At 54.2% G+C, this 57671-nt stretch carries 48 protein-coding genes and 3 tRNA genes (1 of these 51 running past the window's edge); 23 read left to right on the top strand and 28 right to left on the bottom strand.

The genetic code is table 11. From position 1 onward, the window contains the following. Positions 1-254: 254 nt before the first annotated feature. A tRNA-Leu gene (locus QMG40_RS05035) sits at positions 255-337 on the bottom strand. A gap of 419 nt (positions 338-756) precedes the next feature. Here QMG40_RS05035 and QMG40_RS05040 point away from each other — a divergent pair. From QMG40_RS05040 to pknB, 7 genes are all read left to right on the top strand, one after another. Beyond that, the gene (locus QMG40_RS05040) at positions 757-1584 is read left to right on the top strand and encodes an FhaA domain-containing protein (protein ID WP_283528674.1); all 828 of its coding nucleotides are present in this window, start codon (positions 757-759) and stop codon (positions 1582-1584) included. After that, positions 1581-2066 (top strand): FHA domain-containing protein FhaB/FipA, encoded by a 486-nt coding sequence (locus tag QMG40_RS05045; protein WP_283528676.1) that lies wholly within the window; start codon positions 1581-1583, stop codon positions 2064-2066. The genes QMG40_RS05040 and QMG40_RS05045 overlap by 4 nt, the downstream gene beginning before the upstream one ends. A 2-nt stretch (positions 2067-2068) precedes the next feature. Further along, on the top strand, positions 2069-3778 hold the full coding sequence (locus QMG40_RS05050; RefSeq protein ID WP_283528678.1) for a PP2C family protein-serine/threonine phosphatase: 1710 nt from the start codon (positions 2069-2071) through the stop codon (positions 3776-3778). Next, positions 3775-5169, top strand: a complete 1395-nt coding sequence (locus QMG40_RS05055) for an FtsW/RodA/SpoVE family cell cycle protein (RefSeq protein WP_283528680.1) — start codon at positions 3775-3777, stop codon at positions 5167-5169. Before QMG40_RS05050 ends, QMG40_RS05055 begins: the two co-directional genes overlap by 4 nt. Next, the gene (locus QMG40_RS05060; protein ID WP_283528681.1) at positions 5166-6620 is read left to right on the top strand and encodes a penicillin-binding transpeptidase domain-containing protein; all 1455 of its coding nucleotides are present in this window, start codon (positions 5166-5168) and stop codon (positions 6618-6620) included. Before QMG40_RS05055 ends, QMG40_RS05060 begins: the two co-directional genes overlap by 4 nt. Further along, positions 6617-8428: a protein kinase domain-containing protein gene (locus tag QMG40_RS05065; protein WP_283528683.1), complete on the top strand. Its 1812-nt coding sequence runs from the start codon at positions 6617-6619 to the stop codon at positions 8426-8428. The genes QMG40_RS05060 and QMG40_RS05065 overlap by 4 nt, the downstream gene beginning before the upstream one ends. A 70-nt stretch (positions 8429-8498) precedes the next feature. Beyond that, positions 8499-10418, top strand: coding sequence for a Stk1 family PASTA domain-containing Ser/Thr kinase (gene pknB / locus QMG40_RS05070; RefSeq protein WP_283528685.1), 1920 nt, complete (start codon positions 8499-8501; stop codon positions 10416-10418). A gap of 13 nt (positions 10419-10431) precedes the next feature. Here the strand turns inward: pknB and QMG40_RS05075 are convergent, their stop codons facing one another. Both QMG40_RS05075 and QMG40_RS05080 read right to left on the bottom strand, forming a co-directional pair. Then, the gene (locus tag QMG40_RS05075) at positions 10432-11070 is read right to left on the bottom strand and encodes an anthranilate synthase component II (protein WP_283528687.1); all 639 of its coding nucleotides are present in this window, start codon (positions 11068-11070) and stop codon (positions 10432-10434) included. 174 nt (positions 11071-11244) lie between these two features. Then, on the bottom strand, positions 11245-11952 hold the full coding sequence (locus QMG40_RS05080) for a class E sortase (protein ID WP_283530080.1): 708 nt from the start codon (positions 11950-11952) through the stop codon (positions 11245-11247). A gap of 333 nt (positions 11953-12285) precedes the next feature. Between QMG40_RS05080 and QMG40_RS05085 the strand changes: the two genes are divergently transcribed. Then, the gene (locus tag QMG40_RS05085; protein ID WP_283528689.1) at positions 12286-12540 is read left to right on the top strand and encodes a cell division protein CrgA; all 255 of its coding nucleotides are present in this window, start codon (positions 12286-12288) and stop codon (positions 12538-12540) included. Here QMG40_RS05085 and QMG40_RS05090 read toward each other — a convergent pair. Further along, a complete protein-coding gene (locus tag QMG40_RS05090) occupies positions 12537-12818 on the bottom strand; it encodes a hypothetical protein (protein WP_283528691.1) in 282 nt (93 codons plus the stop codon). The genes QMG40_RS05085 and QMG40_RS05090 overlap by 4 nt on opposite strands. A gap of 83 nt (positions 12819-12901) precedes the next feature. Then, positions 12902-15571 (bottom strand): LuxR C-terminal-related transcriptional regulator, encoded by a 2670-nt coding sequence (locus QMG40_RS05095; RefSeq protein ID WP_283528693.1) that lies wholly within the window; start codon positions 15569-15571, stop codon positions 12902-12904. 578 nt (positions 15572-16149) lie between these two features. Here QMG40_RS05095 and QMG40_RS05100 point away from each other — a divergent pair. Then, on the top strand, positions 16150-16701 hold the full coding sequence (locus QMG40_RS05100; protein WP_283528695.1) for a flavin reductase family protein: 552 nt from the start codon (positions 16150-16152) through the stop codon (positions 16699-16701). Positions 16702-16785: 84 nt separating this feature from the next. On the opposite strand, the gene QMG40_RS05105 is transcribed toward QMG40_RS05100, so the two are convergent. Together QMG40_RS05105 and QMG40_RS05110 are read right to left on the bottom strand one after the other, a co-directional pair. Next, positions 16786-17400: a rhomboid family intramembrane serine protease gene (locus QMG40_RS05105; RefSeq protein ID WP_349361601.1), complete on the bottom strand. Its 615-nt coding sequence runs from the start codon at positions 17398-17400 to the stop codon at positions 16786-16788. A gap of 344 nt (positions 17401-17744) precedes the next feature. Then, a complete protein-coding gene (locus tag QMG40_RS05110) occupies positions 17745-18287 on the bottom strand; it encodes a peptidylprolyl isomerase (protein ID WP_283528699.1) in 543 nt (180 codons plus the stop codon). Positions 18288-18422: 135 nt separating this feature from the next. Between QMG40_RS05110 and QMG40_RS05115 the strand changes: the two genes are divergently transcribed. Continuing rightward, positions 18423-19454: a hypothetical protein gene (locus tag QMG40_RS05115; RefSeq protein WP_283528701.1), complete on the top strand. Its 1032-nt coding sequence runs from the start codon at positions 18423-18425 to the stop codon at positions 19452-19454. Between the two features lie 143 nt (positions 19455-19597). Here the strand turns inward: QMG40_RS05115 and QMG40_RS05120 are convergent, their stop codons facing one another. The 12 genes from QMG40_RS05120 to dnaA form a co-directional block, all read right to left on the bottom strand. Next, a complete protein-coding gene (locus QMG40_RS05120; protein WP_283528703.1) occupies positions 19598-20482 on the bottom strand; it encodes a DMT family transporter in 885 nt (294 codons plus the stop codon). A 148-nt stretch (positions 20483-20630) separates the two neighbouring features. Further along, positions 20631-20706 (bottom strand) — tRNA-Ala (locus tag QMG40_RS05125). Positions 20707-20746: 40 nt separating this feature from the next. Continuing rightward, positions 20747-20866 (bottom strand): DLW-39 family protein, encoded by a 120-nt coding sequence (locus QMG40_RS05130; protein WP_283528705.1) that lies wholly within the window; start codon positions 20864-20866, stop codon positions 20747-20749. A gap of 35 nt (positions 20867-20901) precedes the next feature. Further along, positions 20902-20975, bottom strand: a tRNA-Ile gene (locus QMG40_RS05135). 129 nt (positions 20976-21104) lie between these two features. After that, positions 21105-21677, bottom strand: a complete 573-nt coding sequence (locus QMG40_RS05140; protein ID WP_283528707.1) for a DUF3566 domain-containing protein — start codon at positions 21675-21677, stop codon at positions 21105-21107. Next, positions 21674-24337 carry a DNA gyrase subunit A gene (gene gyrA, locus QMG40_RS05145; protein ID WP_283528709.1) on the bottom strand — a complete coding sequence of 888 codons (2664 nt, stop codon included), beginning with the start codon at positions 24335-24337 and terminating at the stop codon, positions 21674-21676. The genes QMG40_RS05140 and gyrA overlap by 4 nt, the downstream gene beginning before the upstream one ends. Positions 24338-24406: 69 nt before the next feature. After that, positions 24407-26506, bottom strand: coding sequence for a DNA topoisomerase (ATP-hydrolyzing) subunit B (gene gyrB / locus QMG40_RS05150; RefSeq protein WP_283528711.1), 2100 nt, complete (start codon positions 26504-26506; stop codon positions 24407-24409). A 326-nt stretch (positions 26507-26832) separates the two neighbouring features. After that, entirely contained in the window at positions 26833-27423 is a 591-nt protein-coding gene (locus QMG40_RS05155) for a DciA family protein (RefSeq protein ID WP_283528713.1), read from the bottom strand. Then, positions 27416-28645 (bottom strand): DNA replication/repair protein RecF, encoded by a 1230-nt coding sequence (gene recF, locus QMG40_RS05160; protein WP_283528715.1) that lies wholly within the window; start codon positions 28643-28645, stop codon positions 27416-27418. Before recF ends, QMG40_RS05155 begins: the two co-directional genes overlap by 8 nt. 21 nt (positions 28646-28666) lie before the next feature. Next, positions 28667-29554, bottom strand: a complete 888-nt coding sequence (gnd, locus tag QMG40_RS05165; protein ID WP_283528717.1) for a phosphogluconate dehydrogenase (NAD(+)-dependent, decarboxylating) — start codon at positions 29552-29554, stop codon at positions 28667-28669. 76 nt (positions 29555-29630) lie between these two features. Then, positions 29631-30755 carry a DNA polymerase III subunit beta gene (gene dnaN / locus QMG40_RS05170; RefSeq protein WP_283528720.1) on the bottom strand — a complete coding sequence of 375 codons (1125 nt, stop codon included), beginning with the start codon at positions 30753-30755 and terminating at the stop codon, positions 29631-29633. A 457-nt stretch (positions 30756-31212) separates the two neighbouring features. Next, complete coding sequence (gene dnaA, locus QMG40_RS05175; RefSeq protein WP_283528722.1) at positions 31213-32703, bottom strand: chromosomal replication initiator protein DnaA; 1491 nt, start codon at positions 32701-32703, stop codon at positions 31213-31215. Positions 32704-33265: 562 nt separating this feature from the next. Here dnaA and rpmH point away from each other — a divergent pair. The 8 genes from rpmH to QMG40_RS05215 all read left to right on the top strand — a co-directional run bounded on the left by rpmH (position 33266) and on the right by QMG40_RS05215 (position 38771). Next, positions 33266-33403, top strand: a complete 138-nt coding sequence (gene rpmH, locus QMG40_RS05180) for a 50S ribosomal protein L34 (RefSeq protein WP_044569795.1) — start codon at positions 33266-33268, stop codon at positions 33401-33403. Between the two features lie 54 nt (positions 33404-33457). Beyond that, positions 33458-33883: a ribonuclease P protein component gene (gene rnpA / locus QMG40_RS05185; RefSeq protein ID WP_283528728.1), complete on the top strand. Its 426-nt coding sequence runs from the start codon at positions 33458-33460 to the stop codon at positions 33881-33883. After that, positions 33880-34275, top strand: a complete 396-nt coding sequence (yidD, locus tag QMG40_RS05190; protein WP_283528729.1) for a membrane protein insertion efficiency factor YidD — start codon at positions 33880-33882, stop codon at positions 34273-34275. Before rnpA ends, yidD begins: the two co-directional genes overlap by 4 nt. 18 nt (positions 34276-34293) lie before the next feature. Continuing rightward, a complete protein-coding gene (yidC, locus tag QMG40_RS05195) occupies positions 34294-35262 on the top strand; it encodes a membrane protein insertase YidC (protein ID WP_283528731.1) in 969 nt (322 codons plus the stop codon). Next, entirely contained in the window at positions 35262-35789 is a 528-nt protein-coding gene (locus tag QMG40_RS05200) for a Jag family protein (RefSeq protein WP_283528733.1), read from the top strand. Before yidC ends, QMG40_RS05200 begins: the two co-directional genes overlap by 1 nt. 85 nt (positions 35790-35874) lie before the next feature. Next, on the top strand, positions 35875-36513 hold the full coding sequence (gene rsmG / locus QMG40_RS05205) for a 16S rRNA (guanine(527)-N(7))-methyltransferase RsmG (RefSeq protein ID WP_283528735.1): 639 nt from the start codon (positions 35875-35877) through the stop codon (positions 36511-36513). Between the two features lie 147 nt (positions 36514-36660). Continuing rightward, a complete protein-coding gene (locus QMG40_RS05210) occupies positions 36661-37674 on the top strand; it encodes a ParA family protein (protein ID WP_459252967.1) in 1014 nt (337 codons plus the stop codon). Between the two features lie 89 nt (positions 37675-37763). Beyond that, on the top strand, positions 37764-38771 hold the full coding sequence (locus tag QMG40_RS05215; RefSeq protein WP_283528739.1) for a ParB/RepB/Spo0J family partition protein: 1008 nt from the start codon (positions 37764-37766) through the stop codon (positions 38769-38771). Positions 38772-42392: 3621 nt separating this feature from the next. On the opposite strand, the gene QMG40_RS05220 is transcribed toward QMG40_RS05215, so the two are convergent. The 5 genes from QMG40_RS05220 to murJ all read right to left on the bottom strand — a co-directional run bounded on the left by QMG40_RS05220 (position 42393) and on the right by murJ (position 49497). Next, entirely contained in the window at positions 42393-44597 is a 2205-nt protein-coding gene (locus QMG40_RS05220) for an HNH endonuclease signature motif containing protein (protein WP_283528741.1), read from the bottom strand. A gap of 329 nt (positions 44598-44926) precedes the next feature. After that, complete coding sequence (gene trxA, locus QMG40_RS05225) at positions 44927-45253, bottom strand: thioredoxin (RefSeq protein ID WP_283528743.1); 327 nt, start codon at positions 45251-45253, stop codon at positions 44927-44929. 16 nt (positions 45254-45269) lie between these two features. Continuing rightward, positions 45270-46250, bottom strand: coding sequence for a thioredoxin-disulfide reductase (trxB, locus tag QMG40_RS05230; protein ID WP_459252959.1), 981 nt, complete (start codon positions 46248-46250; stop codon positions 45270-45272). 101 nt (positions 46251-46351) lie between these two features. Then, complete coding sequence (locus QMG40_RS05235; protein WP_283528747.1) at positions 46352-47752, bottom strand: ABC transporter substrate-binding protein; 1401 nt, start codon at positions 47750-47752, stop codon at positions 46352-46354. Positions 47753-47886: 134 nt separating this feature from the next. Continuing rightward, positions 47887-49497 (bottom strand): murein biosynthesis integral membrane protein MurJ, encoded by a 1611-nt coding sequence (gene murJ, locus QMG40_RS05240; protein WP_283528749.1) that lies wholly within the window; start codon positions 49495-49497, stop codon positions 47887-47889. Here murJ and QMG40_RS05245 point away from each other — a divergent pair. Next, positions 49469-49798, top strand: coding sequence for a hypothetical protein (locus QMG40_RS05245; protein ID WP_283528751.1), 330 nt, complete (start codon positions 49469-49471; stop codon positions 49796-49798). The two genes, murJ and QMG40_RS05245, sit on opposite strands and share 29 nt — an antisense overlap. Here QMG40_RS05245 and QMG40_RS05250 read toward each other — a convergent pair. After that, positions 49795-50334 carry an NUDIX hydrolase gene (locus QMG40_RS05250; RefSeq protein WP_283528753.1) on the bottom strand — a complete coding sequence of 180 codons (540 nt, stop codon included), beginning with the start codon at positions 50332-50334 and terminating at the stop codon, positions 49795-49797. The two genes, QMG40_RS05245 and QMG40_RS05250, sit on opposite strands and share 4 nt — an antisense overlap. A 149-nt stretch (positions 50335-50483) precedes the next feature. Here QMG40_RS05250 and QMG40_RS05255 point away from each other — a divergent pair, with 149 nt between their 5' ends. The 4 genes from QMG40_RS05255 to QMG40_RS05270 all read left to right on the top strand — a co-directional run bounded on the left by QMG40_RS05255 (position 50484) and on the right by QMG40_RS05270 (position 55626). Continuing rightward, positions 50484-51950 carry a CCA tRNA nucleotidyltransferase gene (locus tag QMG40_RS05255; protein ID WP_283528755.1) on the top strand — a complete coding sequence of 489 codons (1467 nt, stop codon included), beginning with the start codon at positions 50484-50486 and terminating at the stop codon, positions 51948-51950. A 42-nt stretch (positions 51951-51992) separates the two neighbouring features. Next, positions 51993-52622: a histidine phosphatase family protein gene (locus QMG40_RS05260; RefSeq protein ID WP_283528757.1), complete on the top strand. Its 630-nt coding sequence runs from the start codon at positions 51993-51995 to the stop codon at positions 52620-52622. 90 nt (positions 52623-52712) lie between these two features. Further along, positions 52713-54179, top strand: coding sequence for a glycosyltransferase family 87 protein (locus tag QMG40_RS05265; RefSeq protein WP_283528760.1), 1467 nt, complete (start codon positions 52713-52715; stop codon positions 54177-54179). Then, complete coding sequence (locus QMG40_RS05270) at positions 54172-55626, top strand: phytoene desaturase family protein (RefSeq protein ID WP_283528762.1); 1455 nt, start codon at positions 54172-54174, stop codon at positions 55624-55626. Before QMG40_RS05265 ends, QMG40_RS05270 begins: the two co-directional genes overlap by 8 nt. 76 nt (positions 55627-55702) lie before the next feature. Here QMG40_RS05270 and QMG40_RS05275 read toward each other — a convergent pair whose 3' ends face one another. From QMG40_RS05275 to QMG40_RS05285, 3 genes are all read right to left on the bottom strand, one after another. Continuing rightward, a complete protein-coding gene (locus QMG40_RS05275; protein WP_283528764.1) occupies positions 55703-56086 on the bottom strand; it encodes an META domain-containing protein in 384 nt (127 codons plus the stop codon). A 90-nt stretch (positions 56087-56176) separates the two neighbouring features. Further along, positions 56177-56881: an ABC transporter ATP-binding protein gene (locus QMG40_RS05280; RefSeq protein WP_283528767.1), complete on the bottom strand. Its 705-nt coding sequence runs from the start codon at positions 56879-56881 to the stop codon at positions 56177-56179. Between the two features lie 47 nt (positions 56882-56928). After that, a protein-coding gene (locus QMG40_RS05285; protein WP_283528770.1) for an ABC transporter permease crosses the window boundary here: on the bottom strand, positions 56929-57671 show its 3' portion. The gene runs 400 nt beyond the window's last position; the window shows 743 of its 1143 coding nt (coding positions 401-1143); its start codon lies off the right edge, out of view; it ends in the stop codon at positions 56929-56931.

Below are 57671 nucleotides of genomic sequence, written 5' to 3' on the forward strand. Positions count from 1 at the left end.
GAGCCCATCGGCCCTGCCCTCTACGACACAGCCTTCAGCCCAGAAGACGGCAACGGAATTCAACAAGGATGGGGCGGAAGAAGCCACTGACACGCCCGGGCTGTACACACATTTTGGCCGCTAACCCCTGAACCGCAAGGAGAGCCTCGATGACCCCTATGTCCAAAAGATCTGTGTAGTGTGAGTCCCAAAAAAACAAAAAGATCCCCGGTAGAACCATTGGTTCTACCGGGGATCTTTTTCCTAACTAAACGTGCGCGAGGGGGGATTTGAACCCCCACGCCCTTTCGGACACTGGCACCTGAAGCCAGCGCGTCTGCCGTTCCGCCACTCGCGCGTTTTTGGATCAGCCGCTTCACTTTCCTGTCAAAATATTCTTCAACATTCAGTGGAACAGCGAAGTCAAGCATATAGGACACTTTGCTGATTTACCTAAACGAGGCTCACTCAACGCGGTATATGCCTCCATCGTCAGCACTGGTTTAGTCCATAGGGCCGTGATTTGTTGCGGATCTGGTCAACTGCTTATTGTTCCGGGCCGTCCCCTACCTGGGTAGGAAATTTGCCACATCCAAGCAAACTAATAGGTATATTCAAGGACTCCGGCAGTAGTATCGTCTTTGAACAGAGTTGTCCGAGGCCCGGTCAACTGACAGTCGGCGCCCTCCAACGGGCGGCGGGCAAAACCGCTATCGTTGCAGACTTGCACAAGTAATAAGCAACAAGCAGCGGTGAAACTCAAGGAGAGGAGAGCATATGGGATTGTTTGACAACGTTGAAAAGGGCATTGAAAAGGCAGTTCGCGGCGCATTCTCCCTCGGCTCAAAAACCTTACAACCTGTGGAGATGGCCAACGCCCTTCGCAGGGAACTTGACGACAAGGCTATGACCTTGGATGCCGGACGGACATTGGCTCCCAACGTTTTTAACATTGAATTAGGCGACGCAGACTTCGAACGCGCCCGCTCATGGGGTGTGACCTTGGCTGAAGAGTTGTGTGATGTAGTCATCAACCACTCCCGCAGTCAAGGATATGTTTTGCAGGGGCCCGTGCGGGTTGCCTTCAATCACGAAGACGAGCTACGTCCTGGCGCGTTTGAGGTGCTTTCTGCCACCGAGAAAGAAGCCGGTCCACCGGGCCAAGCCTCATCGCCGCTGGCCCCATCACGTCCGCCTGGGCGTCCAGCTATGAGTGCCGACGCACAAGCACCTCCCGCTTTACCTTCACCAGTGTACAAACGCCAGCCCGCGCCGTCGGCCGCAAATACTCCAGCCGGAACCGGCCAGCCAGTGCTGGACATAGATGGCCAGCGCTATTCCTTAAACGCACCATCCATTATCTTGGGGCGCTCTTCAGAAGCCGACATTTTGATCGATGACACTGGTGTCTCACGCAAGCACTTAGAAGTACGTACGGAAAATGGTGCCAGCACAGCAGTTGATCTTGGTTCAACGAACGGCAGCTACGTAGACGGCCACCGGGTTCATGGCACCGCTTCGCTGCACGACGGATCAAGCATCACCATGGGTCGTACCCAGATCACATTCCGCATTTTGCCTTTGCGCGGCGGTGGCAGGCGATGAATGATCTCAGTCTTGTAGTTACGATTTTGCGCTTCGGTTTCCTGGTCCTGATGTGGATCATGGTTTTCAGCGTTGTCGCGGCCATGCGTCGCGACCTCGTCATAGGACGCAAGGCCAAAGTTGGCGCTCCAACCGCCCGCCAGGCACGCAAACACCCTGAGTTGGTTGATGAAACCCCGCCGGCGAAAGTGCAGGCACGTCAACTCGTTGTAACGGAAGGCCCGTTGGCGGGCACGACCTTGGAGCTTGCAGGTACCCCCATCTTGTTGGGACGGGCACAGGAAGCGACTCTTGTCCTTGAGGACGATTACGCATCCGGCCGTCATGCTCGCCTATTCCCTCAGGGCACCCGCTGGTTTATTGAAGATTTGGGCTCCACTAACGGAACATTCCTCGGGGATGCTGCTTTGACGCGGGCCCTCCCTGTGGAGCTTGGGGTTCCTGTGCGGATCGGCAAAACGGTCATCGAATTGAGGCCGTAATCATGGCACATACACCTCTAGTGCTGAGCTACGCCGCTAGATCGCATGTGGGTATGGTGAGAGCCAAAAATGATGACTCCGCCTACGCTGGGCGGTATCTGGCCGTTGTTGCCGACGGTATGGGTGGTCATGCTGGGGGGGACGTTGCCAGCGCCTCAACTGTTCTGGATCTCATCCATCTTGACCACAATAAACACGACGACCACGCCGGTGCCCACCTCGCGGATGAAATCCAGAGCGCAAATTCGCTGCTCTCTGAACTTGTGCACGTTAATCCAAAACTGGCTGGCATGGGTACGACGGTGACAGCACTGTTGCTCTCCGGCCAGCGTTTGGCGTTTGCACATATCGGTGATTCCCGAGCGTATCGACTCAAAGACGGCGTCTTTGAGCAGATGAGCACGGACCACACATTTGTCCAGCGAATGATTGACGACGGGCGTATGACCGAGGCAGAGGCTGAGGTTCACCCCCACAAAAACGTCCTGATGCGTGTACTTGGCGACGTAGACGCATCGCCGGAGCTAGATTTAAAGTACTTCGATGCCGCCATTGGTGAGCGTTGGCTGCTGTGCTCTGACGGCTTGAACTTCGTCCGGCACGAAATGATCGAAGAGGTAATCCGGCACACGAAGTCCCTCGCTGTGGCTGCAGATACGCTCGTAGATTTAACGCTAGCCGCCGGTTCACCCGATAACGTCACGGTTGTTGTTTTCGACATCACTGAAGCAGTCCCGGATGATACAGCTACTGCCACCCTTGACACTATTAGCGCAACACCACCTGTCTCTGACGAGCCAGACCTTCCACCATTACTTGCCGAAGATCTCGCCAACGGCTCACCGTCGGGGGAGGAATCTCTACCGTCGGGGGAGGATCAGGCGGTTGCAGGTGCCGCTGAAGCCGATGCTCCCAATCGTGATGACCAAGACAGCGCTTCTGTCGGTGATGACGAATTTACAGACGACTCCGAAGCTCTTGACTCACACATTCGTGAGTCCGTGATTCAACAGGAGCTGTCTTCACGCCCCCATGAACTCGTTGGTGCTGCACTGACAGCCAATGCCGAAGGCAAGATTCCCCAGCTGGCCAAACCCTCTACGGTTCGCCGTGCCGCTACTGTTTTAACCCACAAACCAAGTAGTACCAAACCTAGTCTTCAAGAAGACGATGAAGTATCTTTGCCGCGCCTACGCCAACGTCCTTGGGTACTGGCCATCGTAGGCTCCCTAGTAGCTATCGTGATCGTGGCGGGTTCCTGGGCTGCCTATACCTGGACCCAGACACAGTTCTTTGTCGGGGTTTCTCAGGGAAATGTGGCGATTTATAAGGGAGTCTCTCAATCTTTGGGGCCAATTTCCCTTTCGCATGTGTACAGAGAAACTGGCGTTGAAGTTAGTTCTCTGCCTGACTATTCTCAACAACTTGTCGCCAAGACTTTACCGGCATCCACGCTCAGTGACGCGGAAGCGATCATCAGTGACTTGCAGTTGGGTACTGGCAGCAGTTTGCCTCCATGTGACCTCGTGATCAAACCCACCGCCAGCCCCACGCCCACAGGAAATTCCAGCGCCACGGCGAAGGCAACCCCTTCAGTAATACCAACACCGTCTTCTAGTAGTTCAACTTCCGGCAGTTCAACCTCAGGCCCCGCTAGCGGTAAAGCGACACCCACCGCACAGCCTACGTGCATCCCTGGGGGCAAAAAATGAGCCAATTGTTAACCGTGGCAAAGCCACGCCGCAACACTGAGCTGCTCCTGCTACTGCTTGCCCTTGGCATGTCAGCCATGGCAAACGCTCTGGTGAACCTGAATTTGGGGCGCACATTTGACAATGATTTTTACATGCAGCTGGCCATCTTGGCCGGGCTATCCATCGGTTTTCACGTAGTCCTGCGCCTTAAAGCAAAATATGCCGATCCGGTGATATTACCTGTTGTGGTAGCCCTCAACGGAATCGGCTTGGCCGTCATTCACCGACTGGACATAACCTTCGGTGACAGCGCTGCTCCACGCCAATGGGTCTGGACCAGCTTTGCTGTGATTACCGCCGTCGCCGTCATTTGGTTCCTGCGAGATCACCGCATTTTGCGACGATACACCTATATTTCTCTTCTCGTCTCCGTTATCTTGCTGATCTTGCCGCTGCTTCCATTTATTGGCGCCGGTACTATCAACGGCGCGACGGTTTGGATCTCCCTAGGGCCGTTTACCTTCCAGCCCGGAGAAATAGCAAAGATCACGCTGGCAATATTCTTTGCAGGGTATCTATCATCGAACCGCGACTTGATCTTACTTGCAGGAAAAAAGATCGGCCCGCTGCAACTACCGCGAGCCAGGGATCTGGCACCGATGATAGTGGCATGGCTAGCCAGCGTTGGAGTATTGGTGTTCCAACGCGATCTTGGATCCTCCATTTTGTTCTTTGGTTTGTTCATGGTCATGATCTACGTTGCCACCAGCCGAATCAGCTGGATCCTGATTGGGTTGGCGCTAATGGCGGTTGGTGGAGTAGCTGCCTACCAAATTTTTCCGCACGTTGCCCGGCGTATCGACGTGTGGGTGAATGCCTTTGATCCCGCCTATATCGGCGCCCCTTTCGGCAGCTTTCAAGTTGTGGAGGGCCTCTTTGGCCTAGCGAACGGTGGTCTCATCGGTACAGGACTTGGCCAGGGATCACCCGAAGAACTCCCCGTAGCCAATAGCGACATGATTATTGCCGTTATTGGAGAAGAGATCGGTCTAGTGGGCCTCTTCGCAATCCTGTGCCTCTACGCACTCTTCATAGCGCGCGGTTTCCGCGCAGCACTGGGGACTAGGGATGCCTTCGGCAAGCTCCTGGCAGTAGGACTGTCGTTTGCGGTGGCTCTCCAGTGTTTCGTGATCATTGGCGGAGTCACCCGACTAATCCCGTTGACGGGGCTGACAACACCTTTCCTAGCTGCAGGTGGATCCTCTCTGCTTGCCAACTGGATCATCGTAGCCTTGATATTAAAGATCTCCGACGCAGCACGGCGTCCCCTTAACGTCTCCGGGCCACCTGCCCCAATTGACCCGAACCCTCAAATCGGCAAAGAACAGAAGGAGGTGCCAGCCCTGTGAACCAAGCAATCCGTAATTCTTGGATAGTGGCGATCGCCTTGTTCGCACTGCTCTTTGGTTCCATCTCCTACGTGCAGTTCTTTGCGGTTGATTCCCTCAACGCCAACCCCAACAACAAGCGGCAATTGTTGAAGAGCTTCTGCAGTGAACGTGGACCTATACTGGTTGATGGGCAGGCCATTGCCGAGTCAGTTGGCACCAACACTGATTGCAAGTTCCAGCGTCAGTACAACGACCCTCTGCTCTACTCAGGTCTAACCGGCTTCTTCAGCAAATTTGGTGGACAATACGGTTTGGAATCAACTCTTCGCGAGGAGCTCACCGGGAACTCGGATGACGCCCTGTTCGATCGCATCTCTCAAGCGTTCACAGGAGAGCAGCCGCGGGGCCGTTCGGTGGAACTCACCATCGACTCAACTATTCAGCAGCTTGCCTACGACATGATTCCGGATAATATAGGCGGATCCATAGTCGTGATGAATCCGAAAACCGGTGCCATTATTGCAATGGTTGCCAAGCCTTCCTATGACACCAACTTACTGGCTACCCACGACAAGACAGTTTTCAACGCTTCCATGGCGCAGATCGTCAAAACACCTGGTGTCCACCTGAATGGGTCATCGGCTTACACGCAGCTGTACTCGCCGGGCTCTGTTTTTAAGATCATTGACACCGCAGCCGCTCTTGAATCCGGGAAATACAATAAGGACAGTGTTCTGCCCAACCCTGCCAATCTAGCTTTTCCTGGTATTGGCTATGAGCTCCCAAATTATGCCAACGGGCAGTGCTACACGCAGGATAAAGCAACGTTCAAATTCGCACTGGAAAACTCCTGCAATACCCCCTTCGCCAGTATCGCCTTGGATCTGGGTCAGGATGCTATTACCGCGGAGGCAACGAAGTTCGGTTTCAATGACAACTCGTTGAAGTTCCCTGACTCTGTGGTCACCAGCCGCTTCCCCGGCCGGGAGGGGGTATTGGAGCCTGCACAACTGGCTCAAAGTGCCATCGGCCAGCTTGATGTGCTGGCATCACCGTTGCAGGTGGCCATGATGACAGCTGCTATTGCCAATAAGGGCCAACAAATGACACCAAATCTAGTAAAAGCCGTCCGTACCCCCGATCTCAAGACAGTATCAAGCCTCAATCCTGAGGTCCTCCGCCAGTCAACAACACCCGAAGTAGCAGCTCAAATTACTGATTGGATGGTCAGTGTGGTTGATAACGGCATCGCGTCGGCAGCAGCTGTACCGGGTGTTCAGGTAGCAGGAAAAACAGGAACCTCAGAGCTTGGGGATGGATTGAATAACTCATGGTTTACCGGCTTCGCGCCGGCGAATGACCCGGAAGTGGTGGTCAGCATCGTTATGCCCAATGTTGACGTGGCCACCGGAGCCGAACTGACAAGTCCCAATGCAAGTAAACTCTTCAAGGCGGTGTTGAAAAAGTGAGGCCTAATTCTGGTATCACCTTAGGCGGCAGGTTCCAACTCACATCACGCATTGCCATCGGCGGTATGGGTGAGGTGTGGAGGGCACAGGACTTGGTTCTGGGCCGGATTGTTGCCATCAAAATTCTCAAAGACGAATACACCGGTGATCCCGGCTTTCGGGCCAGGTTCCGGGCGGAAGCAAAACACACGGCCTTGCTCAACCACGAGGGTATTGCCAACGTCTTTGACTACGGCGAGGAGGACGGCTCTGCCTACTTGGTGATGGAACTGGTTCCTGGCGAACCACTTTCAGCCCTGATTGAACGTGAGCACGTACTATCTGCCGATTGGACGCTCTCAATGATCGCCCAGACCGCACGAGCATTGGCTGTGGCGCACGCGCAAGGTCTAGTCCACCGAGACGTGAAGCCCGGTAACCTGCTCATCATGCCTGGAGGGAAGGTTAAGATAACCGACTTCGGCATTGCCCGCCTTGCGGACCAGGTGCCGTTGACCCAGACCGGACAGGTCATGGGTACAGCCCAGTATCTGGCACCGGAACAGGCAACAGGTCAGATCGCAACGGGCTCTAGTGATATATATTCTCTTGGCGTTATAGGTTACGAGTGCATCACCGGTCACCGCCCATTCTCCGGCGAATCTCAAATTGCGATTGCTTTAGCTCAGGTCAACGATGCACCACCGCCGCTGCCAGACACCCTGCCAACCCCGGTTCGGGCATTGTTGATGTCCATGCTTGCCAAGGATCCTGCCAACCGGCCGGCAAATGCGTTGAAGTTGGCTGAGGCAGCTGAAGCAATCCGGCGTGGTGATGTCAAGGCTGCTCATGGCGCTGTCCCGGGGATGCTTCTTTTCGAATCAATCACCGGTCCCATCACTGCACCTGTGGACATCAATTCAACCGCCCCGACATCAGTTGTGGGAAGTACGGCTGAGACCACAACGACGGCGCTGCCAACTGTCATGGACGACGTGCAGCCCACGCGTGCCTCACCAACCCGCGCGGAGATTCTCGGAGCAGAGCGTGCCTGGCAATCCGAGAGCGAGCAGCAGGCGCTATTGTCCGACGACGAGCTGGTTTCGGAGGAGCCTGCCAAGAAGGGCCGCAGTCCGTGGACCTGGCCCATGGTGGGGTTGATCATCCTTCTTGTCTTTGCTGTTGGCGCCTTGATTCTGCAAAGTCAAGGTATTTTCGGTGGCGCACCGTCTTCCACGGCGTCGAGTTCGCCAAATACGTCAGCAAGCCCCACGCCACCACCCACGACTGCATCAGAATCGCCCACACCCTCAGAAACAACCGAGCCCACTACCGAAGCTCCAGTTGAGGTGAAAATCGACCGGGATGCCCTTCGTGGAAAGTCGTTTGCGATCGCCCAGGCAGACCTCGAAGGTAAGGGACTGGTAGTCGATCGTCTCGACGAGTTCAGCGATTCGGTTCCCGAGGGGTTAGTTATCGATGTTTCACCCATTTCTGGTCTTTACGCTGGCGACGCAGTGCAGGTCACTGTCTCCAAAGGCAAGGAGTCTCCGGCAACGACACCCGTACCTTCATCAGTGGGCAAGCAAGGCAACGCCTATGACCAAGCTCTTGTAGCGGCAGGATTCATTCCTGCACGGGTTGAGGAGCCTTCCTCGACAGTTGCCAAGGGCGTGGTAATTCGCACTGATCCGACCGCTGGTACGCCGGCCGAACCAGGATCTGTTGTCACCTATTACGTCTCGACGGGACCACAATCAGATTCCAAACCTAGTAAGTCACCCGATGTTCCAGCTCCTCCGGCGCCGCCGGCCGCGGAAGCACCCTAGGCATCAAAGGCATCGTAATTGTATTTCCCTTCCCAACCCTCCCTCCTTTTGAAAGGACAAACAGGTTCCCATGAGTGTTCCGCGCGTCCTTAACGACAGGTATGAGATCGGGGAGCTGCTGGGTCGTGGTGGTATGGCCGATGTGTACAAGGCCCAGGACATCCGGCTTGGGCGCGCAGTTGCCATCAAGCTACTGCGTGCCGATGTGGCGCAGGATTCACATCTGCAGGCTCGTTTCCGTCGTGAAGCCCAAGCTGTCGCGGGTTTAAACCACCCTTCGATCGTTGCTGTCTATGACACAGGTGAGCACGTCGCAAAAGATCAAATCCGAGATAGTGCGCATTTGCCCTACATCGTCATGGAGTATGTGCATGGCAAAACTCTTCGAGACTTGATCCGCAGTAAGGACATCAGCGTCGAGCAGGCCATCGATTACACTACGGGCGTGTTGTCGGCACTGGATTACAGTCACCGTGCCGGAGTTATCCATCGTGATATCAAACCCGCCAACGTCATGGTCACTGAGGATAAAAATGGCATCTTAGGTCAAATCAAGGTCATGGATTTTGGTATTGCCAGGACCATTTCAGATTCAGCCGCAACTATGACCCAAACACAGACGGTCATGGGCACGGCGCAGTACCTTTCACCCGAGCAGGCTCGCGGGGAAAGTGTTGATGCCCGCAGCGACTTGTACTCGACAGCTTGTCTCCTGTACGAAATGCTGGCAGGTCGTCCACCCTTCATAGGCGACTCTCCCGTGTCTGTGGCCTACCAGCATGTCCGCGAGCTGCCACCTGAACCCAGCACCTACAACCCAGAACTCACCCCAGCCTTAGATGCACTGTTGATGCGGGCCCTGCAAAAGGACAGATTTCACCGTTTTCAGGATGCTTCCTCATTTCGTCGTGCGCTTCGGGCAGCGAGCACCGGGGTCATGCCACCGCCTGGGCCCGGTGTTTCCCGAACACCGGTTCCCACACCCCAGTCTCTGCCGGTTCAGGAGCTTACCGCTACCAACCCAGTCACCCAATCGCAGATTTCCCCGGACGACGGCGGTCCTTCCACCCGCGCGATGGCGAAAGTCCTTGCTGGGGGAGCCCTCACCACTCATGAGAACGTTGTGGAGGAAGCGGCGGCAGTGCCGCGTGCCCAAAAGCGGCGCCGTGGGGCCTGGATGGTGACTTTATTTGTTCTTTTGGCCATTATTCTCGGTGGTGGCACAGTGCTTGGTTACAACATGGTCAATGCGAAACCTGCTGCGGTTGCGCAGATCTCCATTCCATCCTTGGTCGGAAAGAGCAAGGAGGATGCCATGGCCCAGCTCACGGATTTGAACATGTCACCGCAGAGCAGTGAAGAATTTTCCGCTATGGCTTTGGGAGAAGTCATCCGTACAGACCCACGAGCGGGAACGTCCGTTGACCCTGGCTCTAGAATCGAAGTTTTTGTTTCCAAAGGACCCTCAGAAGTCACGATCCCTGATGATCTGGCGGGTAAGACCGAATCTGAGGTGCGCTTCGATCTCGCCGCATTGAATCTGAAGTTTAAAACAAATGTCATGGTCAACGATGGCTCCATCGCCGCCGGTTCCGTCGTCACAACCGACCCAGCACCGGGGCAGACTGTCCCGGTTCAAACCACCGTTACATTGAAGATCTCCACAGGCCAGGTCCTGATGCCATCTTTGTTTGACTTAACTGACAACCCTGATGCGGTTAAAGAAACGGTTGCTGCCGCGTTGAAAGGCGTTTCACAGTATTTGGACGTGACGTACGAAGAAGCCGAAAATACCGTTGTTCCACCAGGCATGGTGACAAACCAATCTATCTCGCCAGGGACGGCAGTGGAACAGCGGACAACGGTTGTTGTGACTCTGGCCAAGGCGCCTCCTGAGCCTGCGGAGCCCACGCCCAGCAACACACCTACAGCCAAGCCCACAGACGTGGCCACGAAAAAGCCGACTTCAGGATCAGAGAAAAAGAAGTGATTCCTACTCTTATTTAGCCTTTGATAAGCGGACTTAACGCTGCCGCACGGACGCTGGCACCAACCAATCCAAGGGACTCAAGCCAGTTACCCAACATGGTGTAACCACCTTCAGTGAGAACAGATTCCGGATGGAACTGTACTCCGCACAATGGTGCACTCTTATGTGCCAAACCCATGATCACGCCGTCGGCCGTAACGGCCGTAACTTCCAGTACATCCGGAATGCTGGCAGGCACAGCCGCCAATGAATGATAACGAGTTGCCGTCACCGGACTCGGCAACCCGGCAAACACGCTGTTTCCTTCGTGCAACACTTCACTGGTTTTACCGTGCATGAGCGCCGTGGCATGAGTCACGACCCCACCGTAAGCTTCAGCCAGTGCCTGGTGACCAAGACATACGCCAAGCATCGGCTTGGAATTCTCGCCACACCACTTAATCAGGTCTATGCACACGCCAGCTTCTGCAGGCGTGCCTGGACCGGGGGAAATGAGAACGCCATCTCGTGCAGATGCCAACTCCACCGCCTCAGCGAGGCTCACATCGTCGTTACGCACAACATTTGTTTCGGCACCCAACTGCTCCAGATAACCAACCAAGGTGTAAACGAAGCTGTCGTAGTTATCTACAACAAGAATACGAACTGTCATCTCAGGCTCCTGCGCCAATTGTTGAATCATTCAAGGGACTGAATTGGGAAAGCCACGGAAACACGAACTGCATCAGCACAAGAACCGCTACCACCAGAAAAACTAGCGTCATGACAATACGGACCCACAGTGGCCCCGGGAGGTGCCTAAATATCCAGCCGTACATTGTGCGCGTCAGCCTTTCTGGTTCGCTTGAACTTGTTTGGCGATTTCTGCTGGCGGGCCCACACTGGCCGGCTGCCATGCGACAAGGACGGAGTAAGCAATAATCCGTTCTTCAGCACCAAACCGTGGATTACAGCTGGTCATCGTCAAGAAACTCTCGGTGGGAGTGAGACCTTCTTGCGTAGGCACCGGCAATAAAACGTCACCTCGAGTGGGCATGACAATTTGGTTGTTTCGGAACACATACGTGTAGTAACCGTCTATGGTTTGGACATATATCTTGTCCCCAGGCACCAGAGTGTGAATAGCATCCAGAACGGCGCCATGAGTTTGTCTGTGCCCGGCAATAGCAAAGTTTCCTACACCGCCGGGCATCGTTGAGCTGTCATACCGGCCAAGTCCCAGAGTATCCAACTGTTGTCCAGCAACGCCTTCAACGAGCGGACGACTATAGCTGGCACCAAAGCGGGGCACGTAAACAACACCAAACACGGTTCCAGGACCCGGTGGCACGGGCATAACAACGGGAGGGCCAAAGTCCTTACGTCCAGCCGGATTCTGCGGAGTAACTGGTCCTTGAAACTCTTGCGCAAACTGTGAAACTGCAGCGCTTTGTGCCGCATTCGCCTCGATGTTCGTCCACCATAGTTCCCACACAACGAACAATAAAAGGATGACTCCGCCAGTTATGAGCAGTTCACCAATAATCTGAACCAAAGTCCTGAAAAAACCTTGTTTGGGACGTTGTTCACTACGACGTCGGGCCGCACGACCACGCTTGGTTGGCGCGGACGCATTTTCCCCCGGCAGTTCTTCATCAACCGCAGCTGAATCGACATGGCTTGGCGATTGAACCACGCGTGTCTCCTGACTGAAGTTGATCGGCAATGTCATGCAATCCGCGGCTGCAGGAATTACAGCTAGAATTGCCTCAACAATACCGGCAGTTCACAGCCCTGGAACAATTCGCTGAACATCAGCAGAGGTAACGAACCGCCCATCTACCCAACGAGCTGGTCGGATACTCGATCACAACGTTAAGGAGCTCCTGTGCCTGAATCAACACCGCGTCGCCGTCCCACCAAGGGCCCGGCCCAAACGCCTTCCAGCAAAACGCAGCAGCCTAACGCCGTTTGGTTCCTTCCATTGATGGTGACGTTGATGCTACTGGGCCTGGTCTGGATCATCACTTATTACATTTCAGATGGAAAGTTCCCGATCCCCAATATTCACAACTGGAATATCGGCATCGGCTTCGGCATAGCACTGGCAGGTTTTATGATGACTACACGCTGGCGCAGCTAGTTTCCTGCTTCTTTTTCCTCACGAGCATCACTTTGCACATAGCGTCCCGTAGGTTTATCCGCGGCATGGCCGGGCACATCCCCGGCTGTGCCGTAATCTGCTTCAACGAACCGTCCAGTCTCGGCTTCCTCGAGGGCTTCCTCGGTGCCCGCTCGACCGTAGTCGCCTTCAACGTAGCGGCCATCAGACTCTCCGGTCTTGTGACCTTCTTCAGCACCTGCCTTGCCATACTGGCCCTCTATATAACGTCCGTGCTCAGCGTTGTCTTCTACCGACATGATGCTGACCTTCTTTCTTATTTGAGCCAAGGCCCATCAGCCTTTCGGCCAAGAGGCGTTTCCTTACTCTCATTCTAGTGTGCTTATACCGGTCTGGACAGGGCTACCGGAGGCCCTGGATTATCAGGAACGGGAGCAGCCATGAGCGAGGTCAACTGCTCTCTGGATTGAATATCCAGCTTGATGAAAGTCCTGTAAAGATGCCCCTCAATGGTCCGCAGCGAAACGTTAAGTCGGGCAGCAATGGAGCTATTGGACTCACCCTGAGCCACAAGTAAAGCGATCTGGTGCTCGCGGCGAGTCATTTTGGGTTGGTCAATAGTCTGAAAAACAGGAGATACCAATCCAGGCATGTGCTCACGCATCGCCACGACTTTGTTGGCTGCTTTGCGGCTTTTGTGGATTTTTCCGCCGACGCTGAATTTATTAAGTGCATGTGTGGCGAGCTCAACGGCTACCAGCTCAAAACCGTACTGCATGGCAGTTGCACTAGCCTGTTCAAGGCTTGCAGCGTCTTGGGAACGCATTGCGGCTGACCAGCGTACAAAGAACTCTTGGCTGGATGACTCCAGCCGTTCCGCAACTTCGACCAATCTGAGGATTGCCGCAGCATCACCCACGCGCACCAGAAGCGAAAGGACTGTTAGCTCAATCCCGAGGTAGCCGTGCTCCAGGCACTCCCGCTGTAGACTCCATAACCGCGCCAACCCCAGTTCCGACTGCCCGGTCATGAATTGGGCGGCAGCTGCGTAAGCAACACCTTCCAACTCATAAAATTTGCCGCTGCGTCGATTCAGTAAAGCTAGCTGCGACAAAATGCCCTGCGAACCCGGTAAGTCTCCGTGCATCACCAAGCAGTACGCTTGCAACCCCATTGCTGTGGGTAGCACCGACCACGGGTCGTAGTCTTTGAGCGTGTGCACGGCTGACTCCGACCCAGCCAACGCCTCTTGCAGGTAACCTCGCCGGACCTGCATCATGGCTGCCGCAAGATCGCGCAATCCGCCTGAATGCAGCATGAGATCAGGATTGGTGAAGATGGCAGGTTCCAGGGCCGCAGTGGCATAGTCCCATGCACCGTCATAAATGAATGCTGCCACTGAACGGGTGTAAGCCAAAATGGCAATATCTGGCCGCGGAAACCCTTCAGGTCTCTCGAGTTCAGCAACAACATCCAACGCCATCGCCACTGCTGTGCTCATCTGTCCGGTAGCGCTAAGAACCTCAACTAAGAGAGATTTCAGCAGGACCCGGTCCGCTACGTTCTCTGTCATGGGGTGAGCTAAGAGCGCTTGGATGCCTTCAGGGAGATTTTCCATCCTGCCAACGGAGACGTTCTTGATGGCCAAAGTTATCAACACATCGATGTCAGCTCTGCTGGAGAAATCGTTGAGGACCACATCGCCAAACCGACCCACAAAGCTGAGGTAAGCCTCATCGAAGCAGACTTCGTAGTCCATCGCTGATGAATGAGAGAGTTGAACAGCGCGCAGAGCGCTTGCACCCGCTTCAGGTGAATGAGCTATTTCAAGAGCGTGCATTGAGAGTTTCCGCGCAGTGACGGCACAGTTTTGGTTTAGATATGCAATCGAGCGCTCGGCCAGTAGAGCTGCCTGGTGTGGCGTGCCTTCATGACTCTTGCTGAACTGTAACGCCTCAAGTGGGCGCATCAGCTGGTTGGCATACACGGTGGCTGCAAGGATCCGCTCATCATTGACCGGCAGTCCGCAATCAAGCGACCACCTCGTGAAATTAATGATCATTTCAGGGTTGGATTGATCGTCAATTGTCACAAATTTTGAGACTTCTCTCAGAAACCGCCTGCTGCGTCCTAACGGAACCATGTCACGAATTGCGGTCGCAGTGGCCGGACGCGCCAACCGCATCGTTAGAACCGCCCCTGGCACTACCTCGACAAGTTCTCTTTGCTGAATGTCATCGACTGCCTCGACGCTGGTCAAATCAAGAATAACCTCAAGCGGAAGTGGCCCGGCCAAGGCAAGCATTTCGATGATCCCCCGAGAATCAGCTAATTGTTTGGTGAGCTCCATCTGCAGAAGTTCCCAAGATTCGGTACCTAAACGATCTTCAGGATGGTCAAGTATCCACACGTTGTTAACCTTGTGCAAAGAGCCTTCTTCACGTGCACCTGCCACTAAGCCGTGCAGCACCAGAGGATTACCAGCCGACCGGCTGGCCAAGTAGTCAATGGCCGGACGTGCAATTTTTCCACCCAGAACACCCTCAAGTAGCATTCGGACTGCTTCAGACTGCAGTGGCGCCACATCAAAACGGGTCAGATGTCCTTCACGCCATAACTCACGCAAATAATTTTTATGCCCCCCGGGATGATCTACCACTATTAATTTGGCCGCAGAAGACATAACCACCTGCAAGATGATGGCAGCACTTTCCCGATCTAGATATTCGGCGTTGTCCACGATCAGCACTAGTGAGTCGGACGTGGTTGAGGCCGCGTGGATTTGCTCTAAGAAAGCGTTGAGTACCTCGTAATAATCATCGCTGCGCACTAGCTTCACGCCGACTCGAGCGTTGACAGCTCCGAAAGGAATAGTCATTAGTGCTTTGCTTGCGGAGAGCCTGATTCTTGCAATTCTCGGGCCCAGGGCATTGAGAATTTCGCCCAACATCCAGGTTTTTCCGGCACCACGAGATCCAACGATGAGTACTCCTCTTGAGGAGCCGTCAGTCAGCTGACTAACAATATCCTCAACAACTGCGCGCCGAGCCATGCCTCCCCATTTCCTGAAACTGCGGCTACAACCGCCGATATTAGACTCAGCGTCATGGCTGGCCCGCCCCTGACCCCTGCCCTTCAAGGCTCTCAGCTCAGTCCCAGTTCAGTCTCAGTCTCAGTCTCAGTCTATGGATATTGCGAGGGTTGTGTCGATGGAACGGCCAGGTACGCGAAGAAGCTCTGCACATATCGGCAATATCTGTCAATATCCCCACCTTGTCCACACTGTGGATAACTTTTTCCCACAACACACACCTCTGTCCACCGACGTTGATAACTTATTCGAACTGTCCACAGGCCGTCTTCGAAACTGTGGTTATCCATAGTTGTTCACAAAGTTATCCACAGAAGTGGATAACTTTACATCGATTACCGCATAATGCATTGAAAATGCCGCGACGGAGTAATCCACAGCTGTGGAATTACATGTGTGTAACTTATGCCCAGTGTGTATAAGTCTGGGGAAAAGACAGTGTACGACGAACTGACGACTACTAGAACTACAGGCCTGTAAGTTATACCCATATGTGGATAGTGCTGTGGACAAGTGTAGATTCATGCGACGATGAAGTCATGGAATTAGCCGATGCACTTGATATCTCCAGAGTTTCCCCACAGGAACTAACCCAGGAGCAGATCGATGAGTACCGCAGGTTGAGTGCTGAGCAAAGCAGCGGAGTGGCCATCATTAGCACTAGGCTCCGCGACCGAGACTATGCAACTACTGTCAGTGCCTACCTGTCAGTGTCCTATGACCCTCCAACATTGCTGGTAAGTCTCTACGCCGAGTCCAGGATCGCACTAGCTGTGGCGGAGTCGGGTTCGTGGGCGCTGTCGATTCTGACGGCTGAGCAAAAGGCTCAAGCAAATTGGCTCGCCAGCCCTGGCACACCGTTGGAAGGACTGCTCAACCAAATAAGTTTTAGGCGTGGCCCAGTCACTGGCAACGCCATTATTGCAGGAGCTCTCGCGTTTTTTGAGGTCGCCACCACCACCATCCACACAGCAGCCACCCACCTACTGGTGGTGGGGAGTGTGCTTTCTATGGGTGAGGACGCACCATGGAGTAAGGATGCCTCACCCCTGATCCACTACGGTGGCGACTATCGCCGGCTCAAGCCCTAAGACTTGCTGGAGAACCCTAACTACACCTTGCTTTTAACGTAACGAGTACAGCTGCGCTTCTCAGCCTATGAGTCAGCTGGTGACCTAGCTGAAAGGAAGAACCGGGAAAGTTGAGACCTTGTAAAGGGTCAAACCAACCAAGAGCACTGCCACAGCTGCAATACCGCTCCACTGGATGAGATTACGGTTCTTAGCTGGTGCGTAGGCAATCGCTGCAGTGCACAGTGCACCGGCCAGCAAACCGCCTAAGTGGGCCTGCCAAGCAATATTGGGGATCACGAACCCAATGGCAGCATTAATCAGCAACAGGACCAGAATTTGGCGCAGGTCGCCACCGCGCTTCTTTTGCACAACAAAAAGTGCGCCGAACAATCCAAAGACGGCGCCCGAAGCTCCCACCACAACCGTGTCCAAGGGAGAGAGCATCAGAACGCCCACTGAGCCGGCGAAAGCGCTGACAAGATAGACGGCCATGAACCGCACGCGACCAAAGGCAGGTTCCAGAGCATTACCCAAAATCCACAGCGCATACATATTGAAAGCTATGTGCATAATGTTGGTGGAATGCAAGAATGCGGAGGAAAGCATGCGCCACGGCTCTGCTTCCGTCAAGAATGGGGCATAGGCAAAGTTCTGAAAGATGAAGCCGTTGGGGATGATCCAGTCCAAACCAAACGCGACAACGCAAATCGCCATCATGGTGATAGTTACAACGGGTCTTCCCGCCCGGGCGATCCCGCCAAAAATGCTCCGCCGGGATGGCGTGGCCTTAGTAGCTTCACGAACACAGTCCACACACTGAATTCCCACGGCCGCGCTCCGTTGACATTCCGGACACGTTGGTCGGCCACACCGCTGACAGCTCACATAGGAGACACGGTCAGTGTGACGTGGGCAGACAGGGGCTCCTGTGGAGGACTCCTGGGTCGGGAAAGCAGAACTCATGGATAGGATCCTCGCGGGATAAATATAAGGAAGGCTTCAGCCGCCGGATCGCAACGGACGCCGGCGGCCAAAGCCATGAAAATCATAACTATCAGTTTTTAGAGCTGCTCAACGCTCACCGAGTTAATGAGCACATCTTCACGCGGCTTGTCGCCTGCGCCAGTTGCCACGCCCTCAATGGCATCCACAACAGCGCGTGAGGCCTCATCAGCGACTTCACCAAAGATGCTGTGCTTGCCTTGGAGCCAGCTGGTGTTCACAGTTGTGATGAAGAACTGTGAACCATTGGTTCCACGGCCACCCTGAATACCGGCGTTGGCCATAGCCAATTTGTAGGGGTCGTTGAAATTCAAGTCAGGGTTGATCTCGTCGTCGAACTGGAAACCGGGGCCGCCAACTCCACGGCCCAAAGGATCGCCAGCTTGAATCATGAAGTCTTTGATGATGCGGTGGAAAATAGTCCCGTTGTACAACGGCTTGTTTGTTTTTTCACCAGTTCCCGGGTGTGTCCATTCAATGGATCCGGTCGCCAGGCCAACAAAGTTGGCCACTGTCTTGGGGGCGTGGTTGCCAAAGAGGTTTACCACGATGTCGCCAAGGCTGGTGCTGATAGTTGCTTTTGCGGTAGGAATAGCAGTCATGGCGATATTCTGCCATGCCAAAGTGAGAATATTCTGATAATGCCGATCATTCCGCGCCCGGCGAACTGCCAAAGATAGCAAGAGTGCTGTTGTGGACGTAGGCTAAAGACGAAACTGCTGACATCTGGAGGAAACGTGAAGAAGGTTGACCGCTTTACCCAAGGTTTGGAAGACTCGCTGAACACCGGCGTTGACAGCGCCAAAGAATGGGCAACTCCACATATGGAAAGTGCCAAAGATTGGACTGCTCCTCGTGTGGAAGCAGCCCTCGGGTGGGCTGTACCCCGCATTGAAAAGGGCATCGAGACGGCATCCCCCCGTGTCCAGGATGGTCTTCGCAAAGCCGCTCAGTACACAGCCGACGGCGTTGCAGCAGTGACGCCGAAACTGCAGGAAGGACTCGAAAAATTGGCACCAAAAATTTCAGATGCCGTTGATGAAGCAACGCCTCATATCCAAGAGGCACTTGGTAAGGCTGGTTCGGGTATCAATTCCGCCAAGGACAGGGTTGTCGATGACTTTATCCCGCGTGTCTCTGGCAAGATCGGGGACGCCGCGCACGCCGTAGAGGTTGCGTTGGAGAAATCCAAGGGTTCCCACCAGTTTGAAATTGCTGCCGCTAAGCTGACTGGCAACAAGAAGGCCCTGGCCAAGGCTGAGAAGGCTGCGGCGAGCTCAGCCAAAAAATTTGCTGCGGAAATGAAAAAGGCCGTCAAGAAGGACAACAAGTCAGGTAAAGGCTGGATTGTTGTAGGCATAGTCGTTGCCGCAACAGCAGCGGGGGTAGCTGTCTGGAAGGCGTCTAAACCTGTTGCTGACCCGTGGAAGACCCCTGCCCCCACAGCTTCGGCTCATGCCTCAGCTAGCGTCCCTGCCCCAGTGCCTGCGGACGACAGCGCGAAGAAGACTGCGCAGAAGGTTGCCGACGCTGTTCAGGAAAAGGCGAGGGACATCCAAGGAAAGGCAGAAGAAGCGGTTGAGGCTGTCTCGGACAAGGTCTCCGAAGCTGTTTCCAAGCCCGCTTCCAAACACGTTTCGGATGTGAAGGAAGACCTCTCAGAGGCGGCGACCGATGCCAAGGAAGCTGTAGCGGATGCAAAGGACGCAGCCGCTCACACGGTTAAGGATGCAGCGCCCAAACCCAAGCCCACAGAGCCCAAGAAGTAGTTCACCGCTCAAGGTAGCAACGCCGGTGGAATCCCTATCTTGTGGATCTACTGGCCACCCTGCCGCATAAGGGGCCATGTACCAATGTGAGGGTCGGGATGTAACTTGTCCTGGCCCTCACACTGGTTTAAAGGGCTACTGGTTTAAAGGGTGGCTGGCGGCAATTCCTTGATGCCGCTACGGCTTTGGCGGATGACCACAACGGCTAACCCGACAAGAATCAGGATCAGGCCCGCATACGTTCCGGTCGGAAGAGTTTGGCCCAGGAAGAATCCTGCTAATAGTGCTGCGCCCGGAATTTCAACCAAGATCATCATGGACACCACCAGCGGCGAAATAGTTGCAAGGAGGTAGTTGAAAATGGTGTGTCCAAAAAGCTGCGCCGCAATTGTCACGGCCAAGATACCCCACCAAGCTTCCGGAGGAATGTTCACCAACGGTTGCCGGAAAACTAAACACATCGCTAACAGAATGACCGAACAGAGGCTGTAGCAGAGACTTGAGTACACGCTCGTTGAGAGGCTTTTGCGTACTTTTGAACCTGCAAGAGTATAGATAGCTGCAAGAATACCGCCGGCCACTGCCAGTAGATCCCCCTGCAGCGCTTCGGTTGAAACCCCCATGTCGAAACCCGTAATCACCAGGACCCCGGCAAGAGCCGCTGCAAGCCCCAACAGCACGGTCGTGGGAGGCTTGAAGCCCCTTATCCACTGGAACAGCGCGATCCATGCCGCTTGCAGGCATACGAGGGCAGTAGCGGCTGCCACGGTTGTCAGTTTCACGGACGTTACAAAGCAGGCGAAGTGAAGGGCCAGTGCTGAGGCAGCAATGACTATGTACTTGCGCTCATAAGGCGTCAGCGTCAGATATTTCCTCGGAGTTCGAAGGAAAGATGGCAAACCCAGCACGGCCGCCCCAAGGACATTGCGCCATAGAGCAATTGTCAGGGCTGGGGCCATGGTGGCAGCCATAATCGGTCCGGACGCCGAAACACCAAGAATACCCACAACGGCAAGTAGAAAGATCACAATCTAAGCGTAAGACACACGAGGTAATGGTTGAGGAAGCAATCTACCTGTACACCTGCCAGCCATCGACCTAACCACTAACCCTCGGACTGGGAGACTTTCGCAAAAACAAGAACGATCCTGGTCCTAAGACCAGGATCGTTCTTCATGGTGGAGGCACGGGGACTCGAACCCCGAACCCCCTGCTTGCAAAGCAGGTGCGCTACCAATTGCGCCATGCCCCCATGAGGCCTATCTAGTATATATGAAACACAACTAAAAGACTCAATTTACCGAATCAGTTGCCTTGCTCCATGTTGTCTTCACAACTTTGGATTCCTGCCACTTCTTGTTGAGAAAAACAGCAGCGAATCCTAGCGTAGCCAATACAAGCAACTTCTTCACTGCATACCATCCTTCAACGAGAACCTTCGGTTCCGTGGGCGTACCTGGACTTGAACCAGGGACCTCTTCGTTATCAGCGAAGCGCTCTAACCGCCTGAGCTATACGCCCTCATTGACCTTCATCGGGCCGAGATAAAACTTTACCCCACACATTCCCAAAGTCCAAAATCGGCGGGCTTACAAACTGTTTAGGCCCGCCGATTCAGGAGTTTTAGGGAAATTTTCCTACTTTGGAATCCTAGTCATCGGTCAAAGTAACACCGATGCCACCCACCAAAGTGGCAGAGATGTTGTACAACCAGGCCGAAAGAACAGAAAGTGTTGTTAGCAAGACCACATTCACGACGGCGACAATAGTGGAGAATGAGGCAACCTGCCCCAGGGAGGCAATACTCAAGACATCGAAGGGACTACCGCCCTCCTGACCCTGAATGTCGTTGACAAAAGCATTCACCGTGTCAAACAAACCAATAGTGTCTAAGACTGTCCATAAGACTATGGAAGCCACAACTGTGACGATTCCTAATGCAACAGAGAGCAAAAATGCCATCTTCAACACAGACCAGGGATCGACCTTGCTCACCAGAAGGCGGGCACGGCGAGCTTTAGCCTTAGGAGCGGGCTTAACCAATGTCGGAGGCGTCTGCGGTTTGGCTACAGGACGCTGCTTTGCAGCAGATGCTCCTGTTAACTTGGCTGGCCCTGTTGACTTGGCTGGCCCTGTTGGGCTGTTTGGGCGCTGCGTTGGGCGGGCCGGAGTACCTACCCTTGGCGCGGAACCAGGCCGCGGTATTGGTTTATTGGTGCTCAATCGGTACCTCCAGTTGTTCCGTCATTACGCTTTAACGGTACTTCATCAATCTGTGGGGTTTCCTCAATCACGGCATCAACTGCTACCGCAGGGGCTGCCATGGTCTCGCCAGCCCCTGCTTCAGCAGCTTCAATTTCTTCAACAAGGCCCCGCTCGCTATTGCGGGCAATGCCTATAATGCGGTCATTCTTGTCGGGCTTGGCAAAAATAACACCCATGGTGTCACGTCCCTTGGCCGGAACCTCGGACACGTCTGAACGGACGACTTTACCGCCGCTCATTACCACCAAAACCTCATCATCTTCCTGAACAATCAAAGCCCCAATGAGGTCTCCGCGGTCTTCAACCAGCTTGGCGACCTTGATTCCTAAACCGCCGCGGCCCTGCAATCGATATTCCTGAACGGCCGTGCGCTTCGCGTATCCGCCCTCCGTGACAATAAACACATAAGATTCATCCGTAACTACTGCTGCTGAAAGCAACTCATCGAAGTTACGGAACTTCATTCCCGTTACACCAGAGGTTGCGCGCCCCATCGGACGCAGTGCCTCGTTCGTTGCGGTAAAACGGATGGACTGTCCCTTGCGGGATACCAACAAGAGGTCGTCGGTATCGGAGACCAATTGCGCCGAGACAAGTTCATCGCCGTCACGTAGGTTGATGGCAATGACACCGGCGGAACGATTGGTGTCGTAGTCCTCTAGCGAGGTCTTCTTAACCAAACCATTCTTCGTTGCAAGAACTAGGTATGGAGACTGCTGATAATCCTTCAGCTCCATAACCTGGGCGATCTTTTCATCCGGTTGGAACGCCAAAAGGTTCGCCACATGCTGACCCTTGGCATCACGGCCAGCTTCAACAAGCTCGTAGGCTTTAGCTCTGTAAACGCGACCAAGGTTTGTGAAAAATAACAGCCAATGATGCGTGGTTGTCACGAAGAAGTGCTCCACAACGTCGTCTCCACGCAACTGTGCACCCCTGACACCCTTACCCCCACGATGCTGGGTACGGTAATTATCGCTGCGCGTACGCTTGACGTAGCCGCCGCGGGTGATGGTTACTACCATTTCTTCTTCGGGGATCAGGTCTTCCATGCTCATGTTGGGGTCGTAGCCCATCATGATCTCGGTTCTGCGATCATCACCGTAGCGGGTAGTGATGTCTGCCAATTCATCACTGACAATCCCGCGTTGCACCACTGGGTCAGCCAAAATCCGGTTGAACTCGGTAATCATGGTTTGGAGTACGTCATGACGATCTTGGATCTTCTGGTGTTCCAGTGCGGCCAACCGGCGCAACTGCATATCCAGAATAGCTTTGGCCTGGATTTCATCAATATCTAGCAACCCGATCAAGCCGTCACGGGCTTCCTCGGTGGTACTTGAGCGCCTGATAAGGGCGATGACAGCATCGAGTGCTTCCAAAGCCTTCAGAAGTGCACGCTGTATGTGTGCTTCTTCCTCGGCCTTGCGTAACCGGAACCGTGTGCGCCGAACAATCACATCCATCTGGTGGTTAACCCAGTGACGAATGAAGGCATCCAGTGGCAGAGTGCGAGGAACACCGTCAACAATTGCCAACATGTTGGCGCTAAAGTTCTCCTGCAACTGCGTATGTTTGTACAAATTGTTTAGGACAACCTTGGCAACTGCATCACGCTTAAGTACAACAACGAGACGCTGGCCTGTGCGCCCGGAAGTCTCATCACGAAGGTCCGCGATACCCGCAATTTTGCCATCCTTGACAAGGTCGGCAATCTTAATGGCAAGGTTGTCGGGATTCGCTTGGTAAGGCAACTCAGTAACAACTAAGCAGGTGCGTCCCTGAATTTCTTCAACATTGACCACAGCACGCATCGTGATGGAGCCTCGGCCAGTGCGGTAGGCATCTTCAATACCCTTGCGTCCCAGAATCTGTGCCCCAGTGGGGAAATCGGGTCCCTTGACGCGTTCGATAAGAGCTTCAAGAAGTTCTTCACGTCCCACTCCCGGGTTGGCCAGGTACCACTGGACACCTTCGGCAACTTCACGCAGATTGTGTGGCGGGATATTTGTTGCCATACCCACAGCAATGCCTGAAGAACCATTGACCAACAGGTTGGGGAACCTGGAGGGAAGAATGGTGGGTTCTTGGTTCTTGCCATCATAGTTATCTTGGAAATCGACGGTTTCTTCGTCAATGTCCCTGACCATTTCCATGGCAAGCGGTGCCATTTTCGTCTCGGTATAACGGGGTGCAGCAGCACCATCGTTACCGGGGGAACCAAAGTTGCCCTGGCCAAGTGCCAAGGGATAACGCATGGTCCAGTCTTGGATTAGTCGTACCAGGGCATCGTAGATGGCTGTGTCACCGTGAGGGTGATACTGGCCCATGACCTCACCAACAACGCGTGCACATTTGTTGAATGACCGCTCAGGTCGGTATCCACCATCAAACATGGCGTAGAGAACTCGGCGGTGCACAGGTTTGAGACCATCACGAACGTCAGGAAGCGCACGGCCCACAATAACGGCCATGGCATAGTCCAGATAAGAGCGCTTCATCTCCTCCTGGAGATCGATCTGCTCAACTTTGTCATGCATTAGGTTTCCTTCGAGAATTTCACCACCCGTGGCATCCGCACTGGGTTCTTCGGGGTTCTGCGGTGTTTCGTCACTCATAATCTTTAATATTCCATTCCCAATATATGTCCGATTCGCACTATAACCAGGGGCTCATGCTGGCCCAACCTAGATGTCGAGGAACCTTACATCCTTGGCGTTTTGTTGGATGAAGTTACGTCGTGATTCAACGTCTTCACCCATGAGGATGGAAAAGATCTGGTCGGCTTCTGCAGCATCATCCATAGTCACTTGGAGAAGAGTGCGGTGTGCCGGATCCATGGTGGTGTCCCATAGCTCCGTGTAGTCCATTTCGCCCAGACCCTTGTAACGTTGGATCCCGTTATCCTTAGGGATTCTTCGGCCAGAAGCCGCCCCTGCTGCCAACGTCGCGTCCCGCTCTTTGTCGCTGAAAACATAGTCGTGGGGTGCATTTGACCACTTGATCCTGTACAAGGGGGGCTGTGCCAGGTACACGTAGCCGTTCTCGATCAGGGGACGCATGTAGCGGAACAGGAGAGTCAACAACAGCGTTGTGATGTGTTGTCCGTCAACGTCTGCGTCGGCCATCAATACGATCTTGTGATATCTGGCCTTTGTTACATCAAAGTCTTCACCAATGCCTGCACCAAACGCAGTAATCATGGCCTGAACTTCAGCATTTCCCAATGCGCGATCCAGGCGCGCACGTTCAACATTTAGAATTTTCCCGCGAAGAGGAAGAATGGCCTGAGTAGTTGGGTTTCTTCCGCGCACGGCGGAGCCACCGGCCGAGTCACCCTCCACAATATAAATCTCCGACAACGCCGGATCTTTAGATTGGCAGTCTTTTAGTTTTCCGGGCATACCGCCTGATTCAAGCAAGCCCTTCCTGCGTGTATTTTCACGGGCCTTACGAGCGGCCAAACGCGCCATGGAAGCTTGGATCGATTTCCGAATGACATCTCTTGCCGGACCAGGGTTGCGTTCAAGCCAATCGCCAAGTCCATCCGTGACAACACGCTGAACAAACCCCTTAACTTCTGAGTTACCAAGTTTAGTTTTGGTTTGTCCCTCAAACTGAGGTTCAGAAAGCTTGACGGAAATGACGGCTGTGAGACCTTCACGGATGTCATCCCCTGTCAGATTGTCATCCTTTTCCTTGATGATGTTCTTTTCACGCGCATATCGGTTGATCAATGAGGTCATGGCTGCACGGAAGCCTTCCTCGTGTGTACCACCCTCATGAGTGTTGATGGTGTTTGCATACGTGTGAACACTCTCGGAGAAGGAAGTTGTCCACTGCATAGCAATTTCAACAGCCATGCTTCGGCTTGAATCCTCAGTTTCGAAGGCTATGACGTCCTCGTGAACCGGCTCATATTTCTTTGACGTGTTGAGGTGTTTAACGTAATCAAGCAGGCCATCTTTGTACTCGTAGATGACAACTCGTTTGCCAGTGATGGTGTCTTTCCCCTCGGGGATGGCGTCCAAATCCGGGTCTTCATCCGGTGCTGTTAATACAGTGCGCTCGTCAGAGAGCGTGATCTTCAAGCCCTTATTCAAGAAGGCCATCTGCTGGAAGCGTGCCCGCAGAGTTTCGAAATCGAAATCTATCGAATCAAAAATGGTTGCGTCAGGGTAAAACGTCTGTGTTGTTCCCGTCTCAGCGGTCACTTCGCCTTTGACGAGGGTGCCCTGTGGTTTTCCACCGTCGGCAAAACTCATCCGCCAAACAAAACCTTTGCGGTGGATTTCAGTTTCAACTCTGCTGGAAAGCGCATTGACAACGGAAATGCCAACACCGTGCAGACCACCTGAAACCGCGTAACCGCTGCCGCCAAATTTTCCGCCAGCGTGCAGGATGGTCATAACAACTTCGACGGTGGGCTTTCCCTCTGTCGGGTGGATATCAACCGGAATTCCACGGCCGTTGTCCACCACCTTTACACCGCCGTCAGCGGTCAGGGTGATTTCGATGTGGTCACAGTAGCCAGCCAACGCTTCATCTACGGAGTTATCGACCACTTCATAGACCAAGTGATGCAAGCCGCGAGGACCTGTGGAGCCAATATACATACCAGGACGCTTCCGGACGGCTTCCAAGCCTTCCAAAACAGTGATGTCACTGGCATCGTAGTGACCAGGATTTTTCACTGGCACGGAAGATGCTTCGGTTTCTGCCGCCGCGCTTGGCTGCGTGTTTTCCGGCTCTGGATTTACGGCACTATCCGGATTATTCGTCGTCACAGGCGCGTTCGACCCCTCTTGTTTTTAGCTCGATTGCCAACGTCGGGACGGCAGACAACTCTCACTCGTCTGTGCGTCGATTCCTCTTGAAAGGCAGATAAATACCGCTCTCAACTTAACCAAAAATACTGCCACAGCGCCGCGGAGAGACGGTTATTGAATAATTCTACCTTGTGGCAGGCGCATATGGGGTCTCATCGTGTCCTAAAACGCCAGAAAACGTACTCAGGAGGCCATTGCTGTTCCTTCTTTAAGGAGATGTACGCCCAAGAGGGTTTGAAAGCCTCTGCCCTGCACGGACCGGGTTTGCACCAACCGGCACATTACTACCCGTACGTGTCCCGCGGTCCACGGCCTTTGACGTTTCGGAAACCTTTACGCCAACTAGGGGCAGCCGGCCCAAGAACCAAAATATTTGTTACTACCCCCCTCCCCAAATCTGTATCAAATTTGGCCAACAGCGACGCCGAAAGTAATCGCAATTGTGTTGCCCAACTGGTTGAATCACATCTGACATGCAAAGTTGTAGTTTCAAAACTCTCTGGCTGACAGTGGGCTGCGATCTCCGGTCCAACCAAAGTATCCCAATGGGCCATAACTGATCCAACCGCCAACGGAGAGCTCCACCCGCGGTCGGAGACTAGGCGGCTCACCACATTCCCTAATCCAAGTGGATCTCTTCCACCACCATATTTGACGTCAAGAAATGGTTTCTTTTTACTCCTTGGAACAGATTTCTCGCCCAATCTGCTGCGCGGAATTCGCAACTCCCCCCGGCTCTTGGCAATCCGGCGCATCCGGTTCAGCGCAGCCTGAGCCGCATCAATTTCGGTGTCATGGTCCTTGGCCGCGGCTTGGGCACTGCGCTTTTGACCTATTGGATCAACAGAGGCGGAACCAACAGGCTGATCACTCATTGGGAGCAACGCCGCCGGGGATGACCTGGATCGTTGAACCTGATAACTCGTCGGGGATGTCTCCACCAACGGCCGCTGTCACAAGTACTTGCTCAGCCGCGGCCACCATTAAAGCCAATTTCCGACGTCGTTGGGAATCCAGTTCGGCAAAAACATCATCAAGGATCAAAATTGGTTGGTTCCCCGCCACATGTTTGTCCTCATCTAAAACATGGAATGAGGCAAGCCTCAATGCCAGGGCAATTGACCAAGACTCACCGTGCGATGCATAGCCACGAGCTGGTGCCTGTCCCAAAAGCAGTTCCAGTTCGTCCCGGTGGGGACCAACCAAAGACATACCCCGCTCTAACTCGCGGCTTCTGGACCGCACCAGCTCCTCACGGTACTTTTGTACAAGCTCATCCAAAGTGCACAGCGAGAAGTCCGCTGCCTCTACCTGTACGGGACTATTAGCAATCCCAGGTTCTGCAAACGTGTTGGGGGAGGCGCCGTCGTACTCCTCTGACGCATCCAGAGAACTACGATACAGCGCCCGTAGCAGCTTGGTTCCGTCGGTCAGCTGTGCGTAGGCCTCGGCCATATGGGGGCGCAGACGATTAAGTAAATCGAGTCTTGCTGCCAATAAACTAGCTGCAGCCACAGCCAGATGCTCATCCCAAACATCAAGAGTGGACAATTGAACTTCCGAGACGCCTGCTCTGGAAAAATGCTGGGCTCGTGCTGATTTCAGCATAGCGTTGCGCTGTTTCAGAACCCTGTCGTAATCGCTGCGAGTACCCGCATGTTTGGGTAACAAAACAACCAAAAGGTCGTCTAAAAACCGACGACGATTTCCAGGATCACCCTTGACTAAAGCTAAATCTTCAGGAGCAAACAAAACCGTTCTGCACAGCCCCAAAATATCCCGGGAGCGAACAGGATTAGCACGATTAATACGGGCACGATTAGCTCTGGAAGCATTGATCTCAACCTCAACCATGACCTTTTGTTCGCCCCTGACCAGTTGGGCTCTCACTAGTGCCCGTTCTGTTCCAAAGCGCAATAGCGGGGCATCCGCACTCACCCGATGTGAGGAAAGCGTCGACAAATAGCCAATAGCTTCCACAAGGTTAGTTTTACCCAGTCCGTTAGCTCCTACAAGCACTGTGACACCCGGGGTGAGTGTCAGGTCAACTTGGGCATAGCTACGGAAATCTGTCAGGGAAAGGTGTTCAAGATACATGAAGCTGAATTTTATCCACTGCTAGGAACCGGCAGGTTTTGTGGCATGCCCACCAAATTGGTTGCGCAACGCCGAGACCATTTTCATTGCTGGGGAGTTATCTTCGCGGGAGGAGAACCTGGCAAAGAGGGCTGCTGTAATCGCCGGAGCCGGCACCGCATTGGCAATGGCTTCTTCCACAGTCCAGCGCCCTTCCCCTGAATCTTCAACGTAATCGTCAATGGACTCCAAACCGGGGTCCTCATCTAATGCCTTGACCATCAAGTCAAGCAGCCAAGAGCGAACAACCGTCCCCTTTTGCCATGCACGAAAAGTGCCTGGTAGATCCTGGATTATTTCCTTCTTGGCCAGTAGTTCATACCCCTCGGCATAGGCCTGCATCAATCCATATTCAATACCATTGTGAACCATTTTTGCGTAGTGGCCGGCACCTACCTCGCCCACGTGTACAAAACTGTCAGCGCGTTCACCTTCAGGGCGAAGAGCATCCAAAACTGGCAGGGCCCGCTCAATGTCTGTATCCGATCCACCAGCCATCAGCCCATACCCGTTTTTCAGTCCCCATACTCCACCAGACACTCCAACATCCATGAAGTGAATTTCTTTGGCTGCAAGCATCTCACCGTGTTTTTGATCTTCGGTGAACCTGGAGTTTCCACCATCTACAAGCAAATCACCGGGTTCAAGCACTTCCGATAAAGCTGTAATCACTGAGGACGTGATAGCACCTGAAGGAACCATTACCCAGATCAACCGTGGAGCGGGAACAGCAGCCACCAAATCAGCCAACGAAGCCACATCAGTGAGTTCGGGGTTCTGGTCAAACCCAGTCACCTCTATTTGTGCGGCACGAAGACGGGCCCTCATGTTGAAGCCCATTTTTCCAAGTCCGATGAGTCCAATATGCACTTTAGTGCCTCTTTTCCATTGGTGGGTGCTGCGGTTGCATAGCAAGAAATGGTGATGTGCCGGAACCGGCAAAGAACTACTGGTTGGGAAGTCTCACAGGCATCACAAGGTAGCGGTATTCATCTCGACGTTCGCCGTCAATGTCATCTTGAGCGCTGAGCATTGCCGGTTTGGGTGCGGAGGTGAAAGAGAACCTTACATACTTGCTGTCGAAAGCGTTTAGACCTTCACTGAGGTAGTGGGGGTTGAAGGCTACTGTAATTTCATCGCCAACAAGTGTTGCTTCAAGATTTTCCGAAGCCTGGGCATCCTCCCCGGTTCCTGCATCCAATGTGAGTTGCCCATCAGTGAAAATCAAACGGACAGGAGTGTTGCGTTCTGCAACAAGGGAAACACGGCGGACGGCCTCAGCCAAGGCATGTGTCTCAACTGTTGCGTGAATGGGGGTTGTGTCCGGGAACAATGAACGGATTTTTGGGTAATCACCATCAACAAGTAACGAGGTTGTCCGGCGTCCACCACTTTCAAAGCCGATGAGTTCCTTGTTCTGCGACAAAGCAATGTTGATATTGCCGGCACTACCCAATGTCTTGGCAACCTCGCTAAGAGTTTTAGCCTTGACCAAAGCACCTGTGGAGATATTTGGAGAAATTGGGTTCCACCGGATTTCACGTAGTGCTAAGCGGTACCTGTCCGTAGCCAGCAGAGTGATGAGGTCACCTTCAATTTCCATTTTCACACCGGTGAGAATGGGCAAGGTGTCATCTTTGCTGGAGGCAATAATGACCTGGGCAACTGCTTGAGAAAACGCCTCCCCATCAACAGTTCCACTTACATCTGGCAGTGCCGGAAGTTCGGGGTAGTCGCTGACCGGCATAGTGGCTAAATGGAAACGACTACTGCGGCACGTGAGGGTGACTTTGCTGCCATCTGTTTCCACTTCAACTGGAGCTGCGGGCAGGCTGCGACAAATATCAGCTAGCAGGCGCCCTGAAACCAAGATGGATCCTTCTTCTGAAATGTCAGCAGGTATTTGCAGCCGGGCTGAGATTTCATAGTCAAAACTTGCCAAGCTCAAAGTGCCAGCTTCAGCTTTAAGTAGAAGGCCTGAAAGTACTGGAACTGGCGGACGCGGTGACAAGGATCGTGCGGCCCAGCTGACTGCTTCGGTCAGAACATCCCGTTCGACTCGGAACTTCACGGAAGGGTGCCGCCTTTCATGGTGCGAAAAATTTCATTTGCGATCAGGGTACTTCTCCGGTGAGGACAAATAACCACAGAAAGAATTACATGCTTGGAATCAGCTTAGCCCCTAGACCTGCCCAGTTGGGCATTGGTCTGTGCTTCGTGAGGGATGAAAGATGGAGCATAGGTAAATGTTGTTTGAAACGAATAATTCTTGTAGTTAGTAGTGTTAATAAGTCCTGTGGATACTGTGGATAACCGGCCCTGAGTACGCCGTCATACCGAAGTTGCCTGTGTACAGGTTGTGAGGTGCTCCCGCTTACCGCTGTGGGGATGCGGGGAAAACTTTCTTGCCAGTTTTGGTGATCCACAGATGGCCTGCAGGTTATCCGCAGCTATAACAACTTGTGCACTTAGTTATCCACAGATGTATCCACACCAAAAATTAGCCAAATTATTTTGTGTTGTGGGAACTAACCCTCGCGTTGCTGCTGTTTGATCTTGTTTGTGAGCTCTGTGACCTGGTTATAGATGGCACGACGTTCAGCCATTAGTTCCCGGATTTTTCGATCAGCGTGCATTACGGTCGTGTGGTCGCGGCCACCGAATTCCTGACCAATTTTGGGTAGTGACATGTCTGTTAGCTCACGGCACAGATACATTGCGATCTGGCGGGCGGTCACTAAGGAACGCGTGCGGGATTTGCTGCATAGCTCTTCTAAGGAGATGTTAAAGTAGGCAGCAGTTTGACCCAAAATAGCCGCCGATGTGACTTCCTGGGCACCATCGTCAGTGATGAGATCTTTGAGGACGAGCTCCGCAAGACCCACATCAACGGGCTGCCGGTTCAAGCTGGCAAACGCCGTGACGCGGATTAGTGCGCCTTCCAGCTCACGAATATTGGTTGAGATTTTAGAAGCAATGTATTCCAACGCGTCATCAGGTGCAGAGAGACCCTCACCGATTGCCTTTTTACGCAGGATAGCGATCCTAGTTTCAAGTTCCGGAGGCTGGACATCCGTCAACAAACCCCACTCGAAGCGAGAACGCATCCGCTCCTCGAATCCCTGCAGACGCTTTGGTGGCAGATCCGAAGTGATGACAACCTGCTTGTTGTGGTTATGAAGAGCATTGAAAGTGTGGAAGAACTCTTCTTGGGTTGCGTCTTTATTTGCCAGGAACTGAATATCGTCGATGAGCAGGATGTCTACATTGCGGTAGAGCTGCTTGAAGCTTGCCCCTTCGTCATCGCGGATGGAGTTGATGAAATCATTGGTGAACTCCTCAGAGTTCACATAGCGTACTCGTATCCCCGTATATAGCCGCCGGGCGTAGTGTCCGATGGCGTGAAGGAGATGTGTTTTGCCTAGACCCGAATCTCCGTAGATGAACAAAGGGTTGTAGGCCTTTGCTGGGGCTTCAGCAACAGCTACTGCTGCTGCATGGGCGAACCGATTGGATGAACCAATCACAAAAGAGTCGAAAACATACTTGGGATTGAGCCGGCCAAACTCGTGCGAATTGCTGGGCAAAGTTGGTGCAGGCTTGGATACATGTTCTGTGCGGTCTGAACGCTGATTATGTGAGGTGAGCTCACTGCGCTCATGGCGCTCTTTAACGTCATGTCGATCCGTGCGATCGTTGCGGTCCGGAGATGGTAAAGCAACAGGCTCTTCCTCTTTTACGTGCGGAACCAGGTCGGCGTTGACACTGAACGCACAACTTATGTCTTCGGAGAATACCTGTGAAAGGGCCTCGTTGAGAGCGGTGCTGAGCTGATTCTGCAACACTTCGCGAGTTAGCTCGTTGGGTACAGCCACCAAAAGAGTGTTGCCGATCAGTCCTTGGGGTTGTGTAAGGACTACAAAACCACGCTGTCGCGGAGAGACCCTTTCATCGCGTTCCAAAATCCTAATGACTCGCCGCCAGGAACTTCCAACGTCATTGATGTCCTCAGTGCTCATTGACTGTTCCGTCCTCACTTCCGGGCGTTGTACCGGAATGTTGGTATTTATGTGCCCATCGCACGTGACTTCTACTACACGTATTGAACTGTGTTTCGGAGGTGTAGAGAATCCTTGATGTGCGGTAATCCACAGAGTTATGCACATACGTGGATAACTTGTTCAGGGCCAAGCCTAGAGTATGGAAACCTCAGAAGATAGCGAGAGAAAGAGCTTGTGGATAGATATCCCGAGGTGGGGCTAATTTGTGCTTCGTCCACAGCCCGCGGAGACAGCGCTGTACACAGCTGTGGATGAAGCCCGGAGAACTAAGGCCGGTTTCACAGCGTGAAGCAGAAACGGCGAAAAAGGTCTGTTACTGGTGAGTGGAAGGAATCCGTAGTTTGACGAGAAGGCCTTAAATGACCTAACGTTGTGAAGTCCCATGTGTCCGCTTTGCGCTCTTGCGCGTGCTCCTTGTAAAAAAGAAGCGAAAGCGGGCATCCATATACTTAGCGTCGACCCCTTTCTTACCTGTTAGCTACGGGCAAGGCGCATCTTTGATTGTCTTGGAGTAACTACCGTGAGCAAGCGGACTTTTCAGCCGAACAACCGCCGTCGTGCCAAGAAGCACGGCTTCCGCCTTCGTATGCGCACCCGCGCTGGCCGTGCCATTTTGGCAGCCCGCCGCACCAAGGGTCGCGTAGAGCTGTCGGCCTAAACAATAACTGCTTGGCGATTCGTCGAGCCTTAGTGAAGTAGCGGTAGATCGCAGGTGCTGGCCACCAAGAATAGAATGCGGACTGCCGCCAACTTCTCACATACTGTACGTTCCGGCGTCCGAAATGGACGCCGGAACTTAGTGTTATATATGGTGTCCACTTCTCCTGAAGAGCCCAGCCAAGTTGGGTTCATCGTGGCGAAGACTGTAGGGAACGCTGTGACCCGCAATCTCGTTAAAAGGAGACTGAGGGAGATTGTTGTTGAAACAGTCAAGCAGCAACCTTTTGGAGTCAACTTAGTAGTACGGGCTCTGCCGGTTTCTGCTAATGCTTCCTTCTGTGACCTGGTCACGGACTACCGTAAGGCGTTTTCCAGTGCTTTTTCTCGTTTGTACGAGCAAGCAGGGAACTCTTCGCCGTTAGCATTGGCACCTGCAGTTAATAGGGTTCACGTTTCCAAAGGAGAAGATGTTTTGTGACCAGATCACAAACGCAAGGGAGTGCACGAAGGTGGTTGACCGCCGTCGTGCTTTTCTTGTGGCATCTTCCTCGCAATACACTTATCATCGTTTTGAAACTTTACCGGCGCGTCGTCTCACCCATTTATGGGCAGGTGTGCCGGTTTTTTCCGTCGTGTTCGGCTTATGCTTTAGAGGCCGTCACAGTTCACGGTGCAGTGAAGGGCAGTTTTTTTGCTGCTCGCCGTGTAGTGCGTTGCCACCCCTGGAGCGCAGGCGGCCTGGATCCGGTACCTTCGCCGGCACACGTTGATTGGGAAGACCCATTGACGGTGCCGCTTATTGTCCAGCTGAATCACCCGGATGTATTTCTGGCCAAGCAACAGGAAACGCAAAGCCGCGACGCGGCTTGAGGAGATAGATAAAGAAATATGGGCTTCTTCAATACAATTCTGGCCCCCTTCAAATGGGTTGTCTCATGGATCATGGTCCAATTCCATGATGTGCTGACGTTTCTGGGCATGGATGCCGCATCAGGTGTGACCTGGACGTTGGCCATCATCGGTTTGGTGCTGGTTATCCGTGCCGCGCTGATCCCCGTTTTTGTTAAGCAGATCAAGGCCCAACGTGGCATGCAGGCATTGCAGCCAGATATGAAGAAGCTGCAGGCCAAGTACAAGGGTAAAACTGACCAGCTGTCCAGACAGGCCATGGGTCAGGAACAGATGGCCTTGTACAAGGAACACGGGACGAACCCGTTTTCTGCCTGCCTTCCCATGTTGATCCAAATGCCTTTCTTTTTCTCCTTGTTCCAGGTGCTTTCCGGCGTTGCCAAGGCCAACGCTGCCAACGAAGGTATTGGTGCCCTGACACATCAGGAGGTGGTGCAGTTTGACGAAGCCACCATCTTCGGAGCCCGTCTTTCGGATGCATTACTGCCATCCTTGCAGGGTGGCAACCTTACTGTTGCCATCGCGTTACTCTCCATCATCATGATTTTGGCTATGATCGCCTCTCAGTTCATTACACAGAAACAGATCATGTCCAAGAACATGTCTGAAGAAGCCATGCAGGGCCCCTTCATGAAGCAGCAGAAAATGATGCTATATGTGCTTCCATTGGTCTTTGGTATTGGTGGAGTGAACTTCCCCATTGGTGTGCTGATCTACTGGACCACGACGAACCTTTGGACAATGGGCCAGCAGTTCTTTGTGATTCGTCGCATGCCCACTCCCGGTTCTCCTGCTTACAAGGAGTACCAGAAGCGTCGTGAAGCCAAGGGCTTGCCGCTGTTGGGCGCTTCAAAGAAGAAGGTTGAAGCGGAAGAAGTGATCGAAGAGACTCCTGAGCTCAAGGGCCAGCGGAATCAGCCACAACGTAAAAACAGGAAGAGAAAATAATGCCTGATGACATGCAGCTTGCTCCTGAAGAAGAAATTGCCCCAGCTGACACCGGTGTTAGCAGGGTAGAAGAAGAAGGCGATATTGCCGCTGATTATCTTGAGGAACTGTTAGATATCGCTGATATTGACGGTGATATTGACATCGAGGTGCGTAGCGGACGAACTTATATTTCCATCGTTGCCGAAGAAGGATCAGATTCATTGCAGAGCCTTGTTGGCCCAGACGGGGAAGTCTTGGATGCACTCCAGGAACTGACCCGGTTGAGTGTGCTCTCCTCGACTGACAGCCGGTCACGGTTGGTGTTGGATATTTCGGGCTACCGGGATCGCAGAAATGTCGAATTGACCAAGATTGCCAGTGAGGCTGCGCAACAGATCAAAGCCGGAAGCGAAGCCGTTGCCCTGGTTCCAATGGGCGCCTATGAGCGCAAGATTGTGCACGACACCATTGCTGAACTCGGTTTGGAATCCGAGTCTGAAGGCGAGGGCGCTAAGCGCCACATAGTGGTGACAGCTGCGCACTAATGCGCACTGTATTGGAAGTGGTAAAGCGGTATCGGCTGGAGCATGCGGCTCTAGCCACGTACCTGAATTTTAGAGGACACAAATAGTGGTGGAATTAACTGCACAAGAAGCCGTTGCTGCGGAGCATATTTTTGGCGACCGACTGGATGTGGTTAAGCGCTACGTTGAACACTTGGCGACGTCAGGGATTGAGCGTGGACTCGTTGGCCCACGGGAGGTTCCACGGTTGTGGAGTCGCCACGTATTAAACTGCGCCGTTGTTGCCGAGCTGATTGAAGATGGAGCCAAGGTTGCCGATGTTGGCAGCGGTGCTGGGTTGCCTGGACTTTGTTTGGCTATTGCCCGCCCCGATCTCTACCTCACCCTGATTGAGCCGTTGGAGCGGCGTGTGATCTGGCTAGAAGAGGTTGTTATGGATCTTGGCCTTTCAAATGTTGAGATCATCCGCTCTCGGGCCGAAGCCGCCATTGGTAAAGTGGAGTGCACCGTTGTGACGGCCCGCGCTGTATCGGCGCTGAAGACATTGGCTCCATTGACGATCCCGCTCTTGGGCGGCGAAGGTGAGCTTCTTGCAATAAAGGGCCGCAGTGCAGCCGACGAAATCGCAACGGCCGGCAAGACTATTAGAAATCTTGGTGGCTATGAAACTGAAATTTTAGTTGCAGGCCAGGATGTTCTAGAGGAGCCCACCACGGTAGTGCGGGTTAAGGTAAAGAGACGCTGATATCCACAGTTCTGGGGTGAAATAGGGGTGATCCCACCTGCTGTTGCTTGGAACCGATAGGCTAGAGGTTGGCAACCATAGCCATAGGAAAGTGAGTGTGTCAGCGTGACCAGTAGCGAAGCAGCTTCGCAACGGATCCCTCCGTTCATGACATTGGGATCGGCACGTTCTAATGTCATCAATCAATCTAAAATGGTTGATTCTTCGACCACTGACAACACAGTCAACGTTTCACGTGAAACCAAAAAGGCCGAGGCAAGCTCACTGGACCTTGACTTTGATGACAGCAGTCCTATTGCCAGGCAGCTCGTGAGCGAAACAAAGCGACGCGAACGACTACTAGGACGCCCCCTGCCCCGACCTGGATACACCCGGATATTGACGGTAGCAAATCAAAAAGGGGGAGTTGGGAAAACGACTACTACGGTCAACGTTGCAGCCGCACTAGCGTCGGCTGGGCTCCATGTTTTAGTAATCGACATTGATCCACAAGGCAATGCCTCGACAGCGTTGGGAATTCCGCATCATGCGGAGATTGACAGCATCTATGATGTCCTCATCAATGATGTTGCAATGTCCGAAGTTGTCGCACAATGTCCAGATATTGCGAATCTGTCATGTGCACCTGCCACCATACATTTAGCAGGGGCGGAGATAGAACTCGTCTCGCTGGTCGCCAGAGAGCAAAGACTGCGCCGGGCGATCGATGAATACGTGAAGTTCAGGGCGGAAAATGGTGAGGAACGGCTTGATTTCATATTCATTGACTGTCCGCCAAGCCTTGGGCTCCTCACTGTAAACGCTTTCTGTGCCGCCAATGAAGTTATGATTCCTATTCAATGTGAGTACTATGCGTTGGAAGGGCTCAGCCAGCTTCTGAAGAACATCAGTATGATTCAGAAGCATCTGAATTCCGAGCTAGTTGTATCAACGATTCTGTTGACCATGTATGACGGCCGCACGAATTTGGCTGCCCATGTAGCAGCAGATGTACGTGAGCACTTTCCAGAACAGGTGCTGCAGGCGATGATCCCAAGATCAGTTCGGATTTCTGAAGCTCCGAGCTATCAGCAGACCGTTATGACATATGATCCGTCGTCAACTGGCGCGCTGTCATATCTAGAGGCTGCGGCAGAACTCGCCGAGCGGTCCGCCTCATAAGCCACAGTTCAACGATAGACTTTGCAGTTAATAATGAAGTTCATGAGAGCCCCAACTACTCTGGGGTTCATTCAACGGAGGATGTCTCAATGACTGAAAAGCGCAGGGGTCTTGGCCGTGGTTTGGGCGCCCTAATCCCAAACTCTTCAGGCGATGAATCGGGATCCTCGCAGCCTGCACGCCCTGTGGACCTATTTTTCCCCGAACCCAAGTCGCGAAACACGACTCCGGTATCAAGAGGAACAACTAAAGCAGCTGTCGCACCGGTGGAGCTTGTTGAAGTGCCGGGCGCAACTTTCATGGAGTTGCCGGTTGGCGACATACATCCCAACAGGAAACAGCCTCGGACAGTCTTCAATGAAGATGATATGGCTGAGCTTGTACATTCAGTGCGTGAAATCGGTGTACTCCAACCGATTGTTGTACGGAAGTCCTCTGAGCAGGGCGATCAGCCCTATGAACTTGTCATGGGTGAAAGGCGCTGGCGTGCTAGCCAGGCAGCCGGTCTGGATACTATTCCAGTCATTGTCCGTGAAACGACTGATGATAATCTGCTTCGGGATGCACTGCTTGAAAACTTGCACCGCAGCCAGCTTAACCCTTTGGAAGAAGCGGCCGCGTACCAGCAGCTACTAGAAGACTTCGGTACCACCCATGAGCAGTTGGCAGATAAAATTGGCCGTTCGCGCCCACAAGTCTCCAATACTTTACGACTGTTAAAACTACCACCAGTGGTCCAACGGAGGGTTGCAGCTGGGATTCTTTCTGCCGGACACGCCCGATCGTTGTTATCCCTGCCTGATACTGCGGCAATGGAACAATTGGCGCAAAAGATCGTGGCCGAGGGAATGTCCGTAAGAGCTACTGAGGAGGCCGTGCAGCTTTACCGCGCGCCCCTGATTGGTGATAAGCCGTCCAACCGAACGCCTAACCCCCGACATGAACGTTTAGACTTTCTGGCGAGTTCGCTTGCCGATAGATTGGATACCAACGTGAAGATCTCTCTCGGTGCGCGGAAGGGTAAAGTCAGTATTGAGTTTGCATCGGTCGAGGATCTCAACCGAATCATGGATGTTTTGAGCTCCGGCGGCCAGTAGTTTCAAAAAGCTTGGCGATAGTGGTGGTGTTTCACGTGAAACATCAGCACTCTTGTTTCCTATGCAGGTCTGTAGGAAGGATCCTAAGGTCAGTCCTCGGTATTTGGGATCCGCGTTGACTACCTGTGTGTGCTCGTCAGGGGGTGCATTTTCCGTAGAACGAACACTGCTTCGTCAGGGTATAGATCTTTCTATTGTGGAAGAAGAGTCAAAGAGAGACTATTGATTCTGATCCTATTCCCAGACTCGGTATAGGTGAACTTTGGCGACGTTCTTGCCCCACGTCATGTTTCACGTGAAACAAGAAGAGAACTCTACAACAAGCTCACGAATGTGTCCTGTTGCGACTATGCACAATGAAACAGACCGTCGGGCTACTGAAGGTCCGTGCCCTCCGAGAAAAAGGTGTGATAATCAGCCACCAGTTTGTATGAAGGATGGAAATAGCGTTCCATCCACGTAGCAGGCAGTTCAATCTTCCATGTGAATAGAACTAGCTTGCTACATTGGTCCAGACTACTCGCCGTAGAAATGACAAGTTTGGGCTTAGACGGTGCACTAGGTGAATGGACTCACACAACCGCTCAGCTAAGGCCCGATATGAAGAGAAGTGGCTTGGGGCAAGGCGGGGCAGCTTTGATGGCCGTAGAGGCGCTTACGGGGCCCTATATCCCGGTCCAGAGTCGGGTAGCGGGGTAGTCGCCTCGGAGTTGCAGATAGACTGGTGTTAGATAGCGTTGTGGCGAGACAGTGGGCGTATGGACAGCGTCAATCCATGTGAGAGAGCATATGGCACGGTATATACGTCGGGGGACCTGCCCGTTTTCTCTACCCAGGCTGACTCTGAAATCAGTTGACAAGTCTCGCTCGCCGTTTATCCCTGCTAACCGAACGGTTCGCAGATTACGGTAGCTCTTACGTAATCGACGGGTATCGCCGCTCTTGACTGCTCGGATAGGAGCGTAGGCGGGTAGCTTCAGTCGAGTGTTTCACGTGAAACGAACAAGGCCACTGAAGGTGTTCTTTGAGTCTCCGTTTCGCATGAAACACGAAGAACGGGCAATTCGAGAGAACGTGTTTCCGTGGAGATAGCTACATAAAAAGCCACAGAGCGGAAATATCGCTCCTATTGCTGGGGTCGCTGCTCAATCGAGTTACCGGCAACCCTCAGCGTTGGAGGTCAACTGAGAGAAGTAGCCAATAATCCAGGGGCAGTAGGCAAGGGCAAACGTACATTCTCCCGCTGTTGGCGGAGCATATGTGTGGTTCCATCGACTATGGAATGACCTGGTCCAAGTACATCACGCGTACCGTCAAGTCGCTGAGGCGACAGGTCACAGTAGACAGAGACAGCGTTTCCGTTTAAGTACCACCAATTGAGCGTTTCACTACACCAAAAATCGATCCAATCAGAGGAGTGGTGATCGTCTTGAACAGGGAAGACCCACAATCTCGGCACTCTAAAGATCACAATAGGTTTCACGTGAAACGCAGCCTGACGCGCGAAGGCGGCGGCTTCTGTTGGCTGGGGACCACCGCAATATGGTCCGTGGTGTTCTACTGTTGTAGAATTCTGTCCTGAGGCAGGCGGGAAAGATGCCAGTCGCGCGGATTCAGGCAGGCAGTAGAGGACCCCCAGGAAGAGCCGACCACTACTACTGCGCACTGGAACACCAGTCCTGCAGGGTTCACGGGGAAAGCCTAGTCGACTGGAGGGGTAGCTCCCACGGCACCGTCCACCAGCGCTACACCATTAAGCCAATGAGCGTATGGCTAGGCCGGATTGCCCGCGGTGAACCGGCCGCAAGTTTGCTCACTGCACTAATCGAGGACACGTGTTGCACATGATCTATGTTTAGCAGCAGAATAAGTTCGCTACCAGCCAGTATTTTGAACATTCGTGCGTACAGCTGCAGGAACTGAACCACTAGCGGTTCAGACGCGCTTGGTCTATGCGCCCAAGAAAGAGAAGTATCTGTGCTGGGTGCTGGGTTGTTCGAACACGTAGAGGGAGAAAAGAGCCTGGTGCATTCGAAAGGCTGACTGGCCAGTTGTGAGAGCCTGGATTATTGCACCATCGTATCGATTAGCTACCGTTATCTGCGTGGTTGTGACTCCAAACGACCCGGCTCTGCAGGAGCAGCGACCTCGTGGTGCCTCATGTCAGCATGGTCAACATACGAGTACCGCGTGCCTCATCTATTGTGCTCGCGAAATGGGTCAGGATGCGTGGCGCCTGGGAGTAGGCCTTGGCCTCGGCGGCTGGATTGAGTCGTTGCTGGATCTCGTTGATCCGGTTCGTTAAATCGGCCAGGTCGAGGATGATGGCGTAGAGCCCGCCTATATGTTGGCGTGGGGGTCAAGTGAGATCCTGTGTCCTTGGTCCGCTGGACGGGGGGTCTCGTCGCTGCGCACCGGCTCACTCTTGCCACTGAGGTCGCATCTGATGAGTTTCTGAGTCGGCAGGAACAGGTTCTTACACAGGTCCGCCATGGGCCAGAGATCGTTGAATAGGCGAAGTCCAGTATCAGTGTCGTAGCAAGAATTGTACACAGAGCTACTTACGCTGGCGCCATTCTTTTGCTCAACAAATCGGTTGTCGTTGGACTGCTACAACTAGGACCTCGTCACACGAATATTATGGGAAATTCACCAGGCAATGACAGGTTTGCTAAGGAATTCAGACCCATTATCTCTATGGCAGTGTTTGATCGGAGTCTGAAATTCCTACTACATATCATCCATTGTCGCGACGCTACATCTAGCGGCTTTACTCTTGATCGCCCGGTTGATGGTCCACCCGGTAAGTGGATCGTTGCCGTGCCCATGCCCGCAGATGGGCATGCACGGCCGCGCTGCAACAGGACCCTACTTTGGTGAAAGAACCAGTCCGGAGATAAGGGCTCCATGTTGGCCGGCGTGGCGCCTACAACCGATACAAGGTACTTCCTGCACGGCTGTCCGGCAACGACCAAGACTTGCTGATGGTCCTTGACCGTGTAATAGCCATGCGTATGTGGGCTCGGCCTGCGGACCACAGTAAGGGTAGGTCGACGCGCTGGAGGGAACGCCTGAGCTCCCGGCGGGCATTCGCACCAGACCATCCGCCCTCAACCATCAACCGGTCAAGTAGTTCAGTCTTAGCTTCCTTGAAGCCCGGGAATACACTCCGGCTATTCCTTCGTGATTTACGTGCGCGGAGACAACGTCAACCCGAACATCGCTCCAACACACCAAAGCACCCGAGCTTGCGTGAGAGGTTTCGCGAATATTCTTCAAATGAGCCACCCACCACATTTCGCGAGCACTTTAGTTGAGCCTCGTCGATCCGTGAGTCAGCATCCCCATAAGCCAAAATAAAAACCATTGATTCACCGAAACAAGAGTCGAGCGGAACACAGACGCTCGAAAAACCTCGTGTAAATCACTCAACCTGCAGTATTGGCCAATACTGGGGAGCGCAACTTCGAGGCATTGAACTCATGACGGGCACCTTGGTACGCAGATTCTAGGAATCCCAGAGTCAACGGTTAGCCGAGCCGAGGTAACGAGCAACCCTACACTCAGGCAGGCCCACGTATCCAGAAACTAGGTGCCACATACCGCTTTTGAGGGCCGTGTTTAGGTTGTGTTGTGGTGGGCGAGGTAGTGGTTGAGTGTTTGTTCGTTGAGGGTTTCTTCGTCTTCGGCGCAGGGATATGTTCCTGGTGGTGGTGTTGGTAGGGGTGTGGAGTAGGGGTTTGCTTGGTCCATGTTCTGGATGCGTGCTTCTTCGTGGTCCTCTAGGGCGTTGCGGTCTTCGGTCTCGAGGTGTTTTTTCAACCATTTCGGGTAGCTCGGTGCGTGGTCCTCGTGGGTGGCGGGTGGGTAGTACCGTCCACTCGGTGAGGTCCAGGCAATACGGCCCTGTGTGTTCGTGGGTGTCCAGCCGCGAAGTTTCATCGCTTGCCGTTGGGGTGATTGATCGGTGCGGCAAGCACCATTGCGGGTCTGATCGTCCTTGAAGTGTTTCAGGAGATGATGGTGATGACAGAGGGTCTCTAAGTTATTGAAGATAGATCTGCCACCGTGAGCAAATTTCTTGATGTGGTCAATCTGGCAGTTACTTGCTCTGGCTAAACAACCCGGAAATTGGCAGTATTCATCCCTGATCGCCAGCATAGTCCGCATCGCTTTACTGATTCGGTAGCGCTGCGGGGCAGCGTCTAAGGGCTCGTTACTGACCGGGTCTACCAGGACCCGTAACAGGGACTTCGATCCCTGCGTTAGTCGCCGGGCGACTTCCATACTGATAGGACCAGCACCTTCAAGCCACGCAGGATCCTGTGTGGCGCCCAGCAACGACAACACAGGTATCAGTAACACCGGTGTCACCTGCGGCAATGGCGGCCATACCTCCTCCATAACAACCCCACCACCTACGCCGGCAGCGCCGCTGTGATTGCCCCGACGATGCCCCCGATGACGACCATCGGTAGTCTGTGATGATGAGCCAGATGATGAGCCAGGTAGTGGGCCTGATACTGAGCCTGGTGGTGGGGTAAGGGTTGGTGGTCGGGCTGTGGGGTCCCACTGTGGATCATTGCGGATATCAGGGTCTTTGAATCCTGGATCGGTGTAGTGCGGATCATCAAAGACCGGGATTAGCTGAGGATCTACCCGCCATGATCCTTCATCAGCTGTAAGGTCTTCCTGGTCCCTGTCCTCCTGGTCCCTGTCTTCCTGGTCCCTGTGCGGTTCGGAGTCGAGGGTTGAAAACCACGACTCACCACAGCCGGATATTTGAACACACCCTGGTATTCCCTGATGCTCGGGCATTTCAGCACTATCTTCGCTCGCATCGGGTTGCATGGGTGGGGCGGGGCTGTGGATGTGGTTTTGGGCCATGCTTTGATTCAGTAGCAGGGACGCTGCAATATCGGCACGGAGTTGGGTCAGGGTCCGGGTTTCATGGGGGCCTTGGGCGCTTTGAGCAGTGAGGGTGCATTGACTCCAGATTCCTTCCAGAGTTGGTGCTGGGCCATACAGGCTGAGCCAGGACATTCCGTCGTGGCCACGATTGACTCGTAAATACCTATCGCTCAAGGCGCGTCTGGTGCGGGCAGTGATCGTTTCAGGATAGAGACGTTCACGTTGCCGTCTGGCTTTTTCACGGAAGCTAGAGACCGTGCAGTCTTCGGCTTTGCCGAGTAAGACCTGCTCTAGAGAGTCAACCGCAGCCGCAGGGACACCACTTTGACGGACCAAGGCTGTTTCCTGGGCAATAATGACCGCATAGTCCCAGCCTAAAGCGCCCGTACTCATGCATGAGAGAGTGCCTGGCAACTCCCGCACGAGCGTGCGCGAATGAGTCATTAACTCCCCAGCCACACCCTCAGGGATCTGTAAAACCCCGGCTACCTCAGCGCGGAGCCCGGACATGGACCCTTCACGCTGGAACGCATCAAAGGCAAGGATGCTACCTTCAAGGCCGCCAGCACAAGAAAGACGCTCCATTAAAACGGCCGCAAGAGCCGCACATTGATTTTGATGCACGCGTAGGGCTTCGATAGCCGCGGTGCACTCATCCATTAACGCCCGCACACACCCTAAACGCGAAGTCGGCAGCGCTCCACCCACCACAACACCATCAGCAACCCCAGCCTCAGAAGCAGTAATCCCGAGATCACCGTTAGGACCCGGGAAGTCTGGCAGTGACACCATCGCAGCAATATCATTAGCCAACGGCCCGATCACGGGAAGAACTAGCCCAGCAATGAAATCCGCCACACCCATTGTGGTGGAGGAAACATCCCGACCAGCCGGGAAATTCACTGAACTACCCATACCACAATTATAGTCCCAATGTTCTAGTATTACTAGAACACATGTATATTTGTCGATTATATGTACTGACAGTTCAACGACCCTGCCCGTTCAAATCGAGATTTTCCATCAACGGTCGATGCCAACTTCTTTGTAGTTGGAAGACGTATCCGTTTCACGTGAAACGGTCAGAAGACTGAATGGCAGAAAATTTCGGTGATTACGGATTGATTTCTGCAGTTAGCCGAACACAAATTTTGATCTTAGGATCAATCTAGGAGAAGCGGCTATAGTGCGTTAAATGTGTGTGGCCCGGACAAGGTCCGGGCCACACACATAAAAGGAACTTACTACTTGAGGAAGTCCGCGAATTCCTTTTCGAAGTACTGCTTCGGCCGAGCACCGATAACGGTACTTTGGACTTCACCACCCTTGAACAGGTACACGGCAGGGATTGACGTAATCCCGTACTTTGCCGAGATCGCCGGGTTGGCATCTACATCAACCTTGACCACCTCAACCTTGTCTGCGTATTCAACGGAAATCTCGTCCAGGATGGGACCAAGCTTGCGGCAGGGCCCGCACCATTCTGCCCAGAAGTCCACAATGACAGGCTTCTCTGAATTCAGGACTGCATCTGTAAACGTTGCATCTGTTGCGCTTTTAGCATTGCTCATGGTGAACTACTTTCTCTTAGGAATTCTGATCGGCTAGGAAGTGCTCAACATCCAGTGCGGCCACACATCCCGAGCCGGCCGCGGTGATGGCCTGACGGTAGGTTGGGTCAACGACATCTCCGGCAGCGAAAACGCCCGGAAGGCTCGTCTTGGATGAGCGGCCCTCAACTGCGATGGTCCCTGTGGCCGCCAGATCGAGAACGCCTTTGACGAGATCGACTCTGGGATCGTTGCCGATAGCAACAAAAACTCCCGTCACAGCGAGTCCGCTCTTCTCACCGGTCACTAGGTTATTTAACCGGATGCCGCTGACCTTGGCGTCGCCATCAATGCCAACAACTTCGGAATCCCAAATAAACTTGATCTTCGGGTGGTCCAATGCTCTGTCAGCCATGATTTTGGAGGCCCGTAGTGTGTCGCGGCGGTGAACGACCGTGACTGATTCAGCGAACTTGGTCAGGAATATTGCTTCCTCCATGGCTGAGTCACCACCACCAATGACGGCGATATCGTGGCCTTTGAAGAAAAAGCCATCACAGGTGGCGCACGAGCTTACGCCGTGACCAACCAGGCGCTTCTCGCCCTCCACTCCCAGTTCACGGTACGCTGAGCCGGTGGAAATGATCACTGTCCGAGCCTTGAACTCTTGGCCGTCGGCCAAGGTGACAGTCTTAACAGCACCCTCAAGCTGAACTGAAGTGACGTCGTCGTACATCACTTCGGTACCAAACTTTTCAGCCTGCTGTCCCAGATTGTCCATCAGTTCCGGGCCCATAATGCCGTCAGGGAAACCGGGAAAGTTCTCAACATCGGTGGTGTTCATGAGTTCGCCACCTGCCGTGACAGAACCGGCGATCATGAGGGGTTTGAGGTCCGCACGTGCCGTGTAAATTGCGGCGGTGTAGCCTGCGGGACCAGATCCTACGATGATGACATCACGGATGTCGCTTGCGGGGGTGGCTTGCGTGCTCACGGGTGAGTGTTCCTCTTCCTTCATTGACTGAACCGCATAATGGCGTAACGATTATGCCTTCGGTATTTACAACCGACGATTGAAGTCGGTTATTCCACCACGCACTCTGGCGGAACTAAGTCAAGCTATTTGACGCTTATTTCGGTGATTTTCAAACCATAGGGATACGTGACAAAGGGCTGGAGTTTTGGCAACTCCGTGAAACTGATGATCACATATTTGGCTTTGACCCCGGGGGCGGCCGAAAAGGTGAAGTCCGGCGCGCTAAATGAGCCGCTGCCAATCTTGGTCGCGCCGTCAAGTTCGGGCTTGCTGTTGGTCAGGATGTTGAACTGGCCCCCAGAGCCGGCAAGTTGGTTAATGGTCACTGAGCTGATGGTTGACTCTGCAGCCAGTGCCACAACCAGGTTCACACCTTCGGTCATGCCAGCGAAATTGGCATTGGAAAACTCCACAGTGGGCCAATAAGTGGCCTTATTGCCATCTATGGCATCCTTGAGGCGCGGGAAATAGGTTTCGCCGTAGTTCTGTACACCGGGAGCATACGCTGTGATATCGGTGAGACCCTGGACCACGGGTGCAACAGTTTTGGGCTGCTCGGGAGCGGCTGGCTTGCTCTCGTTCGCACTTGGCTCCGGTGGCGCCGAAGAGCTGGTGTCGGCCGCCTGGTTGCTTGAATCGTTAAAGAGTGTGCCGATGTGTTGGACCGCAAAAATAAGTGCGCCAATGAGAAGCACGCCAACGATTGCCCCTGTTAACCAGCGGCCGCCAGTACGGGGAGCGTTACCGTCATCCTCTTCATCCAATAGTTCGTTCTCGTCGTAATCGTCGCCGGCGTCCCGCAACTGCGCGGGAAAAGTCCCAGGACGGCGGGTCTGCGCGAGATCTTGCTCGTGGTCTTCGTTGATGAAACCGTAGTCATCCTCGTCCCATAGCGTTACTTTATTGGGTGACTGCCGCTGCTGAGCAGCAGTGGGAGAAACGACGGCGGCGCTTGCATCAGGTGCTTGAGCCGACTGTGCTTGTGGTTGCGGAGCCTGAGTTTGTGCAGAAGATGCTTTCCGGGTCACCTTTGGCAGCGGATGTCCTGGCGTGACAGGTGAGTTATCCTCATAGACGTATGCGCCGCCGGCGGGTGCGGCATCGCGAGACTGTCCGAAGATCTCAGTGCCAAGAGTGTCGGTGAAGAACGGCTCCTGATAGACCTCTTCGCTTGGATCAGTGGGCACTACAAGATCAAGGAGGTCCGTGGGCGAGGTGCGCGCCGCAATGAGGTAGGTTGTCTCATCCTGAACTCCCATGTCCAGAATGGAAACCTTGGAAACCCTTACGCCGGTTGCAACTTCACGGGCGCTTTGGGTTAGATTTTGGGAATTTTCGACAGCAGACACAAGTATACTGACTGGTCGGTTCAATACCTGGTCTAGGCCATCTAAAATGACGTCGTTCTCGGCGGAAGCCAAGATACGGCCGGTCACCTTGTAGCGGCCGCCAAGGATGGAGCCCACATCAACGGGTTGTGGCACCAATTCCTCCTCATTACATGCATGGTGGCCTGTGCGTGTTGTCCGCACGAAGCCATAATTGACTGATTCTATCGGAAAACACGCCAAGTTCCATGGTTGCCGGGCTGAACGTGAGCAGCCATTTGTAAATGAGCTTATTTGGTCCGCAAGCGACTCCGCACTTTCGCAAGCAGAGGGTTCAATAGGGCATCTATTTCACGCACGCGCAGGCGTTTGAGAATCACAATGTAAATGACGGCCATGACCGTCCCCACAATAGCCAAGGTAAGCGCTGAAGCGGTTATAGAGGACCACATGAAGCCTTCATCAGAGGCACTGCCAAAGAGACGCAACATTAGTTCTCCGGCAATTCCGGATGCTAGGGCAGCGACGAGGAAGCGCATATGTGCTCGCAGAATAAGCCCACCACCATAGTTGCCAAGCTTTCGCGTCAGGAAGAAGTGGCTGACGATCGGGGCCACTACGTTGCTGAGGGTATAGCTGGCCGCCAGACCGAAAATAATCCACTCGTGCGGCAACAGACTCGCTAGTAGAGCAGTGGTCAGTCCCAGCCCAACCATGATGCATTGGATGAAGAACGGTGTGCGGGCGTCTTCCTGTGCGTAGAAGACCCTGTTGAGGATAAAATTGATGCTGTAGAACGGTGCTCCAATAGCCAGAATTGCCAGCGTAATTGCCACGAAACGACCCACAGTTTGTGAATTACCACTAAAGAGCATGCCCATAGGGCCTGAAAGCACCACTAGTGCAACACCGGCAAAAACAGTGGCCATACCCGTGGTTCTTAAGGCTCCAGCCAATGAAGTGCGCAAACCGGATAAATCCTTCCGGGCAGCAGCATGGGACATGGCTGTGAACATGACAGTGGCAATCGATAAAGCGATGATCGAGTGAGGCATGATGTACAACTCGGTGGCGCGGTTCAAAACCAAAACATCCGGTATGCTCGCGTTTCCTCCGGTGCTGCCACCAAGGGGGATCGTGGCAACTCTGAGGATGATGAGGAAACTGAGGTTGCCAATGATCATGGTGCCCATGGTCCAACCAGCAACTTTAGCCGTGGCGCCCAGACCGGTGCCCCGCCAACCAAACTTTGGACGCAACTTTAGGCCGAGGCGTTGGACAGGAATGATCAGCACGGCAGATTGCACAGCGATGCCCAATGTGGCAGTTCCGGCCAGGAGCCATGTCTGCCCAATAGTCCAGTTCGCCACTGTATGCGCAGTGGAGGCGGCACTGCCAGAAACAGCAACGAACACCAGTAGCCCCGCGATAGCCACAACGTTGTTCAGCACAGGGGCCCAAGCATAAGCCTTGAAGGAATTATGGGCGTTGAGGACCTGACCCAACAGCGAAAACAGGCCGTAGAAGAAGATTTGAGGTAAGAGGAACAAGCCAAAGGTGATGGCAAGTTGCAAATTCTCTCCACTGAAAGACGTGAAAAGGCCAAAGATGGGAGCCACCAGCACTATCACGATGGCGGTGATTGCCAGCAGGCCCACAATACCCAGGGTCAGCAGCCGCGAGATAAAGTCGGCGCCGTTGTCCGGCTGTTTGCTCGCCTTTGCGATCTGTGGAATCAGCACGGCATTGAACACGCCGCCCGCAAGAAGTAGGAAGATCAGGTTCGGGATGTAGTTGGAACCCTCAAAGATCGATCCGATGGCCGTATTGGCAATGGCTATACCGAGCACAATCGCCTTGATAAAGCCCAAAATGCGTGATGCCAGTGTGCCAATAGCCATGGTGGCGCTGGATCTGGCACTACTGGGTGTAAGTGCACCGGAAGTGGGCGCCTTGTCAGCGGCTGCAGCCGCACCTGATCCGGCTGCACTTGGACCGGGGACGGCCGGCGGTATTTGGCGCAGACTTGTGGTGCTGGCGATGGGATGGGTCTGTGTGGCGGGAGGTGCAGCCACACGCGGGGCTGCTGCAGGTTTCGGCGGGATGTGGACCCGTTTATCGTTAGACATTGTGTCCCATCATCTCACTGCTGTCTTGGTGGCTGCTGGCAGCGCAAATCAACAGCACCAAGAGTTTCTCTAAAAGTATTCCGGCAGCAGGTCGCGGGCCATATCTGTGATGCGGCGTTCATTGGGGAATGAGAGCTTCTTAGCCAATTCCACCAAAGGAACCCAAGCCACATCAACGGCCTCATGGTCCGGATCATTTTCAATAGTGAGGAAACCACCAGTGGCGCGCAACAGGAAATGATGGACAGTCTTGTGCACCCGGTGCCCACTGACAGTGAACCAATAGTCAATGCTGCCTAAAGTTGCGAGCACTTCCCCGGCAATCCCGGTTTCTTCCTCGATTTCACGGACCGCCGCTTCACCATGTGTTTCATCGCCTTCAGGATGGCCCTTGGGTAGGCACCACTCAAGCCGGCCGCCGCGATTGATGCGGGCGATGATCGCAACGCAGGGGACGCCGTCGTGCATCTCAACAACCACGCCGCCGGCGGAGACTTCCTCTACCGTGGGCAACTGGCTTGGCGCGGTGGGTGCTGCGGGCACAACCTGAGGACCCATTGCCGAGGGCAACGGGGTCGACTTGGGCGCGCGCGGCACTGGGTGAACCATGCTGTCCACTCTAGCTATCTTTACTCGAGGATGATGACAGGGCAGACGGGTGGTTTTGATCGGCTTCTTGAAGACAGCAATGGCGCCCTTGCGATGGCATCGGCGGGGACAAACGCGCACAGTGAAAAGTCTGGCATCCTTAAGGAACCATGGATTTAGTGCTTGATACATCAAAATTTGACCCAGTTGTTCTAGAGCTGGGCCGGCTATTCGCCGACGCCGGATTCGAACTTTCCCTTGTTGGGGGTCCTGTCCGCGACCTTTTTCTGGGTCGGACTTCCCCAGATTTGGACTTCACAACCAATGCGAAGCCGGATGAGATCCTTGCGGTTGCCAAAAAATGGGCGGATTCGCACTGGGAGATGGGCCGGGACTTTGGCACCATCGGATTCCGTAAACGCAACCGGAACAAGGAGGTGCTGCTCATAGAGATCACCACCTACCGTGCCGAGGCCTACGACCCTGATTCTCGCAAGCCCGTTGTTGCCTTTGGTACCTCACTGGTGGAGGACCTGAAACGTCGCGACTTTAGCGTTAACGCCATGGCACTGCGGTTGCCGGACATGGAGCTGGTTGACCCTTTTGGCGGCGCCAAGGACCTTGCTGGTGGTTTGCTGCGCACTCCCGGTGCTGCGGTGGACTCCTTTTCCGACGACCCGTTGCGCATGATGCGTGCTGCCCGTTTCGCTTCGCAGCTGGGTTTTGCTTTGCACCCGGAGGTCCTGACGGCGATGCAGGGAATGGCCGAGCGAATCAGTATTATTTCCGCTGAACGAGTTCGTGATGAGTTGGTGAAACTGATTTGCGGGGCCCAGCCCCGGGCTGGCATCGACATCCTGGTTGAGACGGGACTGGCGGATTTGGTGCTGCCTGAAATTCCCGCACTGAAGCTTGAAACCGATGAGCATCACCGCCACAAGGACGTTTACCAGCACTCACTACAGGTACTGGAACAGGCAGCATCTCTAGAAAGCGGCCCCGACGGCCCCGTTCCCGGACCCGATTTTGTGTTGCGGTTTGCGGCATTGATGCACGACGTCGGCAAGCCCAAGACCCGCCGTTTTGAACCCGGCGGCGGGGTCAGCTTCAGACATCATGACCTGGCTGGCGCCAAGCTGACCGGAAAGCGCATGAAAGCCCTGCGTTTTGATAATGACTCCATCAAGGCAGTGTCGCGCCTGGTTGAGCTGCATATGCGTTTTTACGGGTACGGTGAGGCCGGTTGGAGTGATTCCGCTGTGCGTCGGTACGTAACGGATGCTGGACCCCTGCTCGAAAGACTGCACAGGCTGACGCGTTCTGATGTCACTACTCGCAATCAACGCAAGGCTGAGCGGCTCGCCTTTGCCTACGACGACCTTGAAGCTCGCATAGCCGTGTTGGCCGAGCAGGAGGAACTTGATTCCATCCGCCCGGATCTTGATGGCAGTGCCATCATGGCGTTATTGGACATCAAACCGGGTCGTGTGGTTGGCCGGGCCTACAGCTTCCTGCTTGAACAGCGCATGGAGTACGGACCCTTGGGAGCTGAGAAGGCTGGCGAAGAATTGCGGAAATGGTGGGCCGATCAGCCCGAATCGCACCCCGAAGAAACTAACAACGCCGTTGAAGACTAATCAGTAATTCCTGGCACCACAGTCGATTGGAACCAAAACACCATGAGTAAGAATTCAGTAGAAAATATCTTGGTACCCGCTGCCCCCATCCCTGGCGGCCCCAAACTGTGGCTGTTGCGCCACGGTGAGACCGAATGGTCCCGTAGTGGGCAGTACACAGGCCTGACGGATATGCCATTGACGGCAGTAGGGGAGGACCAGGCCCGATCCGCTCAGGGAGCCCTTTCCGGCATCGATTTTGATCTTGTTCTCACCTCACCACTGCAGCGAGCTCACCTGACAGCGACCCTGGCTGGGTTCCCCGAAGCAGCAGTTGAACCAAACGCCGTCGAATGGGACTACGGCGACTATGAAGGCGTTAACAGTGCCCAGGTTCGCGCGGAGAACCCCGGGTACCTGATTTGGAACGACGGCGTGCCAAACGGTGAGTCGTTGGCTCAGGTGGCCGAACGCGCTGACCAAATTGTTCAACGGGCTCGCGCTGTTCAGCGTGAAGACGGAGCGCCTGCCAATGTTCTGTTAGTAGCCCATGGACACTTCTTGCGGATCCTGGCGGCCCGCTGGTTGGGCTTGCCAGGTGGGCAAGGCCGGCACTTTGTTCTGGGTACTGCCAAAGTCTGCACACTTGGTTGGGACAAAATGACCCCTGCCGTTGAACAGTGGGGCCTATAGCTTCCGTTGGGAGCGGAACCTAAGGGCGCGTTTCATGCCTGCCCCTGAAGTAAACAAGGAGGGCAGCTGCGACCCGGTAGGCTCATATTTATGCAGGAATCACAGGGTCCACGAACATCAGCCAAGCATGAGATTGTGGTGCCCTCACGCAGCGATACTCTGTTGCGGAATATGACCGAAGTTGTTGGTGGACCGTTGGGAAGACGGACAGCACCAGGGGTTACAAAGCCCGGATTCTTCACGGTTGAGCGGGTCCTGATCGTGATGGCAGCTGTGGCTGCCGTCATAGCTGTCATAACGAAATCCCATTGTCGCACCACCGGTTGGACCACGCCGGATCAGTATTCCACCGTGTGTTGGTCCATGTTCCCCAACTCTTTTACTGAGCACAGACTGGGGACCCTGTTTCCTTTTTTCGCCCCGGGACCCCCCTTTGAACAGCCCATGCTGGCTGGTTGGATCGCCGGCGCAACTGCTTGGCTGACCGGTCCGGCGGGCGAAGGAGCCGGACGGCAGCTCGCCTTTTTTGACCTGAATGCAGCATTGATTGCAATGGTCTGGATCGTTACCGTCATTATTGTGGCGCGTACTGCTCGGCGCCGCATGTGGGATGCGGCCATTGTCGCCGCCAGCCCCGTCCTAATGCTCACCGCCTATGTCAGCTGGGACTTCTGGGCTGCTGCTTTGGTGAGTTTGGCGATCTACTTTTTTGCCCGGCGCAGGACGCTATGGGCGGGTGCCATCTTGGGAGTTGGTGCCATGGCCGCACCCTACCCAATTATTGTTTTAGTGGCCTTCGTGGCCCTGGGTATCCGGGCTCGACGCGTGAGCGAGATGCTTGAAATGGTTGGCGCAACAGCAGTCACCTGGCTGTTCTTGCTGGCCCCGGTCATGGCTATCAACCCGCCAGGTTTTCCTGAGTATCTGAAGAAGCGGTTGGCAAGTGAACCGTCAGAGTCTTCAATTTATGGCGGCTGGAACCTCGTTGCTGAGCGCATGGGCTGGCAAGGAATGGACATTGGCACGAGCAACGCACTAGCGGTGGTCCTGCTGGCCATTGTGGTCTTGGGTGTGGCTGCGTTGGCTCTGTATGCCCCGCGCCGTCCTCGCGTTGCCCAACTAATTTTTGTCGCTGTCGCAGGATTCATGGTGGTGAATAAGGGCACAGAACCGTGGCATGCAATCTGGTTGTTGCCACTGCTTGCATTAGCTCTACCAAGATGGCGACCCATACTGCTGTGGCAGGCGGCCATCATTGGACACTTTATTGCTCTCATGCTGTTCCGCAGCAAGGTTTTAGGTGACATCAGTAGCCAGCACGCTATTGATTCTCCGTATTTCATGCTGGCTTCAATGGCAGCGGGTGCGGCAACCTGTGCACTTATTGCCCTGACAATTCGGGACATGTATGTTCTCGGCAATGATGTTGTGCGTCGAGGGGGCGTCGATGATCCGCAGGGTGGGGTTTTGCTGGGCCCGCCCAATGACCCCGTGGTGTCTCTTCGGGATCAAATTCGGGATCAAATTCAGAACACGGGGAACGTTGAGCATGGCTGACGTTGCAGTGGTGGGCTCCGGGCCCAATGGGCTGGCCGCAGCGGTCACGATGGCACGGGCCGGATTGTCGGTTGAGCTTTTTGAGGCAGCTGATTCCCTGGGGGGCGGGATAAGAACTGCCGAGCTCACATTACCTGGTTTTCAGCACGACGTATGCGCTGCAGTGCATCCTATGGCGTTGGCTTCGCCATTCTTCCAAGCGTTTGAACTGAACCGCCGGATTGAACTGTTGGTACCCGATATTTCCTATGGGCATCCTCTCGGGAACGGACGGGCTGGCATTGCGTATCGCAGCCTGGACCGTACTGTTGAAAGCTTGGGTGCTGATGGCCGCGCGTGGCGGAACCTGATGGAACCATTGCTGAACAAGCTTGAGGGTGTAGTTGATTTCACTCAGGGCTCCCTCATCCGATTCCCTAAGGATCCACTAACCGTCCTGAGATTTGGCCTACGCGTTTTGTTACAAGGCACGCCTGCGTGGAACCTGGGATTCAAAGAAGACGTTGCGCCAGCCATGCTCACAGGTGTGGGGGCACATGCAATTGGGCGCTTACCCTCCTTGGCAACCTCGGGCGCCGGATTGCTTTTAGGGGTGTTGGCACACGCACAAGGGTGGCCGGTTCCACGCGGGGGCTCACGAGCCATAGCGCAGGCCATGGCCGATGACCTCCTGGCCCATGGTGGCCGGATCCATCTCTCTGAGCACATTGACAGTGTGGCGGAATTGAAAGCGGCTACTGGGGCGCGGGCCGTCATTTGCGATACAACGCCTAGGGCCCTGGCACACATGGCACATAACGAATTACCGGAACGATATATACGTCAACTAGAATCTTTCAAATACGGTCCGGGCGTATGCAAAGTTGATTTTGCCTTATCCGGCCCCGTGCCCTGGACTTCCACCGATCTGCGTGGGGCACCCACCCTGCATTTGGGCGGCTCGCGAGAATCCATAGCGCACGCTGAAAACCAAGTCCTTGCCGGTCGCCACCCGGAGAGTCCTTATGTTCTCGCCGTCCAACCCGGAGTCCTTGACGCGAGCAGGGCCCCTGCGGGCCACCATACTTTTTGGGCGTACACACACGTGCCGTCGGGCTCAACGCGTGACTGCACGGAAACCATAATCCAGACCGTTGAAAAGGATGCTCCGGGATTTCGAGATCTCATTCTGGCCACTGCTACGAGAACCGCTCATGATATGGACGCTTACAACGCAAACTATGTGGGCGGTGACATTAGCTCAGGGGCCGTCACACTGAGTCAGCTACTCAAACGTCCCGTGATTTCGCCAGACCCCTGGAGAACACCGGCGCCTGGACTCTATTTGGGGTCTGCCGCCACCCCGCCAGGACCAGCTGTCCACGGCATGGGGGGCTGGTTGGCGGCCAGATCGGCGTTGGCGAACACCTTCGGTCTGGTAACCCCAGATTTGGGTTTTAAGTCTTAAGAAAGATAGCCCGCAGTCAGCGAACAAAGACTAGTCTCTGGCGCCTTACTGCGGGCTATCTGGCACGGCGCAAGAGCTAGTTGCGACGCTCCAGCGTACCCAAGGTGACGCCTGTAGCGTCTTTGACAGTGAGAACGTCGCCGTCAAGCGTTGCGCCGGCTGCCTTGGACAGCCACGTGTCAATCCCCTGGCACGCCATCATGGTGCTACCCATCTGCGGGAAAGTTAACTCCCCATCAACCATCAGCCACTGGCCTGTCAGACGGTTGCAGCCATCGCTTCCTGACAGGAACCCGGCCTTGTTGTCATCTTGTTCCTGTCCCAGAGCCAATTCAAGGTACGGCAACTTGTCGGTATTGTAGCCATCGCCCCACGTGCCGACTGGTCCTGTTGCGGCACCGCAGGAGGAGATGGTCAAAGCAAGGAGGAGGCTGCCGGCAAGGGCTGCAAAGCGTTTCATTATGAGGGTGGCTCCGATCGCGCTGGTGTATTGGGGCGTTTCCCTTATGTTATTGCATGGCCGAGCATTCGCTGCCCTCGGCCCCAGACGCTAGACGGCACCGACGCTTGCCTCGGAGGGTACGGGAGCGGTGAGAACGCCGTCGCGCATGGTGGCGACAGCATCGGTGAGCGGCACAAACTCGGTGTCATGGGTGACCATGACAGTTGCAATGTTGAACTCGTCACTAACTTTGCGCAGCAACCTGACTATCGAATCGCTGCGGTCGTGATCTAGCGCAGCGGTTGGTTCATCCACCAGGAGAATTTTAGGCTGGGCCATCAACGCCCGGGCAATGTTGACTCGCTGACGCTGCCCGCCTGAGAGCTGGTGTGGGCGTTTGCGGCCGCAATCGGCCAGACCCACCATGTCCAAAAGCTGCGCTGCCCGCACACCTGCATCTTTGAGCGACTTCCCGCGCAGGTGGTCGGTGATGATGAGCTGTTCGGCGGCAGTCAGTGAGGCAAGGAGGTTAGGCTGCTGAAAGATGATGCCCACCTTGTCTCGACGCAGCACGGCCAGCTCCTTCTCGGACAATCCGCTGGTGTCGACGCCGTCGATCATCACAAGCCCGGAAGTGGGCTTGATCAGGGTCGCGGCCACAGCCAACAGGCTTGACTTTCCCGAACCAGAGGTGCCCACCAGAGAAATGAACTGGCCTGGATTCACTGAGAGGTTTACGGCATCCAAAGCCGTCATAACACCCTCGCCATCGGGGTATTGCAGTGTCACATTGATCAGATTCAGTGCAGTCATGAGAAGTTCCTTAATGTTTGTCAGCGGAGCGGAAACAGGAGGCGGGCTTAGTTGCCGCCAAGGGCGATCATGGCGTCTACGCGGGTCACCTTACGCACAGCAAGGGCCGAACCGCCCAGACCAAGCGCCACAATCCCGAGTGCAGGCAGCAGAGTAGTCGCCGGGGTGAGCAGGAATGGGGCCACCTGCGAAGCAAAGATTCCACCCACAACGCCGATGAGCCCACCAACTCCGGCACCTGCCAGCAGGACCAGAGCTGCCTGCGTCAAAGCATCACGCAGGAGGTAACCACCCGAAGCGCCCATCGCCTTGAGAACTGCGATGTCCCGGGTGCGTTGGACAGTCCAAACGGTGAGGAAAGCAACAATGACAAGGGCTGAAATTCCGTACAAAAATGCCTGCATCATCAGCAGGGAGCCGTTCTCACTTTTATAGCCGCCCAAACCTTGGAACGATCCACTGCGTGTGGCGCTGACGGTGCCAGCCGTCGCGTTGACGCTGTTAGTGTCAACGGTGGCTCCCGGTGCGAAGCTCACAGCGAGAACTGTTGCAAGCTGGTCCGGGTCGCTAAGATGAGCCACCTTTTTCCAGGTGGAAAGGGTTGTCCAAACAACTGAACTATGCGAGTACCACTGGTCGGGCACAATGTTGCCAATGCTCATTTGCGTTCCGGCGATAGTGACGGCATCGCCTGTGGCGAGTGAGAGTTCCTTGGCGACGCTTTCGCCAATGACAACGGTTGAATCACTGATGTCCGACGGCGCGATCCCCGCTTGTCTGCCTTGCTCGC

The sequence above is a fragment of the Arthrobacter antibioticus genome (genome assembly GCF_030063205.1).
In the GTDB taxonomy this organism is placed as follows: Bacteria; Actinomycetota; Actinomycetes; order Actinomycetales; family Micrococcaceae; genus Specibacter.

Excerpts from the sequence above, each read along its gene's own strand:
- QMG40_RS05040 (WP_283528674.1), top strand. The coding sequence starts at position 757 with ATGGGATTGTTTGACAACGTTGAAAAGGGCATTGAAAAGGCAGTTCGC.
- QMG40_RS05045 (WP_283528676.1), top strand. The coding sequence starts at position 1,581 with ATGAATGATCTCAGTCTTGTAGTTACGATTTTGCGCTTCGGTTTCCTG.
- QMG40_RS05050 (WP_283528678.1), top strand. The coding sequence starts at position 2,069 with ATGGCACATACACCTCTAGTGCTGAGCTACGCCGCTAGATCGCATGTG.
- QMG40_RS05055 (WP_283528680.1), top strand. The coding sequence starts at position 3,775 with ATGAGCCAATTGTTAACCGTGGCAAAGCCACGCCGCAACACTGAGCTG.
- pknB (WP_283528685.1), top strand. The coding sequence starts at position 8,499 with ATGAGTGTTCCGCGCGTCCTTAACGACAGGTATGAGATCGGGGAGCTG.
- QMG40_RS05075 (WP_283528687.1), bottom strand. The coding sequence starts at position 11,070 with ATGACAGTTCGTATTCTTGTTGTAGATAACTACGACAGCTTCGTTTAC.
- QMG40_RS05090 (WP_283528691.1), bottom strand. The coding sequence starts at position 12,818 with ATGTCGGTAGAAGACAACGCTGAGCACGGACGTTATATAGAGGGCCAG.
- QMG40_RS05095 (WP_283528693.1), bottom strand. The coding sequence starts at position 15,571 with ATGGCTCGGCGCGCAGTTGTTGAGGATATTGTTAGTCAGCTGACTGAC.
- QMG40_RS05100 (WP_283528695.1), top strand. The coding sequence starts at position 16,150 with ATGGAATTAGCCGATGCACTTGATATCTCCAGAGTTTCCCCACAGGAA.
- QMG40_RS05105 (WP_349361601.1), bottom strand. The coding sequence starts at position 17,400 with ATGATGGCGATTTGCGTTGTCGCGTTTGGTTTGGACTGGATCATCCCC.
- QMG40_RS05110 (WP_283528699.1), bottom strand. The coding sequence starts at position 18,287 with ATGACTGCTATTCCTACCGCAAAAGCAACTATCAGCACCAGCCTTGGC.
- gyrA (WP_283528709.1), bottom strand. The coding sequence starts at position 24,337 with ATGAGTGACGAAACACCGCAGAACCCCGAAGAACCCAGTGCGGATGCC.
- QMG40_RS05155 (WP_283528713.1), bottom strand. The coding sequence starts at position 27,423 with ATGAGTGATCAGCCTGTTGGTTCCGCCTCTGTTGATCCAATAGGTCAA.
- recF (WP_283528715.1), bottom strand. The coding sequence starts at position 28,645 with ATGTATCTTGAACACCTTTCCCTGACAGATTTCCGTAGCTATGCCCAA.
- dnaA (WP_283528722.1), bottom strand. The coding sequence starts at position 32,703 with ATGAGCACTGAGGACATCAATGACGTTGGAAGTTCCTGGCGGCGAGTC.
- yidC (WP_283528731.1), top strand. The coding sequence starts at position 34,294 with ATGGGCTTCTTCAATACAATTCTGGCCCCCTTCAAATGGGTTGTCTCA.
- QMG40_RS05200 (WP_283528733.1), top strand. The coding sequence starts at position 35,262 with ATGCCTGATGACATGCAGCTTGCTCCTGAAGAAGAAATTGCCCCAGCT.
- QMG40_RS05210 (WP_459252967.1), top strand. The coding sequence starts at position 36,661 with ATGACATTGGGATCGGCACGTTCTAATGTCATCAATCAATCTAAAATG.
- QMG40_RS05215 (WP_283528739.1), top strand. The coding sequence starts at position 37,764 with ATGACTGAAAAGCGCAGGGGTCTTGGCCGTGGTTTGGGCGCCCTAATC.
- QMG40_RS05220 (WP_283528741.1), bottom strand. The coding sequence starts at position 44,597 with ATGGGTAGTTCAGTGAATTTCCCGGCTGGTCGGGATGTTTCCTCCACC.
- trxA (WP_283528743.1), bottom strand. The coding sequence starts at position 45,253 with ATGAGCAATGCTAAAAGCGCAACAGATGCAACGTTTACAGATGCAGTC.
- trxB (WP_459252959.1), bottom strand. The coding sequence starts at position 46,250 with ATGAAGGAAGAGGAACACTCACCCGTGAGCACGCAAGCCACCCCCGCA.
- QMG40_RS05245 (WP_283528751.1), top strand. The coding sequence starts at position 49,469 with ATGCGTGATGCCAGTGTGCCAATAGCCATGGTGGCGCTGGATCTGGCA.
- murJ (WP_283528749.1), bottom strand. The coding sequence starts at position 49,497 with ATGGCTATTGGCACACTGGCATCACGCATTTTGGGCTTTATCAAGGCG.
- QMG40_RS05250 (WP_283528753.1), bottom strand. The coding sequence starts at position 50,334 with ATGGTTCACCCAGTGCCGCGCGCGCCCAAGTCGACCCCGTTGCCCTCG.
- QMG40_RS05255 (WP_283528755.1), top strand. The coding sequence starts at position 50,484 with ATGGATTTAGTGCTTGATACATCAAAATTTGACCCAGTTGTTCTAGAG.
- QMG40_RS05260 (WP_283528757.1), top strand. The coding sequence starts at position 51,993 with ATGAGTAAGAATTCAGTAGAAAATATCTTGGTACCCGCTGCCCCCATC.
- QMG40_RS05265 (WP_283528760.1), top strand. The coding sequence starts at position 52,713 with ATGCAGGAATCACAGGGTCCACGAACATCAGCCAAGCATGAGATTGTG.
- QMG40_RS05270 (WP_283528762.1), top strand. The coding sequence starts at position 54,172 with ATGGCTGACGTTGCAGTGGTGGGCTCCGGGCCCAATGGGCTGGCCGCA.
- QMG40_RS05275 (WP_283528764.1), bottom strand. The coding sequence starts at position 56,086 with ATGAAACGCTTTGCAGCCCTTGCCGGCAGCCTCCTCCTTGCTTTGACC.
- QMG40_RS05280 (WP_283528767.1), bottom strand. The coding sequence starts at position 56,881 with ATGACTGCACTGAATCTGATCAATGTGACACTGCAATACCCCGATGGC.